Annotated in this window: 55 protein-coding genes, 1 tRNA gene and 1 riboswitch (1 of these 57 only partly in view); of the genes, 25 read left to right on the plus strand and 31 right to left on the minus strand. The window is 57.9% G+C overall.

Annotated elements, in window-relative coordinates:
• Positions 1-992: 992 nt before the first annotated feature.
• From ACR0FE_RS19445 to ACR0FE_RS19460, 4 genes are all read right to left on the minus strand, one after another.
• The gene (locus ACR0FE_RS19445; RefSeq protein WP_480914747.1) at positions 993-2,006 is read right to left on the minus strand and encodes a hypothetical protein; all 1,014 of its coding nucleotides are present in this window, start codon (positions 2,004-2,006) and stop codon (positions 993-995) included.
• Positions 2,007-2,251: 245 nt separating this feature from the next.
• The gene (locus tag ACR0FE_RS19450) at positions 2,252-2,776 is read right to left on the minus strand and encodes a hypothetical protein (RefSeq protein WP_480914748.1); all 525 of its coding nucleotides are present in this window, start codon (positions 2,774-2,776) and stop codon (positions 2,252-2,254) included.
• Positions 2,777-3,073: 297 nt separating this feature from the next.
• Complete coding sequence (locus tag ACR0FE_RS19455; RefSeq protein ID WP_480914751.1) at positions 3,074-4,369, minus strand: site-specific integrase; 1,296 nt, start codon at positions 4,367-4,369, stop codon at positions 3,074-3,076.
• Between the two features lie 389 nt (positions 4,370-4,758).
• Positions 4,759-4,845, minus strand: a tRNA-Leu gene (locus ACR0FE_RS19460).
• Positions 4,846-4,985: 140 nt separating this feature from the next.
• Here ACR0FE_RS19460 and ACR0FE_RS19465 point away from each other — a divergent pair.
• Together ACR0FE_RS19465 and lipB are read left to right on the plus strand one after the other, a co-directional pair.
• Positions 4,986-5,645, plus strand: coding sequence for a DsbA family oxidoreductase (locus ACR0FE_RS19465; RefSeq protein ID WP_480811386.1), 660 nt, complete (start codon positions 4,986-4,988; stop codon positions 5,643-5,645).
• Positions 5,646-5,684: 39 nt separating this feature from the next.
• Positions 5,685-6,341 carry a lipoyl(octanoyl) transferase LipB gene (gene lipB, locus ACR0FE_RS19470; protein ID WP_480811385.1) on the plus strand — a complete coding sequence of 219 codons (657 nt, stop codon included), beginning with the start codon at positions 5,685-5,687 and terminating at the stop codon, positions 6,339-6,341.
• A gap of 308 nt (positions 6,342-6,649) precedes the next feature.
• Here lipB and ACR0FE_RS19475 read toward each other — a convergent pair whose 3' ends face one another.
• Positions 6,650-7,582 carry a cation diffusion facilitator family transporter gene (locus ACR0FE_RS19475; RefSeq protein WP_480914753.1) on the minus strand — a complete coding sequence of 311 codons (933 nt, stop codon included), beginning with the start codon at positions 7,580-7,582 and terminating at the stop codon, positions 6,650-6,652.
• A gap of 80 nt (positions 7,583-7,662) precedes the next feature.
• Between ACR0FE_RS19475 and ACR0FE_RS19480 the strand changes: the two genes are divergently transcribed.
• Entirely contained in the window at positions 7,663-8,076 is a 414-nt protein-coding gene (locus tag ACR0FE_RS19480; protein ID WP_480914754.1) for a MerR family transcriptional regulator, read from the plus strand.
• A gap of 2 nt (positions 8,077-8,078) precedes the next feature.
• On the opposite strand, the gene ACR0FE_RS19485 is transcribed toward ACR0FE_RS19480, so the two are convergent.
• Positions 8,079-8,498: an HIT family protein gene (locus tag ACR0FE_RS19485; protein WP_480526458.1), complete on the minus strand. Its 420-nt coding sequence runs from the start codon at positions 8,496-8,498 to the stop codon at positions 8,079-8,081.
• A 288-nt stretch (positions 8,499-8,786) separates the two neighbouring features.
• On the opposite strand from ACR0FE_RS19485, the gene ctaD reads away from it, so the two are divergent.
• From ctaD to ACR0FE_RS19500, 3 genes are all read left to right on the plus strand, one after another.
• Positions 8,787-10,445, plus strand: coding sequence for a cytochrome c oxidase subunit I (ctaD, locus tag ACR0FE_RS19490; RefSeq protein WP_170616413.1), 1,659 nt, complete (start codon positions 8,787-8,789; stop codon positions 10,443-10,445).
• 144 nt (positions 10,446-10,589) lie between these two features.
• Positions 10,590-11,189, plus strand: coding sequence for a DsbA family protein (locus ACR0FE_RS19495; protein ID WP_480914756.1), 600 nt, complete (start codon positions 10,590-10,592; stop codon positions 11,187-11,189).
• 45 nt (positions 11,190-11,234) lie between these two features.
• Positions 11,235-11,738, plus strand: a complete 504-nt coding sequence (locus ACR0FE_RS19500) for a DUF2244 domain-containing protein (RefSeq protein WP_480914861.1) — start codon at positions 11,235-11,237, stop codon at positions 11,736-11,738.
• 16 nt (positions 11,739-11,754) lie between these two features.
• Here the strand turns inward: ACR0FE_RS19500 and ACR0FE_RS19505 are convergent, their stop codons facing one another.
• Positions 11,755-12,234, minus strand: coding sequence for a GatB/YqeY domain-containing protein (locus ACR0FE_RS19505; protein ID WP_170616417.1), 480 nt, complete (start codon positions 12,232-12,234; stop codon positions 11,755-11,757).
• A 183-nt stretch (positions 12,235-12,417) separates the two neighbouring features.
• Here ACR0FE_RS19505 and carA point away from each other — a divergent pair, with 183 nt between their 5' ends.
• Together carA and ACR0FE_RS19515 are read left to right on the plus strand one after the other, a co-directional pair.
• On the plus strand, positions 12,418-13,584 hold the full coding sequence (gene carA, locus ACR0FE_RS19510) for a glutamine-hydrolyzing carbamoyl-phosphate synthase small subunit (protein WP_480914863.1): 1,167 nt from the start codon (positions 12,418-12,420) through the stop codon (positions 13,582-13,584).
• Between the two features lie 80 nt (positions 13,585-13,664).
• Positions 13,665-15,545: a glycosyltransferase gene (locus ACR0FE_RS19515; protein WP_480914757.1), complete on the plus strand. Its 1,881-nt coding sequence runs from the start codon at positions 13,665-13,667 to the stop codon at positions 15,543-15,545.
• Between the two features lie 2 nt (positions 15,546-15,547).
• Here the strand turns inward: ACR0FE_RS19515 and ACR0FE_RS19520 are convergent, their stop codons facing one another.
• Positions 15,548-16,195, minus strand: a complete 648-nt coding sequence (locus ACR0FE_RS19520; RefSeq protein WP_170616423.1) for a GntR family transcriptional regulator — start codon at positions 16,193-16,195, stop codon at positions 15,548-15,550.
• Positions 16,196-16,295: 100 nt separating this feature from the next.
• Between ACR0FE_RS19520 and ACR0FE_RS19525 the strand changes: the two genes are divergently transcribed.
• The 3 genes from ACR0FE_RS19525 (at position 16,296) to ACR0FE_RS19535 (ending at position 18,547) form a co-directional block, all read left to right on the plus strand.
• Positions 16,296-16,940 (plus strand): pyrimidine 5'-nucleotidase, encoded by a 645-nt coding sequence (locus tag ACR0FE_RS19525; protein WP_480914758.1) that lies wholly within the window; start codon positions 16,296-16,298, stop codon positions 16,938-16,940.
• A gap of 87 nt (positions 16,941-17,027) precedes the next feature.
• Complete coding sequence (locus ACR0FE_RS19530; protein ID WP_170616427.1) at positions 17,028-17,276, plus strand: hypothetical protein; 249 nt, start codon at positions 17,028-17,030, stop codon at positions 17,274-17,276.
• Positions 17,277-17,350: 74 nt separating this feature from the next.
• A complete protein-coding gene (locus ACR0FE_RS19535; RefSeq protein ID WP_480914760.1) occupies positions 17,351-18,547 on the plus strand; it encodes a UbiH/UbiF family hydroxylase in 1,197 nt (398 codons plus the stop codon).
• Positions 18,548-18,562: 15 nt separating this feature from the next.
• On the opposite strand, the gene ACR0FE_RS19540 is transcribed toward ACR0FE_RS19535, so the two are convergent.
• Positions 18,563-19,690 carry an aminotransferase class V-fold PLP-dependent enzyme gene (locus ACR0FE_RS19540; protein WP_170616431.1) on the minus strand — a complete coding sequence of 376 codons (1,128 nt, stop codon included), beginning with the start codon at positions 19,688-19,690 and terminating at the stop codon, positions 18,563-18,565.
• 234 nt (positions 19,691-19,924) lie between these two features.
• On the opposite strand from ACR0FE_RS19540, the gene ACR0FE_RS19545 reads away from it, so the two are divergent.
• Positions 19,925-20,626, plus strand: a complete 702-nt coding sequence (locus ACR0FE_RS19545) for a GntR family transcriptional regulator (protein WP_170616433.1) — start codon at positions 19,925-19,927, stop codon at positions 20,624-20,626.
• A gap of 1 nt (position 20,627) precedes the next feature.
• Here ACR0FE_RS19545 and ACR0FE_RS19550 read toward each other — a convergent pair whose 3' ends face one another.
• Together ACR0FE_RS19550 and ACR0FE_RS19555 are read right to left on the minus strand one after the other, a co-directional pair.
• A complete protein-coding gene (locus ACR0FE_RS19550; RefSeq protein ID WP_480914763.1) occupies positions 20,628-21,086 on the minus strand; it encodes an Lrp/AsnC family transcriptional regulator in 459 nt (152 codons plus the stop codon).
• Positions 21,083-21,538 (minus strand): Lrp/AsnC family transcriptional regulator, encoded by a 456-nt coding sequence (locus ACR0FE_RS19555; RefSeq protein ID WP_170616437.1) that lies wholly within the window; start codon positions 21,536-21,538, stop codon positions 21,083-21,085. Before ACR0FE_RS19555 ends, ACR0FE_RS19550 begins: the two co-directional genes overlap by 4 nt.
• Before the next feature lie 131 nt (positions 21,539-21,669).
• Here ACR0FE_RS19555 and ilvC point away from each other — a divergent pair, with 131 nt between their 5' ends.
• Positions 21,670-22,692, plus strand: a complete 1,023-nt coding sequence (ilvC, locus tag ACR0FE_RS19560; protein WP_170616439.1) for a ketol-acid reductoisomerase — start codon at positions 21,670-21,672, stop codon at positions 22,690-22,692.
• Positions 22,693-22,737: 45 nt separating this feature from the next.
• Here ilvC and ACR0FE_RS19565 read toward each other — a convergent pair whose 3' ends face one another.
• Together ACR0FE_RS19565 and ACR0FE_RS19570 are read right to left on the minus strand one after the other, a co-directional pair.
• The gene (locus ACR0FE_RS19565; protein ID WP_480914765.1) at positions 22,738-23,193 is read right to left on the minus strand and encodes an SRPBCC domain-containing protein; all 456 of its coding nucleotides are present in this window, start codon (positions 23,191-23,193) and stop codon (positions 22,738-22,740) included.
• Positions 23,186-23,500, minus strand: a complete 315-nt coding sequence (locus tag ACR0FE_RS19570; protein WP_480914767.1) for an ArsR/SmtB family transcription factor — start codon at positions 23,498-23,500, stop codon at positions 23,186-23,188. The genes ACR0FE_RS19565 and ACR0FE_RS19570 overlap by 8 nt, the downstream gene beginning before the upstream one ends.
• Positions 23,501-23,579: 79 nt before the next feature.
• On the opposite strand from ACR0FE_RS19570, the gene ACR0FE_RS19575 reads away from it, so the two are divergent.
• Complete coding sequence (locus tag ACR0FE_RS19575) at positions 23,580-24,482, plus strand: DMT family transporter (RefSeq protein WP_480914768.1); 903 nt, start codon at positions 23,580-23,582, stop codon at positions 24,480-24,482.
• Here the strand turns inward: ACR0FE_RS19575 and glmM are convergent.
• The 8 genes from glmM to ACR0FE_RS19615 form a co-directional block, all read right to left on the minus strand.
• Positions 24,479-25,822 carry a phosphoglucosamine mutase gene (gene glmM / locus ACR0FE_RS19580; protein WP_170616447.1) on the minus strand — a complete coding sequence of 448 codons (1,344 nt, stop codon included), beginning with the start codon at positions 25,820-25,822 and terminating at the stop codon, positions 24,479-24,481. The genes ACR0FE_RS19575 and glmM overlap by 4 nt on opposite strands.
• 36 nt (positions 25,823-25,858) lie before the next feature.
• A complete protein-coding gene (gene folP, locus ACR0FE_RS19585) occupies positions 25,859-26,857 on the minus strand; it encodes a dihydropteroate synthase (protein ID WP_480891305.1) in 999 nt (332 codons plus the stop codon).
• Complete coding sequence (locus ACR0FE_RS19590) at positions 26,854-27,774, minus strand: dihydroneopterin aldolase (protein WP_480891302.1); 921 nt, start codon at positions 27,772-27,774, stop codon at positions 26,854-26,856. The genes folP and ACR0FE_RS19590 overlap by 4 nt, the downstream gene beginning before the upstream one ends.
• A 196-nt stretch (positions 27,775-27,970) precedes the next feature.
• On the minus strand, positions 27,971-28,612 hold the full coding sequence (locus ACR0FE_RS19595) for a cell wall hydrolase (protein WP_170619755.1): 642 nt from the start codon (positions 28,610-28,612) through the stop codon (positions 27,971-27,973).
• 186 nt (positions 28,613-28,798) lie between these two features.
• Positions 28,799-31,360: a pyruvate, phosphate dikinase gene (locus tag ACR0FE_RS19600; RefSeq protein WP_170676552.1), complete on the minus strand. Its 2,562-nt coding sequence runs from the start codon at positions 31,358-31,360 to the stop codon at positions 28,799-28,801.
• 43 nt (positions 31,361-31,403) lie between these two features.
• Positions 31,404-33,623, minus strand: coding sequence for a glycine--tRNA ligase subunit beta (gene glyS / locus ACR0FE_RS19605; protein WP_480914770.1), 2,220 nt, complete (start codon positions 33,621-33,623; stop codon positions 31,404-31,406).
• Positions 33,624-33,632: 9 nt separating this feature from the next.
• Entirely contained in the window at positions 33,633-34,844 is a 1,212-nt protein-coding gene (gltS, locus tag ACR0FE_RS19610) for a sodium/glutamate symporter (protein WP_480914772.1), read from the minus strand.
• 10 nt (positions 34,845-34,854) lie between these two features.
• Positions 34,855-35,400, minus strand: coding sequence for a DUF6446 family protein (locus ACR0FE_RS19615; RefSeq protein ID WP_480914774.1), 546 nt, complete (start codon positions 35,398-35,400; stop codon positions 34,855-34,857).
• A 71-nt stretch (positions 35,401-35,471) separates the two neighbouring features.
• Between ACR0FE_RS19615 and ACR0FE_RS19620 the strand changes: the two genes are divergently transcribed.
• Positions 35,472-36,104 carry a MarC family protein gene (locus tag ACR0FE_RS19620; RefSeq protein WP_170616463.1) on the plus strand — a complete coding sequence of 211 codons (633 nt, stop codon included), beginning with the start codon at positions 35,472-35,474 and terminating at the stop codon, positions 36,102-36,104.
• Between the two features lie 8 nt (positions 36,105-36,112).
• Here ACR0FE_RS19620 and ACR0FE_RS19625 read toward each other — a convergent pair whose 3' ends face one another.
• Positions 36,113-37,042, minus strand: a complete 930-nt coding sequence (locus ACR0FE_RS19625; protein ID WP_170616465.1) for a glycine--tRNA ligase subunit alpha — start codon at positions 37,040-37,042, stop codon at positions 36,113-36,115.
• A gap of 205 nt (positions 37,043-37,247) precedes the next feature.
• Here ACR0FE_RS19625 and ACR0FE_RS19630 point away from each other — a divergent pair, with 205 nt between their 5' ends.
• Positions 37,248-38,987, plus strand: a complete 1,740-nt coding sequence (locus ACR0FE_RS19630) for a serine protease (RefSeq protein ID WP_480914776.1) — start codon at positions 37,248-37,250, stop codon at positions 38,985-38,987.
• Positions 38,988-39,052: 65 nt separating this feature from the next.
• Here ACR0FE_RS19630 and ACR0FE_RS19635 read toward each other — a convergent pair whose 3' ends face one another.
• From ACR0FE_RS19635 to folE2, 4 genes are all read right to left on the minus strand, one after another.
• Positions 39,053-40,627: a thiamine pyrophosphate-binding protein gene (locus tag ACR0FE_RS19635; RefSeq protein ID WP_480914778.1), complete on the minus strand. Its 1,575-nt coding sequence runs from the start codon at positions 40,625-40,627 to the stop codon at positions 39,053-39,055.
• Entirely contained in the window at positions 40,627-42,075 is a 1,449-nt protein-coding gene (locus ACR0FE_RS19640) for a TrkH family potassium uptake protein (RefSeq protein ID WP_170616471.1), read from the minus strand. Before ACR0FE_RS19640 ends, ACR0FE_RS19635 begins: the two co-directional genes overlap by 1 nt.
• Positions 42,076-42,125: 50 nt before the next feature.
• Positions 42,126-42,794: a hypothetical protein gene (locus ACR0FE_RS19645; RefSeq protein ID WP_480914780.1), complete on the minus strand. Its 669-nt coding sequence runs from the start codon at positions 42,792-42,794 to the stop codon at positions 42,126-42,128.
• A gap of 275 nt (positions 42,795-43,069) precedes the next feature.
• A complete protein-coding gene (gene folE2 / locus ACR0FE_RS19650) occupies positions 43,070-44,173 on the minus strand; it encodes a GTP cyclohydrolase FolE2 (protein WP_480914782.1) in 1,104 nt (367 codons plus the stop codon).
• A 257-nt stretch (positions 44,174-44,430) separates the two neighbouring features.
• Between folE2 and ACR0FE_RS19655 the strand changes: the two genes are divergently transcribed.
• Positions 44,431-45,228 (plus strand): HalD/BesD family halogenase, encoded by a 798-nt coding sequence (locus tag ACR0FE_RS19655; protein WP_480914784.1) that lies wholly within the window; start codon positions 44,431-44,433, stop codon positions 45,226-45,228.
• 45 nt (positions 45,229-45,273) lie between these two features.
• Here the strand turns inward: ACR0FE_RS19655 and metZ are convergent, their stop codons facing one another.
• Complete coding sequence (gene metZ / locus ACR0FE_RS19660; protein WP_480914786.1) at positions 45,274-46,464, minus strand: O-succinylhomoserine sulfhydrylase; 1,191 nt, start codon at positions 46,462-46,464, stop codon at positions 45,274-45,276.
• Positions 46,465-46,528: 64 nt separating this feature from the next.
• A riboswitch (SAM riboswitch) is annotated at positions 46,529-46,606 on the minus strand.
• Between the two features lie 118 nt (positions 46,607-46,724).
• Here metZ and ACR0FE_RS19665 point away from each other — a divergent pair.
• Positions 46,725-47,423, plus strand: coding sequence for a glutathione S-transferase N-terminal domain-containing protein (locus tag ACR0FE_RS19665; RefSeq protein ID WP_480526415.1), 699 nt, complete (start codon positions 46,725-46,727; stop codon positions 47,421-47,423).
• A 69-nt stretch (positions 47,424-47,492) separates the two neighbouring features.
• Here the strand turns inward: ACR0FE_RS19665 and ACR0FE_RS19670 are convergent, their stop codons facing one another.
• The gene (locus ACR0FE_RS19670) at positions 47,493-47,984 is read right to left on the minus strand and encodes a hypothetical protein (RefSeq protein ID WP_480811362.1); all 492 of its coding nucleotides are present in this window, start codon (positions 47,982-47,984) and stop codon (positions 47,493-47,495) included.
• A gap of 257 nt (positions 47,985-48,241) precedes the next feature.
• Entirely contained in the window at positions 48,242-48,613 is a 372-nt protein-coding gene (locus ACR0FE_RS19675) for an OB-fold nucleic acid binding domain-containing protein (RefSeq protein ID WP_170806116.1), read from the minus strand.
• 127 nt (positions 48,614-48,740) lie between these two features.
• On the opposite strand from ACR0FE_RS19675, the gene ACR0FE_RS19680 reads away from it, so the two are divergent.
• Entirely contained in the window at positions 48,741-49,064 is a 324-nt protein-coding gene (locus tag ACR0FE_RS19680; protein ID WP_170346586.1) for a 2Fe-2S iron-sulfur cluster-binding protein, read from the plus strand.
• Entirely contained in the window at positions 49,064-49,786 is a 723-nt protein-coding gene (locus ACR0FE_RS19685; RefSeq protein ID WP_480914789.1) for an FG-GAP repeat domain-containing protein, read from the plus strand. Before ACR0FE_RS19680 ends, ACR0FE_RS19685 begins: the two co-directional genes overlap by 1 nt.
• Before the next feature lie 117 nt (positions 49,787-49,903).
• Here the strand turns inward: ACR0FE_RS19685 and purD are convergent, their stop codons facing one another.
• Positions 49,904-51,166, minus strand: coding sequence for a phosphoribosylamine--glycine ligase (gene purD / locus ACR0FE_RS19690; protein ID WP_480914790.1), 1,263 nt, complete (start codon positions 51,164-51,166; stop codon positions 49,904-49,906).
• A 75-nt stretch (positions 51,167-51,241) separates the two neighbouring features.
• On the opposite strand from purD, the gene xseA reads away from it, so the two are divergent.
• Together xseA and ACR0FE_RS19700 are read left to right on the plus strand one after the other, a co-directional pair.
• Positions 51,242-52,726, plus strand: coding sequence for an exodeoxyribonuclease VII large subunit (gene xseA / locus ACR0FE_RS19695; protein WP_480914792.1), 1,485 nt, complete (start codon positions 51,242-51,244; stop codon positions 52,724-52,726).
• Between the two features lie 3 nt (positions 52,727-52,729).
• Complete coding sequence (locus ACR0FE_RS19700) at positions 52,730-53,371, plus strand: glutathione S-transferase family protein (RefSeq protein ID WP_480914794.1); 642 nt, start codon at positions 52,730-52,732, stop codon at positions 53,369-53,371.
• An 8-nt stretch (positions 53,372-53,379) separates the two neighbouring features.
• On the opposite strand, the gene ACR0FE_RS19705 is transcribed toward ACR0FE_RS19700, so the two are convergent.
• Positions 53,380-53,775, minus strand: coding sequence for a hypothetical protein (locus tag ACR0FE_RS19705; protein WP_480489670.1), 396 nt, complete (start codon positions 53,773-53,775; stop codon positions 53,380-53,382).
• A 142-nt stretch (positions 53,776-53,917) separates the two neighbouring features.
• Between ACR0FE_RS19705 and ACR0FE_RS19710 the strand changes: the two genes are divergently transcribed.
• The 3 genes from ACR0FE_RS19710 to ACR0FE_RS19720 form a co-directional block, all read left to right on the plus strand.
• Positions 53,918-54,556, plus strand: a complete 639-nt coding sequence (locus ACR0FE_RS19710; RefSeq protein WP_480914796.1) for a lysoplasmalogenase family protein — start codon at positions 53,918-53,920, stop codon at positions 54,554-54,556.
• A 58-nt stretch (positions 54,557-54,614) separates the two neighbouring features.
• Positions 54,615-55,793, plus strand: a complete 1,179-nt coding sequence (gene ftsY, locus ACR0FE_RS19715) for a signal recognition particle-docking protein FtsY (RefSeq protein ID WP_480914798.1) — start codon at positions 54,615-54,617, stop codon at positions 55,791-55,793.
• 88 nt (positions 55,794-55,881) lie between these two features.
• A protein-coding gene (locus ACR0FE_RS19720) for a DMT family transporter (protein WP_170616500.1) crosses the window boundary here: on the plus strand, positions 55,882-56,214 show its beginning. 570 nt of this gene lie beyond the right edge of the window; 333 of the gene's 903 nt are visible here — the first part of the coding sequence; the start codon lies at positions 55,882-55,884; its stop codon lies off the right edge, out of view.

The following is a 56,214-nucleotide window of genomic DNA, read 5'->3' on the forward strand; positions in this document are numbered from 1 at the left end:
CCACATCATGCTCTGAACATGCGCCCACCTGTGCCTGAAACCTTATTAGAGAAACCTCAATTTAGTGGTGCCGAACGAGGGGGCTAGACACGATATGGGAAATAAAGAAAATCTTGCACCGTCACGGGCATCGATATGCCGTGCATAAAGAACGTTCACGGCGAGATCGCCCCGCCGAGGTTACCGGCGTTATCTTGACACGCTGTGGCGTTACTGCGCCCAATCGGCAAAGACAAAAAATACACGCTGTCAGGGACGAATTGAGCAAATCCAAATCGCCTTCTCAAGTGAAGAGTTTCGAGGCTCAATTGCGCGGAAGGCTGGCGCAGCTCAATCAAATTCGCGCAGGTAATGGGCCGCGTGAAGACTTATGAAGCTCAAGACGCAGTCGGGCGAAATTGAATTGCACCCCTCGCACCGAACACACACCACGCAACCGCAGTAAATCGAATTGGTGAGGTGAAGCGACCACCTCACCTCTGACCTCACTCACCATAAACCCTTATTTTATTGGTTTAAATTGACTTGAAGTGAGGTGGGTGAGGTAAATGAGGTAGGTGTGTCTTTATATAAAGCGAAAGTTTTTTCCGTAGGGATGCTTTCGCTAAGGAGGCAGAAAAACAAAAGTGCTCCATATAACGTGAACGTACCCACCTCGTCACCTCACCCACCTCACTTCTTCAAATTAAACCTTTAAAAACAGGCGGTTGATCAAGTGAGGCGGCCCTCACAAACGCACCCCGCAGACAAAAACACCTCACCGAGACACGAAAAAGGCCGCTGACGCGGCCTATCTCGATTTGCAATATTGCTACGTGAGCGTCATTCGTCCTTCGGGATCAGCCTCCACACGGTGCGTCTCTGGCGAGTTCCAGCCTTTTCGAGGCGGATTTCCACACCCTCAATATTGAAGTACGCGTCAGCGTGATCGCCGAGGAATTTGCCCAATGCCGTAGCATCATAGATAAGGTCTGCGTCTTTGCGGGTTCTCTTTACCCCTCAAGTTCAATATCTTCAGCGAAACACAAGGCCACCAAACCTTCATCCGTGCCAGCAACCATCTCTGTTGTGACAAACTGCTGCTGAGGATCATTTGCCTTTTCCCACCAGACCGCGATCAAGTTATTGATGCCCTCAGCTTCATTGATAGCCGCAACAGCATCCTTCTGGTCTTCGTTTCCAAGGAACGTACTGACGCCCGCGTTTTCGAGAACCCCGCCAAGTACCCTAACCCATTCGCCATAGGAGGCCATTTGCGGGACTTTCTCCGGTCGGGGCATGCCGTTCACTACCCACGCCTTAATGAGCGTCAGCGCGGCCCACAGTAGTTCTCCGCGATGGTCCGAAACGTAAGTGCCTTCAAGATCAAACTTAAATTCCTTCCGGTCCTTTGGGTTTTCCATCCTGGCATCTAGGCGGATCAGGAATGCACGTCGCTTTAGGTCTTCGTTCAGGCGAGCATTGTTCGACGTCATCACGAACATTGCGTTTGCCGATACGGTTGCCATCTCAGACTTCCCGAGAACTCGCCCCTCAAAAGTCGTCGCCGTCAGTACTGAGGCCAATGCATCAGACGTGATTTCACCGGACACATTGTCAAAAAGGCCGTAAGGCTTCTGCTTCCGCAGGCTGGCAAAGATCGTCTTACGGCGTTCTTCTTCAGACGAAGGAAGTGCAGCCGATGGTTCCGATACACCGGCAGCAATGTTGTATGAAGATGCGGCAAGCAGAGACGCGCCGGTGGCAACCTTTGGCTTCGAGATGAATGCGAGAGGCAACAGGCGTTCGACCTGTTCACCCCGTAACCATCTTTCCAAGCGGCGGGCTCGGGTAACAGCGTTATCACCCACCCAAAGCTCTTCACCGTCACTTCGAGCAGCTTTGAAAAGTTCGGGAACAGCGCCTCTTTCTCTCGGTTTGATCGACGGCAAAACATCCGCCAGCCGATAGAGCCGCGCACCCATTGCACCTGTGGTATAATCCAACCCACGCGCACGGGCCGTCACAGTATTCCGCGTTAGCCCGACCGCGTGGGCCAGATCGCTTTGACTTACAGTCAACACTTGTTAACCTACTCACAAATAAAGATAGTTTTCCTTGGATCATTCATCCCGTTCTGTGCGGATTATGCACCTGAGCTGGGAACAAAGCAAGAAAACCGCAAAAACGGGTCAAGGTCAGCAATGCTGACCTAAAAGATGCAACGCGTTAAATGGAAAGCCTGCTTACGCAGGCTTACTTTAGTGAAGTGCTATGCGAACTCGTTTATGTTCATTCCGTCTCTGACAAAGTCGATCAGTTGCATTTGCATAACAAACGAACCTGAAGCCAACCCATCAGTTAGTATGATGTGCTCTTTGGGTTTCAATCCAAGCAACGAGTTCCTACGGAAGGCGTAAATCATCTCCATCGTCATATCACCAAGGTTATCGATGAACGCCTTGTTCGCTAAGAAAACATTCCACACGTCGCCATCATAAGGCTCAAAGCCAACGGACTTGACTGTACCCGTGCCCGTTGATGTTAGAAGCTTGTCTCCCGGCTTTAAAACGTAAGCTTGTACCAATGAGTAGTAGTTTCTCATTAACGAGTGCCATTTAGAAACCTTTACTTTGTACTTCGCTCTATCAGTTTCGACTTCCACCACGACGACGGGGAATTCTTTTTCTGGGCCTGCTATCAAAACAACCGGATATACCGTCGAACCTTCGATACATAAGTTCGTCTCCAGCCTTGTCCGCAGTAAATGGCTGAATATCTTCAATTGGCTTTTCATGCCCGTCTTTCAGAAGGACTCTTGTACCTTCAACGACGCAGGCAGCTCGACCGCGAGTGTCCCTTTGAATTCTAATGGTTGAACCGTCAAAAGTCGCACTCTCGGATTCAATTTGATCTGTCACTGAATTATCTCCTCTCAAGAACAAAATACTTGCGTGCCTAATCAACACTAAATGAGCCAACCAATTACCTGAGCCACCGAAAATACCCTGACCCTTGATCATATTAGCTGAGTTTCCGTTTTCTGCACAGCCGGTGCAAACAGCAGGCATCCAGAACACAAAAAACTGACTGATTAATGATCGAGCGGGTCAACCTGTTTCAAGCTGTCAAACAGATACCGCATGCCAGCACCATCACCATAGCCACCCTCAACAGCATCTCTGTTGGCGCGGCCTGTCAGGTAACGACGATGCGCATCAGAAATATTGGCGTTGTCGCAGGCGTCCTGAAAGCGATGACGGAAGCTGTGAAAGACCGCCTTGGGGTCCTTGATGCCTAGCTTGGAACGCAACAGGTATGAGAACCGCTTGCCGTAGTCGGCGCTGACGCGCCCACGAGTGTCCGGCGTCATTTCTTCCAGCTTCTTAGCGTATCGCCCAAATTGGTTGAATGCGAAAGCGTCAGCCGGTCGGGCTTCGACCACGCCACGCAATCCGGCTGCGATCAATGCGGGATGGACAGGCACCCAACGAACAGATGCCGCATTTTTGGTTTTTTGGTCTTCGCCTTCATCGGTGATCTTCATTGACCAAACGCCACCGATTTCCTCGAAGTCTTTTGTCCGAAGCTGGCAGGCCTCTTGAATCCTCAACCCGTGGTAGGCAGCAATCCATGGTGCCCAGCGGTCCACGGTCGTGCTACCATATTGGTCCGCATTCGATCCTTTGACGAATTCCAATATCTTGCCAACTTCCTCACCCGTGAAGGCGCGGCGGGCCTTTTCGGCGCTGTGCTTCACCTTGGGCTTAACCAGCTTCATGCCCACCCAAGGGTCGGCTTCGACGAAGCGACGCCCAACAGCGTGAGACATGAGACCCTTGAGCATGTCGAAGTATTTCTTCTGAGTGGCATAACCGATGGTGTCCGCCCCGGTCTTCTTGGCATCTGCAACTAGCTGCTGAATTGTCATTTCGCGACGCTTGCCGCTCTGGACCTTGGGAAGACCTTTGAGTGCGTCGGTAAACTCCCGCAGGTGAGCGCCGGTAATGTCCTGCAATCCAATCTCGCCATGCAATTCAGTGAACCGCCTGACGTATGTACGCCCGTTTTCTGCGGTATGTGCATCAACGGACGGTGCCCAATCTTCGACCAGATCGCGCAAGCTGAACACGTCGCCGACAAGATCAACGTCTTGACCAATCTGGCGCAACACCCTACCCCGCGCATTTGTTTGGGCGCGTATCGCCGCTGACGCGGCGTGGTTTTCTGCTTGCTGTAACTGTAGCTCTTCTGGGTCAGCCAACTCGTCAATCAGCACCTTAGTGGGCGCGCCTCTTGGCCCGACCTCAACGTCGAATGCGCCCGCGTCAGCGGGCTTACCGGCCTCTAAGAAAGCCAGTGCTTTCTTGCTTCGCTCGAACTCATCCAAAAGCCCGGACAATCCACCGGCCTTGTCCAGCAGCGCTCTTTGATCTGGCGGCAATTGTCGGGCCAATGCCCGCCAACCCTCTTCGGCCTTAGCCTGTTCAAGCTGCGCATCCATGATTGCACGAATGCGCCGCGCCTCCTTTGCGGCAGCAACCGGGTCCGTCGATCTGGTGGATTTTTGGTAAACATCTTTTCCAGCCCAATGCGCCCTAATCGACTCGGGTATCGCGATTTTCACATGATACCGCCCACGCAACTGAATAGTGTCAGCAACCTTTTTCATCCACCAATCCCTCAATCGTCACATTATCTAATGTGACGACCAATGTGACGCTTTGCAAGGCTAAGGCCCTATTTTCACGAAGTTCTTTATTTTTATGGGTGAATTACTGGTGCGGTCGAGAAGACTCGAACTTCCACGGGAGTTACCCCACAGCGACCTCAACGCTGCGCGTCTACCAATTCCGCCACGACCGCACTGCCAGTGACTTGGTAGGGGGCGTATAGACGCTGATGAAGACGTTGTGAAGAGGCAAAAGACACCTGTTTGAAATCCCCTGCCCTCTGCTTATCTAATCAACCAAACCGACTACAGGATTCCCGCGCAGGAGCTCTCGATGACAACATCCGATCCCCGTCCCGTTGTTCAGATCGACATCATTTCGGATGTGGTATGCCCATGGTGTATTGTGGGATTTCGTCAGCTTGATCTTGCTTTGCAACAAACAGGTGTGCTTGCCCGTCTTCGGTGGCATCCGTTTGAGCTGAACCCCGCCATGCCGCCGGAAGGTCAGAACCTGAGAGAGCATATTGTCGAAAAATACGGCTCGACACGTGAACAAAGCCAGCAGGTACGCGAACGGCTGACAGCGCTGGGGGCTGAGCTTGGGTTTACCTTCAACTTCAACGATGACAGCCGGATCGTGAATACCTTTGCCGCACACCAATTGCTGGATTGGGCAGAACATGAGGGGCGTCAGCATCCGCTGAAACTGGCTTTGTTTGATGCCTATTTCACGCAACAGCAGGATGTCTCGGACATTGATGTATTGATGCAGGTAGTGCGAGCGGCAGGTTTGAACCCTGACGCGGCACGGGACGCACTGGCTGGCGGCACCCACGCGGCTGCCGTGCGGGAAAAGCAGCAATTCTGGACAAGCCGGGGTATTTCAGGTGTTCCGGCTATGGTGTTTGGGGGCAAGTACCTGCTGACCGGCGCTCAGGGTCAGGACACGTATGCTCAGGTATTGCAGCGATGCCTGTCCGAAGCCGCCTGACCCCTTTTCCCTGACCCCTGCGCAGGATAAGAGGCCGGTATGGAATGGAAGATCACCGAAGGGCTGACCGAATACGAAGACGCCGTGGCCTTCATGGAGGCGCGCGTGGCCGCGATCGCCTCGGGCGACGCGCAGGAGTGTATCTGGTTGCTGGAACATCCCCCGCTTTACACGGCGGGGACATCCGCGCGTATTGAGGATCTGACCGATCCGGAACGGTTTCCTGTTTACCAAAGCAAACGCGGCGGCGAATACACCTATCACGGACCAGGCCAGCGTGTGGCCTATGTCATGCTGGATCTCAACGAACGTGGCCGGGATGTGCGCAGGTTTGTGAAACAGCTGGAAAACTGGGTGATTTCAGCACTTGCCGAATTCAACGTCCGTGGAGAGATCCGCGACGGTCGTGTCGGCGTCTGGGTGCGGCGGGATGACAAGCCGCTTACCGTTACGGGCCAGCCTGCCGAAGACAAAATTGCGGCCATTGGGCTACGCCTGCGGAAATGGGTCAGCTTTCATGGAATTTCGATCAATGTCGAACCTGATCTTGATCATTTTACGGGCATCGTTCCGTGCGGCATCACCGAATATGGGGTGACATCCCTTGTCGATCTGGGGCTGCCGGTGACACTGGCGGATGTGGATTCTGCCCTCCAGAGAACCTTTGACGACGCTTTTTCTGCGGGTGATTCCTGACGGATCGGTCGATGGCGCGGTACCGATTGCCCAACGTGAAGTAACAATCACCGACTCCTCTGGCATCTGTTTCCCGGTCAGTGGGTTCATTAACCATTATTACCCACATTTCCGGTGATATTTATGCAAAGTTTAATTCTGGCCGATACAAAGAAGACGTTAACGAGTAGTATGAGTTCACCGTTCTAAAGTGAGTGGTATGTTAACCGGTGATCACGGGCTTGCCCGGAGAATCCGAATATGTGTTTGGTTACGAGTCTGCCGTTCCGACCCCAAATCGGAACGGCAATTCTCATTAAACGCATGTTTCACTGATGTCCAAAGCGGGAAGATGCGGGACAGCATTGGTCAGTTCGCTCCAACTCCAGCGTTGCGTGCGTAATCCCAAATCGGTCTTTCAGGCTCTGCCTGATCCTTGATCTGACGGCCCCGGCGTCGGACCAGGACACCTCGTCTACAATGACATGTGCGGTCAGCGCCGGTTCGCGCTCCTGCATGCTCCAGATATGCACGTGGTGTACGGCGGTTACGCCTTCGGCCTCTTCGATGGCCGTGGCAACCTGTTCCGGCTCCAGATCGGGGGGCGCCCCCAGCATGAGAACCCGGATCGTTTCACCGATCTCACCTTTGACATGCCAAAGGATGTAGACCGAGATCATGATCGTGACTGCGGGATCGACCCATGTCCAATCAAACACAATGACCGATGTTCCGGCGATAATCACGGCAACAGACCCCAGCGCGTCTGCCACGTTGTGCAGGAAGGCCGCCCGGATATTCATACTCTCCTTGGCCATTGAGTAGGTCAGTGCCGCAGTGATGAGGTCGACGACCAAAGCAATCCCGGCAATCCAGACGACAATCCAGCCATTGACCGGTTCCGGCTGGATGAACCGCGTGACACCTTCATACATCAGGTAGACGGACAGCACGATCAACGTTGTGTAGTTGATCAGCGCTGCCACGACCTCGGCCCGGCCATACCCGAAACTCATGCGCGGGTCGGCGGGTCGCCGTGCGATCTTGCGGGCGAAAAAGGCGATGACCAGCGCTGCGGCATCCGACAGGTTGTGCAGCGCATCGGCGATCAGCGCGAGCGAGCCAGACAGAATGCCGCCGACAATCTGCGCCAGTGTAAGGAACAAATTGACGGCGATTGCCCAGGCGACACGGGCATCTCCGGCCTTTGGGTCGATGTGATGATGGTGGCTGTGACCAGAGTGCGAGTGCTGATGTGCCATGTAAAGAGCGCCTGTTGTTTCGGTTCTTAAAGCAATGTAATTCCTCTAGTAACTAGAGGTTCAAGTGGCAGGCCAATAAAATGTACTCAATCGGTGATTTGTCCCGCCATACTGGGGTCAAGGTTCCCACCATCCGATTTTACGAAGAAAAAGGGCTGTTGCCCAAACCTGCGCGCACAGCCGGGAACCAGCGGCGGTATGATGCGGCTGCGCTGCGGCGCTTGCAGTTCATCCGCCACACGCGCGATCTTGGGCTGCCCCTTGCCGAAGTCGAAGCTCTACTGACCCTGGAAGGCGCGCAAAGGGATGACCTGAACCGCGCGCATGACATCGCCGAGCGTCAACTGGCTGACATCCGCGACCGGATCGCACGTCTGGCCCGGCTGGAAAAAGAACTGGCCCGCATCACCAAAGCATGTGACGGGCATCATGATCATGTCTGTGCCGTTCTGCATGCATTCGGGGATCATGACACCTGCGATGGGGCGCATTAGAGTCAGGTCAGAGATGCGCGAATTTTCTCGGCATGTTGGGCGATGAGGTCGAAATCACCCATATTTCCCGGCGGGCGCATCGAAACGCCCTCGTGCCGAGGCAGGACATGGAAATGCAGGTGGAAAACCTCCTGTCCGCCTGCGGCTTCGTTGAACTGCTGAATGGTGACGCCGTCCGCGTCAAAGGCCGCCTTTACCGCCCTCGCCATTTTCTGCACGGTCGCCATTGCAGCAGCCAGTTGCTTGGGTGAGGCATCCAGAACGTTTCGGCACGGTGTTTTGGGTATGACCAGAAGATGACCGTCCGAGCGTGGCATAATATCCATGAAGGCAAGCGTGTCATCGTCTTCGTAAACACGGGTCGCTGGGATTTCACCACGCAGGATCTTGGCGAAGATGTTGTCATTGTCGTAGCCCGTCATGGCATTTCTCCCGATTTGGTGCTGCTACCCGTTCTGCGACCCAACCCGCCGGGGGTCAAGCACGGAAACGGGAACTGGGCGTACCTCTTGAAAACCGTACTGCAATGGCCAAATAGCAGGCACCACCGGGTCAAAAATGTCGTGGAAGCCTCCTGCCCGCGACAATTAATCTTGATCCAGATCAAACTCGACCATTGAAGGTCGTCCCCTCGCAATCTAAAACCAGCAGGAATCCCGCGCGTTGGAGAGGTCCGACTGCGCGGTAGTGTTGTAACAGGAGGCACCTAAATGGCAGACGCAGCCATTCATGGTCACGAGCATGAAGACAATCGCGGTTTCTTTACCCGCTGGTTCATGTCGACCAACCACAAGGACATCGGGATTCTCTACCTGATCGTTTCGGCCCTGGCCGGTCTGATCTCGGTTCTGATGACCGTCTACATGCGGCTTGAACTGATGCACCCCGGTGTTCAGTACATGTGCCTGGAAGGCTTCATGGCCGACCCGTGCACACCCAACGGACACCTATGGAACGTGATGATCACCTATCACGGTGTTCTGATGATGTTCTTCGTGGTCATCCCCGCCCTGTTTGGCGGATTTGGCAACTATTTCATGCCGTTGCAGATCGGTGCACCGGACATGGCCTTCCCGCGGATGAACAACCTATCCTTCTGGCTGTACGTCGCGGGTACCTCGCTCGGTGTGGCTTCGCTTCTGGCTCCGGGCGGCAACGATCAGGCCGGTTCGGGCGTGGGCTGGGTTCTGTATCCGCCGCTGTCGACGACCGAGGGCGGCATGTCCATGGACCTTGCGATCTTCGCCGTGCACGTATCGGGCGCCTCCTCGATCCTCGGCGCGATCAACATGATCACCACCTTCCTGAACATGCGCGCCCCGGGCATGACCCTGTTCAAGGTGCCGCTGTTCAGCTGGTCGATTTTCGTCACTGCATGGCTGATTCTGCTGTCGCTGCCGGTTCTGGCAGGCGCGATCACCATGTTGTTGATGGACCGCAACTTTGGCTTCACCTTCTTTGATCCGGCCGGTGGCGGTGACCCGATCCTGTATCAGCACATCCTGTGGTTCTTTGGACACCCGGAAGTGTACATCGTGATCCTGCCTGGTTTTGGCATCATCAGTCATGTCATTGCGACCTTCTCGCGCAAACCGATCTTCGGCTACCTGCCGATGGTTTGGGCGATCATCGCGATTGGTGTTCTGGGTTTCGTCGTTTGGGCGCACCACATGTACACCGTTGGCATGTCGCTGCGTCAGCAGGCCTACTTCATGCTTGCCACGATGGTCATCGCGGTTCCGACAGGCGTTAAGGTCTTCTCGTGGATTGCGACGATGTGGGGCGGTTCCATCGAGTTCAAGACACCGATGCTGTTCGCCTTCGGCTTTCTGTTCCTGTTCACCGTCGGCGGTGTGACCGGCGTTGTACTGTCACAGGCGGGTGTGGACCGTGCCTATCACGACACCTACTACGTTGTGGCGCACTTCCACTATGTGATGTCGCTGGGTGCCGTGTTCGCGATCTTTGCCGGTGTCTACTTCTACTTCAGCAAGATGACGGGCCGTCAGTACTCCGAGTTCTGGGGTAAGGTTCACTTCTGGATGTTCTTCATTGGCGCCAACCTGACCTTCTTCCCGCAGCACTTCCTGGGCCGTCAAGGCATGCCGCGCCGCTACATCGACTACCCCGAGGCATTTGCCCAGTGGAACTTCGTATCGTCGATTGGCGCGTTCATCTCGTTCGCCTCGTTCCTGCTGTTCTTCGGCATTGTCATCTACGCCCTGCTACGTGGCGCGAAAGAGACACGTCCGAACCCGTGGAACGAATACGCGGATACGCTGGAATGGACCCTGCCGACGCCGCCGCCCGAGCACACGTTCGAGCAGCTGCCCAAGCAGGAAGTCTGGGACAAGGGCCACGCCCACTAATCCCTGAAAGCACGACTTAGAAGCCCCGCCAATTTCGGCGGGGCTTTTCTTTTGAAACCTTCGGACATTTCGGGAATATCGCCAGAAGGCCAAAAATCGGCTATTCTGTTTGCGGTTGGTCATCCGGCAATCCGGAGGTACGCAATGCCCGAGATTGATTTCTGGTTCTCAATAGGTAGCACATACAGTTTTCTGACGGTGATGCGTCTGGATGAATGGTGTGCAGAACATGATGCGACAGTGCATTGGAAACCGTTCAACGTGCGAACCATCATGTCCGAACAACAAAACATTCCTTTTGCCGGCAAACCCACAAAGTCAGCTTACATGTGGCGGGATATCGGACGGCGCGCGGCAAAGTACCGGCTTCATGCCAAGCTGCCCGCCCCTTATCCGATTTCCGATCTTGCCCTTGCCAATCAGGTCGCCCTTCTGGGTATGCGCGAGGGCTGGGGCAAGGACTTTACCCAGAACCTCTATCGCATCTGGTTTGAAGATGGCGTCGAAGCAGGCAGCGAAACTGCCCTGTCCGAGGCCCTGTTGAGATGTCAGCAGGATCCGCGCCTTGCACTGTCCCGTGCGCGCAGCCCGGAAATCTCGGAGGCGCTGGAATCCGAGACCAAGAACGCCACCCAGCTAGGCGTATTTGGCGCGCCGAGCCTTGTCGTGCGCGGTGAGGTGTTCTGGGGCGATGACCGGCTGGATGATGCATTGTCGTGGGCGCGTGTCGGTCACGTGATCTGATCTTTTGGCCATCGACTCCGGGTGTCGATGCGCTATTTTTTCACCATGCCTTATCAATGGACGCAGACATCAGACACAGAGCAGGAATTGCGCCTTTGGCCGCATAATTCGCTGCCGCCCCGATGGGCGATGCGGTTCATCCTGTTGGTGTTTGCCTTCGGGCTTATCCCGATGCTGGCGGTGTTGGGGTCGGTGCTGCTGTGGGGGCTGCTTCCTTTCATGCTACTCAGCGTTCTGGGCCTGTGGCTGGCCATTCAGACAAACTACCGCGCCCGCAGCGTCTTTGAGGTTCTGACGCTGAGCGGCAGCCAGGCCCGGCTGGTGCACCACCACCCCCGAACCGGTCGTCAGGAATGGACGTGCAACCGATATTGGGCTCGGCCTGAAATGCACCAACGCGGCGGGCCTGTTCCACATTACGTCACCCTGACCGGCGACGGCCGCCAGGTTGAAATCGGCTCATTTCTGTCCGAGGAAGAGCGCATCGCGCTTTATGACGAGCTGATACAAAAACTGCGCGAACCTGTCGCGAAGCAATTGGCGCAGTAAACGTCGAAGTGACAGGTCAGCTGTTGCTGGCCGCGCAAAGCTGATCCTTGACCATCGGTCCGACCTTGCCGAAATCCATCTGGCCGGTATAGCGGGTTTTGAGTTCGCCCATCACCTTGCCCATATCACGGATCGAACCGGCACCTGTCGCGGTGATCGCGGTCAGAATGGCCTGGTTCACTTCGTCATCATCCAGCTGCTTTGGAAGAAATTCCTCGATCACATCAACTTCGCGCAGCTCGCGTTCTGCCAGATCCAAGCGCCCGCCCTCTTCATAGGCGCGTGCGCTTTCCTTGCGCTGCTTGGTCATTTTACCAAGGATTTCAAGTACCTCGGCATCACCGCAACCTTTTGCTTCTTCGTTGTCCGAACCCCGTGTTGCGATGTCGCGGTCCTTGATCGCCGCGTTGATCAGCCGCAGCGTCGATAGACGTTCGGCCTCCTTGTCTTTCATTGCTTGCTTCAGGGCTGCATTCACCCTTGATCGCATATCCATCTGCTCAATCCATCCCCAAGATGAAGGAACCCCGACCATATCGAAACAAAAAGCGCGACACAACCGGGGTCTAATATATCTAAGTCATTGATATTAAATGATTGCCCAAAAATTGAACAGACTTGACCCAGCGGCCCAACCCCCTTAGGAATGCGCCGATTTACCCTGCAGGAGAGTCGCGCCATGGCCCAGAACGCCCCGTCCAAGCCCACCGCATGTCTGGCTTTGGCCGACGGAACATTGTTCTACGGCACAGGCTTTGGCGCCACCGGCCAGACCGAAGCCGAGCTGTGTTTTAACACCGCCATGACCGGTTATCAGGAAATCATGACCGACCCCTCATATGCGGGACAGATCGTGACCTTCACATTCCCTCATATTGGGAATGTCGGTGTGAACCCCGAGGATGACGAGACCGGCGATCCGGTTGCGGCAGGAATGGTGGTCAAATGGGACCCGACCGAGCCTTCGAACTGGCGTGCCGCAGACGAGCTTAAGACCTGGCTGACGCAACGCGGGCGAATTGCGATTGGCGGCATTGACACCCGGCGACTGACCCGTGCCATTCGGCAGCAAGGTGCGCCTCATGTGGCGCTGGCCCACGATCCGGACGGTAATTTCGATATCGAGGCTCTGGTCGCCGCAGCCCGTGGGTTTGCCGGTCTGGAGGGCATGGACCTGGCCAAGGATGTGACCTGCGCGCAAAGCTATCGCTGGGACGAAATGCGCTGGGCCTGGCCCGACGGTTACTCACGCCAGACAGCCCCCGTGCACAAAGTCGTGGCGCTGGACTATGGCGCCAAGCGAAACATCCTGCGCTGTCTGGCTTCGGCCGGATGTGACGTGACCGTTCTGCCCGCGACGGCAACCGCTGCCGAGGTTCTTGCACACGATCCGGATGGCGTCTTCTTGTCCAACGGTCCGGGCGATCCCGCCGCCACCGGCGAATATGCTGTTCCCATGATCAAAGAAGTGCTCGAGACCACGGACCTGCCCATCTTTGGCATTTGTCTGGGCCATCAGATGTTGGCGCTGGCGCTTGGCGGCCAAACCGTCAAGATGAACCACGGTCATCATGGCGCAAACCACCCGGTCAAGGACATGGAAACCGGCAAGGTCGAAATCACCTCGATGAACCACGGTTTCGCCGTTGACGCTCAATCCCTGCCAGATGGCGTCATTGAAACCCACCGGTCGCTGTTTGACGGATCGAACTGCGGTATTCGCATGACGGACCGCCCGGTCTATTCAGTGCAGCATCACCCCGAAGCATCGCCGGGGCCGCAGGACAGTTTCTACCTGTTCGAACGCTTTGCGGATGCAATGACCGCGCGAAAAGAAAAGGCTTAGCCGCCTGCCTTTGCCGGATTAACCGGCCATTAACTATGTTGAAGCAACCCTGACGTGCGTAATCGCGTCAGGGTTTATTAATGGTCGAACTGAACTTACAGCAACTTGCCCCGGCAGAACCGGTACCGGCACTGGGGCTGCGCAAACCTCTCGGCCTCTATTTGATGGAACGCGGCCTGATCACCCGCGCGCAACTGGATCACGCATTGCTGCTCCAATCACGACAGCAGGCCCCCTTGGGCGAGATATTGGTGAGCGAGGGCTGCGTCAGCCGGCAGGATGTCTTGCTGGCCTTGTCCAAACAAACAGGCCTGCAAATCGCGGATCTGGAAGAAACGCCGCCATCCCCTGATCTGGTCGATCTGAAACCTGCGTCCTTCTGGCTTAAGAACCATGTCATACCGTGGGTCAGACTGGGTCCGATCCTTCTGGTTGCCACTGCCCGGCCAGACCATTTCGATGCCATTGCAGCAGAATTTGAGGCAAGCCGATATACAGTGATTCCCGTTCTGGCGGCACCAGATCAGATTGGCACGGCGATATCCCGACTATTCTCACGAGATCTGGCCCGGGCGGCCGAAACCCGTGTGGACCCGCTGCACAGTTGCCGCACCTGGACAGCCCGGGCACGCACCGGACCAGTCGCAGGCGCAATCGCCCTGTTGGCGACAATGATCGCAATCCCGACGATCGGTTGGTCCGTTCTGGTGTTTGCGGCGGTCTGCACGTTGTTCCTGTTCTGGGTCCTGAGATTGTCCGGGTTGCTGGCCTTCTTGACGTCAAAGACAGCTCGGACATCGGAACAGGAAGGACCCAGGGTCTCACGAACTCGCCAGCCCTATGTGTCGATCATGGTGCCTTTATACCAAGAAACCGAGATTGCCGACGCGCTGATCCAACGACTGCGGCGGCTGACATACCCCAAGGCACTGTTGGACGTTATTCTGGTGCTCGAAGAAGACGACGCCGTTACCCGCGAAACACTGTCACACGTTGATCTGCCCAGTTGGATGCGCACAGTGGAAGTCCCGAAACTGAACGGTTTAACCACCAAACCCCGCGCGATGAACTACGCCCTAGATTTCTGCCGCGGCGATTTGATCGGGGTTTGGGATGCCGAGGATGCGCCGCAACCGGATCAGATCGAACGAGTAGTCGATCACTTTGAACATGCGCCGCCCGATGTCGTGTGTCTGCAGGGCGTGCTGGATTACTACAACCCGCGCACCAGTTGGAGATCACGGTGCTTTACAATCGAATACAACAGCTGGTTCAGGGTAATCCTGCCCGGTATTGCCCGATTGGGCCTTGTGGTCCCGCTGGGCGGCACCACCTTCTTTTTTCGCCGGGACAAATTGGAGGAGTTGGGCGCCTGGGACGCGCACAATGTCACCGAAGACGCCGATCTGGGTGTCCGGTTGTACCTCGCCGGGTATCGGACCGAGATGGTGGACACAACAACCTTTGAAGAGGCGAACTTTCGGACCTGGCCCTGGGTCAAACAACGCTCTCGCTGGCTCAAGGGTTTCATGGTGACCTATCTGGTCCACATGCGCACACCGGTTGGTTTGTTGCGGGATCTGGGATTGCTTCGCTTTTTGGGCGTTCAGGCGTTTTTTCTGGGAACTTTGGGGCAATTCCTTCTTGCCCCTGTCCTTTGGGTGTTCTGGCTGTTGGCGATGGGTATATCCGTACCGCTGCCGCAGGGGCTGACGCAAGAAGGTGTCACAGCCCTTTTCAGCCTGTTTCTTGCAGCCGAACTGACCAACGTCATGGTCGGACTTGTCGCCGTCGCAGCACGGGAAAGGCGTTTCCTGCTGCCTTGGGTGCCGACGATGATCCTGTATTACCCGTTGGGCGTTCTGGCAGCCTACAAAGCGCTATGGGAGCTGATCTGGAACCCATTTTTTTGGGACAAGACCCAACACGGACAAGCGGCCGAGGAACAGCTGCCCTCCTGAGTTCAGGACTCGCGCCGGACCGCATCCTGTTTGAGGCGGGTCATGAACGCGATCGAGATGTGTTCCCGCAACGCCTGACTTGCAGCATCTTCATCACGTGCCGCGATCGCTTCGACAATTCCTTTGTGTTCATTCTGGGCGATTTCACCCCGGCCCTGCACGGCAAGCGATGTCGTGGCCATCAGGGCCATCGTGCGATGCACCAGATCCAGTTGCTGAACCAGATATCGGTTGTGCGACGCCAAATGAATCTGTTCGTGAAACCGCCGGTTGGCACGCGACAGGGCCGTCGGATCATCGACCAGTTCGTCATCTGCCAGAACCATGTCCTGAAGAACTTTGATTTCCTCTTCCGTTGCGTGTTTGGCGGCTAGACGGGCTGCCAACGCCTCGAGTTCGCGGCGCACGACGTACAATTCAGCCATCTGGTTGTGATCCAACGATGCCACGATAAGTGATCGCCCGTCCCTTTCCAGCAGGGATTGTGTTTCCAGTCGCTGCAACGCTTCGCGAATCGGGGTGCGCGATACGCCAAAACGTTCCGCCAGTTCGCTTTCGACAAGCCGATCGCCGGGCTTGTACACGCCAACATCAATGGCTTCGAGAATCAGGCTGTAGGCATCTTTGTTGGGTTGGCGGGTCTGGCTCATTTTGTCTTTCGTCTCCTCGTTCGGTCATGTCTATCCGCCACTTGGCCTTCCAATCAAGTGAAGCATTGAAATCCGCAGCACCGGACCCTAAACCATAACCATGGTCAAACCTGCATTTGCTCATGTCACCCAGTGGGTGTTCGATCTCGACAATACACTGTATCCGCCCCATATGCGCCTGTTCGATCAGATCGAGGTGCTGATGACGGATTATGTCGTGCGCACTCTGGGTGTGGACCAGGCCGAGGCGGATCGTTTGCGGTCAGAATACTGGCGCCGGTACGGCACTACGCTGGCCGGGTTGATGGCCGAGCACGACCTGGACCCTGATCCATATCTGCATGCGGTCCATCAGGTGGACATGAGTCATATGGATCCGGACGCGGAACTGGCCGCCCATATCCGCTCTCTACCCGGTCGCCGCATCGTCTATACCAATGGCAGTGCGCCCTATGCGGAACGCGTTCTGGCGGCACGCGGTCTGAGCGGGTTGTTTGATGCGGTCTATGGCGTCGAACACGCCGGATACCTTCCAAAACCGGAAAAAGCCGCGTTCGAGGCGATTTTCGCGCGAGACGGCATTCGCGCCGAACAGGCCGCGATGTTCGAGGACGACCCGCGCAATCTGGCAGCCCCGCACGAGATGGGAATGCGCACGGTCCATGTGGCACCTGAACCGCACACTGCGGAGCATATCCACCACCATACAGACGATCTGACCCAGTTTCTCGGACGCCTGGTCTGACAGGGCAACCTGCGACGATCTGCTCATTCTGCACCTGCATCATCGTTCCTATATCCGCCTTAGCGACGAACAGAACGGAGATCTCCAATGAGCGCGATCGAAATGTCCCCGCGCCTGCCTGTGTGGCAGCGCCTGTTGTTTGCCATTCCCTTGTTTGGATGGATGGCCCGCGATGTGAAAGACGGCGCGCCCGAGGATCTGGGCTATACCGCCGCCGCCATCGTCAGCATGTGGGGATGTTCCATCCTTCTGTTCGGTCTTCCCGGCCTGTATCTGCCCGCACTTGCGATGGTGCCGGTGATGTTCCTGATCCTGTTGCTGATTTCGCGGGGTTAGGAACCGGGACAGGATGTCACTTGGCGCCCGGGCCGCAACACCACTAGGGTCTGCGGACAACGGAGAATTTCGCGATGACTGACAGTTGTGACATCCTGATATCAGGTGGCGGTATCGCCGGTCTGACCGCCGCCGCTGCCTTTGGGGCAGCCGGATTTGACGTAATCTGCGTCGACCCTGCCCCGCCCGTGACCGAGCGCGACATTGAAGGGTCAGATCTTCGAACAACGGCGTTTCTGCAACCCGCCCGGGTTTTGCTGGAACAATGCGGGCTGTGGCAACGTCTGGATGCGCACGCCGCCCCTTTGCAGATCATGCGCATCGTGGATGCCGGCGGTGACGTGCCTGAACCGCGTGTCGTTCGCGACTTTGATGCCTCGGACATTTCCGACCAGCCTTTCGGCTGGAACCTTCCCAACTGGCTGCTGCGCCGGGAAATGGTGGCGCGGCTGGCCGAGTTGCCCAATGTGGATTTCAGGCCCGGAACCGGCACCACCAGTCTGTTTACCCGCACCGCCGAAGCCCGCGTCGGGCTTAGTGACGGCGCCCGGGTTCGCTGCCGACTTGTGATCGCGGCAGACGGGCGCAATTCACCCATGCGCGAAGCTGCTGGTATCGGCGTCCGGACAACACGCTATGGTCAGAAAGCGCTGGCTTTTGCGGTCACGCACCCAATCCCGCACGAAAACGTATCAACCGAAATCCACCGGTCCGGCGGGCCATTCACTTTGGTTCCATTGCCCGACTGGCAGGGTCAGCCGTCCTCTGCGATTGTCTGGATGGAACGTGGTCCTCGTGCGGTCGAGCTCATGAAGCTCGACGCCCCGGATTTCGAGGCAGCCATGACCCGTCGATCCTGCGAACTCTTCGGACCGCTCAAGTTAGCGTCGCGTCGCACGATCTGGCCGATCATCAGTCAATCGGCCGAGCATCTGTCCGGTGAAAGACTCGCCCTGATGGCCGAGGCCGCACATGTGGTTCCGCCGATCGGGGCGCAAGGTCTGAACATGTCGCTGGGGGATCTGCGGTGCCTGCTGGATCTGGCGCAGGCGCGACCGGACGGGCTGGGTGATGCCCAGATGCTGGCGGCCTACCACAAAGCGCGCCACACCGAGATCGAATTGCGTGTCAAAGGAATCGACCTGCTGAACCGCGCCTCCATGATCGAAGCGCGCCCATTGCGTGACGCCCGCGCAATGAGCCTGAATGCCCTTTATTCACTGGCGCCGGTGCGCAAAACGCTTATGCAGATGGGCCTCGGCATGCGCTGAGGCCCGGTCTCCGGCTTAAATCACCTGATCCAGAACCCGTTTCAGACGTTGGATGGTACCGTCCACGTCATACAGCTTGTCCAGCCCAAACAGACCAAGGCGGAACGTGCTGAACCCTTCAGGTTCGTCGCATTGCAGCGGCACGCCCGCCGCGATCTGCATACCCAGCGCTGCGAATTTCTTGCCGTTCTGAACATCGGGATCCGATGTATAACTGACGACAACACCGGGCGCGCCAAATCCGTCGGCGGCCACCGAGACAATTCCCTTGTCCTTCAGAATCGCCCGCACACCATTCCCCAGCGCCCATTGCGCATCACGCAGCTTTTCGAAACCATAATCACGGGTTTCAATCATTGTTTCACGAAACGCACGAAGCGCATCCGTTGGCATCGTGGCGTGATAGGCGTGACCGCCATTTTCGTAAGCCTGCATTATCTGGCGCCACTTTTTCAGATCGATAGCAAAACTGTCCGACGTCGTTTGCTCAAGTCGCGCTTCGGCCTGTTCGGACAACATGACCAAACCGGCGCATGGCGACGCGCTCCATCCCTTCTGTGGCGCGGAAATCAGAACATCAACACCGGTTGCCTTCATGTCGATCCAGGCGCACCCCGAAGCGATGCAGTCCAATACCATCAGCGCGCCGACTTCGTGCGCGGCTGCAGCCATGGCCGCCACATAGTCGTCAGGCAGAATCACACCTGCAGCGGTTTCCACATGCGGCGCGAACACGACATTCGGACGTTGTTCACGAATGGTCGTCACGACCTCGTCAATCGGGGCCGGTGCAAAGGGCGACGGGCTGGTATTTCCGGTCTGGCGCGCTTTCATCACAGTGGCCGAGGCCGTCAATCCACCGGTTTCGATGATCTGGCTCCAGCGGTACGAAAACCAACCATTGCGAACCACCAGAACATTGGCGTTCTGTGCAAACTGGCGGGCAACGGCCTCCATAGCATAGGTTCCGCCCCCAGGGATCACCGCGACACCGTCAGCGTTATAGACCTGTTTCAACATATCCGAGATATCGCGCATCACCTGCTGAAAGGATGCCGACATGTGGTTTAGGGATCGGTCCGTAAATACCACCGAGAATTCTTCGAGACCGTTTGGGTCAACACTGTCCAGCAACGCGGGCATGATTGTTCCTTTCCTGAGAGGTTCCTGAAGTTCTGAACCTTTTGGCGAATTTCGTAAAGCACCTTACGCACGTCACATGTTGACGCAACGGAACCTTTCTCTTCAGATTGTTTTTTGCGTCTCGCACGGCCCGATCAAGGCACAAATGACGCCAATTAGGGTCACCCCTACTTTACACTTTGACGTGTTTCTGACCAGATACATACACTTTGTACAAGAAAGGTAATTTCGCAGGTGACAGGGCAAAAACGGATAAGTTTTCAGGTAGTTCGCGACGAAGTCAAAAGAAGGATCGAAGCCCGTATCTGGCCGCAGGGATCTTTGCTGCCGACCGAGACGCAGCTGGCCGAAGAGTTCAATTGCGCCCGCGCGACCGTAAACCGGGCCCTTCGGGAACTGGCCGAACAAGGCTATGTCGAAAGAAAGCGGAAAAGCGGGACACGGGTCAAAAAAGAACCCAGCAAACATGCCAAGCTGGAAATTTCGCTAGCGCGCCAGACAGTGGAAAACCAGAATGCCACCTATCGGTATGCTCTGGTCGAACGAAGCGTCGTGCCCAGCCCTGGCTGGCTGGCATCGCAACTGAGTGTTTCGCCGGAAGCGCGTGTCCTTCATATCATCTGCATGCACTACGCGGACAACCGCCCCTTCCAGCTCGAAGAACGCTGGATCAATATCGAGGCCGTTCCGGATGTCGAACACGCCGATCTGAACCAAAACGGGCCGCATGAATGGTTACTGAAGACCGCACCCTTTACCGAAGCCGAAATCGCGTTCTGTGCCGTTTCCGCTGACGGGCGACTGGCCGAATTCATGGGGACCACGACCGGTACCTCAATGATTCAGCTTGAGCGCACGACCTGGAAAGATGGAGAGCCGATGGCGTTTGCCCGCATGACGCATCACCCGGGTTTCTGCATCCGCTCAAAATACTGACCTATCCGATTGGTCCCGGAAGACGCTCTTCACTCAGCAGCACGTTGGCCTCGACGTCACCGGCCCCAGGCAATGTCATGATGCGCCGCCGCAGGACGCGTTCAAAGTCCGACAGATCCCGCGCAACGACCCGAAGTCGGTAGTCATAAAGACCCAGCACATGCTCGACCGTCTGAACCTCGGGAATGGCGCTTACGGCACGTTCGAAATCCTCAAGGCTGACCTGCCCCTTGCGCGCCAGTTTCACACCCAGAAACACCGTCACCCCAAACCCCAAGGCCTCGGCGTTCAACCGTAGCCGGCGCCCCTTGATGATGCCTTCCTCCTCCAGCCTGCGGATACGCCGCCAGGTTGCCGGTTGCGAAAGGCCAAACCGTCGACCCAGCGCGCCCCCGCTTTGCGCCGCATCCTGCGCCAACGCACGCAATATCTTGCGGTCGGTTTCGTCTAGTTCCGTCATACCGGCAACACCTCGTCCCGTTTCACCCGGGCAATATGCATCAGCGCTTCGATGTCAGCGATGTGCGGCAGTGTCAGAATGCGGTCACGATACACCTGCTGGTAGTGGGACATATCCCGCGCCAAAACGGAAAGGCGCACGTCAACCCGCCCGAGAAAGGTCTGAATCTCGATCACTTCGGCCACTTTGCGTGCTGCGGCGGTGAACTCGTCAAAGGCACGTGGCTGGGTCTTGTCCAGCGTGATCCTCAGCGAAACCTCAACCGCATACCCAAGCGCGACCCAGTCGATCACGGCCTCCTGCCCCTGGATGATCCCTGCGGCCTGCATCTTTTCAATCCGCCGCCAGCACACCCCTGCACTGATCCTGCACCGCTCGGCGAGTTCGGCTGTGGTCAGGCTCGGATCGGCCTGGAAATGACGCAGGATGCGACGGTCAGTATCGTCAAGCATGAAATTTTCACAAGATAGATGTTTTGCGAATTATTCTTCATCTTTTTCTCAAATACTCAACCCCAATGCTATCGCCATTGCGCCGACGGGCAGATAGAACCACCGCAATCGAAACTGAAAGGACCGGCAAAATGCGCGTCTATTACGATCGCGATTGCGACATCAACCTGATCAAAGACAAGAAAGTGGCTATCCTGGGCTATGGCAGCCAGGGACACGCACACGCGCTGAACCTGCGCGACTCGGGTGCCAAGAACCTGGTCATCGCCCTGCGCGAAGGCTCGCCCTCGGCCAAGAAAGCCGAAGCCGAAGGTCTGCAGGTGATGGGCATTGCCGAAGCCGCCGCATGGTGCGACGTCATCATGTTCACCATGCCCGACGAGCTGCAGGCCGAAACCTACAAGAAATATGTGCATGACAATATCAAGCCCGGCGCGGCCATTGCCTTTGCCCATGGTCTGAACGTTCACTTTGGCCTGATTGAGCCGAAAGAAGGCGTCGACGTCATCATGATGGCCCCCAAGGGCCCCGGACACACCGTGCGTGGCGAATATGTCAAAGGCGGCGGCGTGCCCTGTCTGGTCGCCGTGAACAACGACGCCACCGGCAAGGCGCTGGAAATCGGTCTGTCCTATTGCTCGGCCATCGGTGGCGGCCGCTCGGGCATCATCGAGACCAACTTCCGCGAAGAGTGCGAAACCGACCTGTTCGGCGAGCAGGCCGTTCTGTGCGGCGGCATCGTCGAACTGATCCGCTGCGGCTTTGAGACTCTGGTCGAGGCAGGTTATGCACCGGAAATGGCTTATTTCGAGTGTCTGCACGAAACCAAGCTGATCGTTGACCTGATCTATGAAGGCGGCATCGCGAACATGGATTACTCGATCTCGAACACCGCCGAGTACGGCCAATATGTCACCGGCCCGCGGATCCTGCCCTATGAGCAGACCAAGAAGGCGATGAAAGAGACTCTGTCGGATATCCAGACCGGTAAGTTCGTGCGTGATTTCATGCTGGAAAACGCTGTTGGCCAACCGACCATCAAAGCGGCCCGCCGTCACAACGATGAACATCAGATCGAGCAGGTCGGTAAGAAACTGCGCGACATGATGCCCTGGATCTCGGCCGGCAAACTGGTCGATCAGGAAAAGAACTGAGCCTGACTTCTGTCAGCACAAGGGCGGCCCCGGTGGCCGCCCTTTTCAGTTTGCAACCGCATTTCGATAGCACTCGCCCAGAACGTAATCCCAGCCACCGTCGTAACTGCCGCGTTTGTCCGGTGCTTCGGTTGCCCAGGCCTGCCAGCCGGAATGGGTAAGGACTACCTTTGTTTGCCCCGGCCCGTGGTCTTCGAATTCGACTGTCACCAGGGTGGAACGCTTTTCGTCTGTTCCGGGATGCCAGGTAAACGCCACCTTTTGCCCGGGCGCAAACAACAGAACCTCTCCCCAGTCCGAACGTGTGCCGTCAAACATGGTTTCGTAAATCGCGCCACCTACAAACGGCTCGATCGAGACAGCAAGTGCCGGTTTACCGTGTGCGGCGGACACGGCATGGCCATGCAGCGGCCACCATTTTGCAATCCGGTTCACAAAAACATCAAATGCCTGTTCACGCGTCGCTTTTACAATCACCGTTTTGACGATGGGATCAGTCATGGTTCTGTCCCTTCTCATTAAATTCGGCCGCATAACCTTCCAACACTTCGGACCAATACCGATCCAGCCAATCCCGCAACTCGGCAAGCCCCTCGGGGCGGGCAGCATATATCCGCCGGGTCCCTTCGGCACGGCACACCACGAGGCCCGCATCGGTTAGAACCCGAAGATGCTGGGACACGGCAGGACGACTGACAGGCGTGTTTTCAGCCAATTCCCCAACTGCCTGCGGCTTGATTGCAATCGCTTCGAACAATTGTCGCCGGGTGGGATCACTTAAAGCAGAGAATACATATTGGTTAGCCATCACTTACCGTAAGTGAAAACTTACTGATTGTCAAATATGGCGGCGTGACATCCCCGGATGCGCAAGATAAGGGGAAGCCATGGTAGAGAGCCCCAATTCACGCGACTGGAGCGGCGTTGTAACGCTTGGCCTGATCTGGGGCGGCACTTTCATGGTCGTTGCCATGGCCCTGGAAGGTTACGGCCCGATCACCGTGGCAACTGCCCGAACGACACTGGGTGCACTGACTTTGCTGTTGATGATGGCGGCGACGGGCCGAAAAATTCCCACTGGAAACCCGGCACTCTGGTGGTCGATCATAATCATCGGCATCCTGTCGACGGCCCTGCCCTTTGTCCTGTTAAGCTGGGGACAGCAATTTGTTCCGTCAGCCTTTGCCGGGCTTTCCATGGCCGCAATCCCGTTAATGGTTTTGCCGCTTGCCCATTTCTTTTCCGACGAACCGATGAATATGCGCAGACTGTTCGGCGTAACCCTTGGGTTCACCGGTGCGCTGATACTGATCGGGCCAGGTCTTGCACAATTGGGGTCGGGGGCTGAACCCATGGCTCAACTGGCCTGCGTCGGTGCAGCATTGTCCTACGCCCTGGCCTCGATCTTCACCCGCCGCTGCCCGCCCGTTGATCCGGTTGTCCTGGCCGCCTTGACGCTTGTGGTCGGTGCTGTGCTGTTGCTGCCGATCATGTTGGTTTACGAAGGTATTCCCCGTTGGGAAGGCACCCGGCCCGGTCTTGCCATCATCGTGCTGGGCCTGTTCCCCACTGCCTTTGCAACGCTCCTGCGGGTTTCCATCATTCGCAGCGCCGGATCCGTTTTCCTGACCCTGGTGAACTATCAGGTTCCAATCTGGTCAATGGTGTTTGGCGCCTGGATCCTGTCCGAGGCGCTGCCTTTCCGGTTCTATCTGGCGCTGGCAATGATCCTGACGGGGCTGGCCATCAGCCAATGGTTCAGCCTGCAGAAACTGCTTTTCAGACGCTAGCCAGCCGCCGCCTCGACCTCGGAGACGATGCCGTCAACGACTTGATTCAACAGGGTATCATCTTCGCATTCGGCCATGACACGGATCAGCGGCTCAGTCCCGGACATGCGAATCAACAAACGCCCTTGTCCGTTCAATCGCGCTTCGGCATCGGCAATCGCCGTCTTGACGTTCTGAGCTTCCAGGGGATGTTGGCCAACTTCGTAGCGGACGTTTTTCAGCAATTGCGGAACTTTCTCAAACTGCTGCGAGATCTCAGAGGCGCTGCGGCCAGCCCGAACCATTTCCGCCAGGAAATGCAGCCCTGCCATCAGCCCGTCCCCGGTGGTTGCGTAGTCTGTCATCACGATATGACCCGACTGCTCGCCGCCCAGATTGAACCCGCCTTCGCGCATGCGTTCGACAACATAGCGGTCGCCTACCGCAGTGCGTTCTAGTCGCAGCCCCCGCGCAGCCAGGTGCCGCTCGAGCCCGAGGTTGGACATGACCGTTGCCACCAACGCCCCGCCGGTCAGCCGATCAGCACGGGCCCAGCTGCTGGCGAGCAGCGCCATCAACTGATCGCCATCGGCAACCTGCCCCTGTTCATCGACAATCACGACCCGGTCAGCGTCACCGTCCAGGCAAATCCCTACATCGGCACCGTGGGCAACCACGGTTTCCGCCGCCATTTGCGGTTTGGTCGACCCGCAGTTGAGGTTGATGTTCTTGCCGTTGGGCGCGATGCCAATCGGAATGACCTCGGCACCCAACTCCCACAGAACCTCCGGGGCGGTGCGGTGCGCAGCGCCATTGGCGCAGTCGATCACAACTTTCAGACCATCGAGCCGCAATTCACGTGGCAACGAGGATTTCACACGCTCGCCATAGCGGAACCGCGCATCATCCACGCGACGCGCCCTGCCAATATTCTGGGCCTTGGCGGGGTGGACGCCTTGTTCAATCAGGTCTTCGATATCCATTTCTGCCTGATCCGACAGCTTGAAGCCGTCGGGGCCAAAAAACTTGATCCCATTGTCTTCAGCCGGGTTGTGGCTGGCAGAAATCATCACACCCAGATCAGCGCGCATCGACCGGGTCATCAGACCCACCGCAGGCGTTGGCACCGGGCCCAGCAGCAACACGTTCATACCGGTCGAAGTCAAACCTGCTGTCAGCGCGTTTTCCAGCATATAGCCCGAAAGGCGCGTATCCTTGCCGATGACCACGCGGTGCACGCCGGAGGCGTCGCGCCGGAAATATCGCCCGACTGCCGCACCAATGCGCAAAGCCATTTCCGCCGTCATCGGATGCGTGTTGGCAGTGCCCCGCACCCCGTCGGTTCCGAACAATTTGCGCATCGGTGTTTTCTCCAAAATTCCAGCCTTGGGACCGGATTACCGGACGGCAGTCCACAAGCGCAAGGCCTGAGCCGTCTCGGCCACATCATGGACCCGAATGATCTGCACACCTTGCGACAATCCGGCCAACGCAACAGCAATTGATCCTGGCGCACGCGCATCCTTGCGCGGTTCCTTGCCGATCTGACCGATGAATCCCTTGCGCGACACGCCCAACAGGATCGGGCAACCCAACCCGTGAAACAGGCTGAGGTTCCGCAACAGGGTCAAGTTATGAGCCTCGGTTTTGCCGAACCCAATGCCCGGATCGGCAATGATCTGGTCCCGGTTCAGGCCAAGGCCCTCAAGATGTTCGATCTGTCCATTGAGGAAATCGTATACATCCAGCAGGACGTCATCATATTGCGGGTCATCCTGCATCGTCGCGGGATCACCCTGCATGTGCATGAGGCAGACCGGGGCAGCGACCCGGGCACAAAACGGGGCCAGATCCGGATCAAAGGTAAACCCTGACACGTCGTTGATCAGCCCTGCCCCGGCTGCCCAGGCGGCTTCGGCGACGCTGGCCTTGCGTGTATCGATTGAAACCAAAGCATCCGTTTCCGCGCAGATCGCGGAAATCAGCGGGCGCGTCCGCTCGATCTCTTCAGCTTCCGGAACATATTCGGCGCCCGGACGGGTGGATTCCCCACCAATGTCCAGAATGCTGGCGCCATGCGTGACCATGGATTTAGCTGCGGTCACAGCGGCTTCGACCGAATTGTGCAGACCTCCGTCCGAGAAGCTGTCGGGCGTTGCGTTCAAAATGCCCATGATCTGCGGGACCGTCATGTCCAGACCTGCAACTGCCGCCCTTTTGCGGGTCAGGCGGCTGATCACTTCTTCCGGGATGTCGTTCACGGCGACCAGAACCGGGTCGCCGTCGCGTGTCAGTTTTTCCGCATGGGTGAACCACAAATCCTGCCCAGCCAACGACACCGCATGGGTCGGGCGCGTCAGTCCGTGCTGTACAAGAGGACGAAAATACGCGGTCACAGTTTGGCCTGATCCACCGGCACCGCCCGCAGGGGAGTTTTGGGAGCCTCTGGAAGATCGCCGCCTATGACCAACATCTCGCTGGCTTCGAATGTTGCCGCGAACCACGCTGCCAACGCAACCGAATCGGACGGCGCCGCTGACGGGCCATCCACCGCATCCAGAACGATCTTGGACGGCGCCCAGACACAAATCTGGCCGTTCTTCATGGCCCAATCCAGCTCTGTCCGCGTTGAAACCACCACGCACCGGTGATCGCGCGCCGCCAATACCCATGCATTTTGTTCAATGGCCAGCAGGTCGATCCGACGTTGTGTCATTGCATGACCGGTTTTCGGAACAGTCAGGTCCGATGCCCCGACACACAGGATCAGAGGGCGCTGACGGCTTTCAAGCTGATCGATCCAACCGGTCAGATTTTTCGACTGCATCGCCTCGTTCGACAAATAAACCAGACGTGGATGCGGCCGCTCTTCTTCAATCAGGTCATGATGGACCGTGTCCTTGCCGCGAACGATCTCGACGCCCAAAGCACCTGGACCCCGGTCCAGCTTTTCTATTCTGACAAAAGCCCTTACAGCCTGAGGTTCAAGCAAGATACGCTCGGCGATCCGGTCCGCCAAAGTTTCCAGAAGGTTCAACCGCTCAGCAGCCAGTTCAAATGCAATGGCTTCTGTGACGCGGTCGTAGGACAGAATCCGGTCGACATCATCATCAATCGGATCGCTGATCGGGCGCACTTCGACCACGATGTTGAAACAGATGCGCTGCGTTGTTCCCCGCTCGGCCTGAAATGCGCCGATTTCCACTTCGACGATGTGATCGCGCAGTGAAATACGGTCCAGAGGACCCCGGGACGCTGTCGCTTCCGAGCGTTCGGACGGGTGCGCAAAGGCAAGGCGGATTTCAGAACTCATGGGTATGGCCTTTTCGGGCTCGGGCAGTGCAGGTTGCCTATCATAGGCGGTGCGCAGGCCTATAACATTCATACAAACGCCATTCCAACCGCCTAAAACGCCACTTGGGCCATTTGCACCGGCGAGAACTTGCGAAACCCGAGCGTGCGAATGCCGGTTCAGCATTCGCGGTGCTTAGTCACCAATCGGAAGCAGGTCAGTTGCTCGCGGTACGGTAATTGTGACGATAGAAGATGTGCACACCGATCCGGGCGGTTTCCTTGTACACCCGCGACCAAGACGGGCGTACGGCTTTGGTGTGATAATGCGTTGCCCCTTCGGTCAGTTGATCTGCAATCCCATCAATGGACGTGCGGGCAACTTTAGCGACACGCTCATAGGCTTTCTTTTCGTGAATGACCTCTTTGCGGCCATCGCAGGTGTAGGTGAACTGACACTGGTACTTCTTGCCCGTTCCCTGCTGGATGACACCGCACAGATCATCCGGAAAGCGGCTGCTTTCAACCCGGTTCAAGATAACCTCGGCCACCGCAAACTGACCACGGACGCTTTCGCCGCGTGCCTCGAAGTACAGCGCTTCGGCCAGACACTTCCAATGCTCATCGCCGGTTGCCTTGGGCTGCTGGTCCAACCATTCCTTGGAATAGGATACGTCCAGCGGTTTGGCTTCTTTTCGGGGCGTAAATAGCTTCAGGTAATCACGAAAAACCTGACCCGGCAGTTCACTCCGAGTCACCAGCTCAGCCTTGGCGGAATGAGTCTCTTCCTTCTCGGCGAAGGATACAGTCGGCAGCACGGTTGCTGCCACAGTGGCAACAGCCATTATGTAACGTAGCATCAGATAACCTCGCACAGGCACTTCTCGCGCCATACCCTCCCCCGGCGGGCGCGATGAGGCTCTTAACGCACTGAGGACGAAAGGTCTACATCTGAAAAAAATGCAAGAGGAAAATTGCCTGCGGGGTCGAGTTTTTTCGACCACAGGTCCTTCCAAAACCACTATTCCTAGGGCTTGCGACCCTTGTCAACCCCCAAGTCTGGACGAAATCGCCAGTTGAGCGGCAGCCAGCCGAGCGACAGGCACCCGGAAGGGCGAACAGGACACATAGTCAAAACCCAGATCGCGGCAAATCGAGATTGATTCGGGGTTTCCGCCATGTTCGCCGCAGACCGAAAGCGTGACATCCGGCTGCGCGGCACGCCCGCGTTCAGCCCCGAGTTTCAGCAGCTCGCCGACGCCGTCGCGGTCCAGTACATGAAACGGATCTTCGACAAACACGCCCTGGCGCACATAGGCGGACATGAACCTTCCCGCGTCGTCGCGTGACAGCCCATAGGTCATCTGGGTCAGGTCGTTTGTTCCGAAGCTGAGGAACGAGGTCTGTGGCGCGATCTCATCCGCACGCAGGCACGCACGCGGTGTTTCCACCATGACGCCCAGTCTGTATTCGAATTCCTGCCCCTTTTCCGAGGCGACAGCCGCAGCCACGGAGTCGATACGGGACTTCACCAGCTCGACCTCGCGCCGGGCGGAAACCAGCGGAATCATGACTTCGGGCACGACGGCCGCACCATCCATACTGGCTTCGATCGTGGCCTCGAAGATGGCCCGCGCCTGCATGTCATAGATTTCAGGCACCGTAACCCCCAGACGCACGCCACGCAGGCCCAGCATCGGGTTGTATTCAGTCATCGCATTGACCTGCCGCTCGACATCCGACACCGGCAGATCAAGTGCTTCGGCCAGTTCACGTTGCCCTGTACGAGTGGTTGGAAGGAACTCGTGCAATGGCGGGTCGAACAGGCGGATGCAGACAGGTTGCCCTTCCATGATCCGGAAAAGCTGTACGAAATCTTCGCGTTGCATCGGCAGCAAACGTTCCAGCACAGCCGCACGACCCGACGAGGTCTGCGCAAATATCATCTCGCGCATGACAATAAGCCGGCCGGGATCGAAGAACATATGCTCGGTCCGACACAAACCGATGCCCTGCGCCTGGAAATTCCGCGCGGTCTGTGCGTCCGCCGGCGTGTCTGCGTTGGCGCGGATCGCTATATCGCGCTCGGCGTCGGCCCAACCCATCAGTGTCTGGAAACAATCGTCCAGAGCAGCCTCAAGCATCGCGGGCCGACCGGCCAGAACTTGACCCGAACTGCCATCAATTGTCAGTTCGTCACCAGTTTGGAAAACACGCCCGTCCGGAGCGGTCAGCAGCTTCTTTTTTGTCTGGAACCGCATCTCCGAAGCGCCAACGATACACGGCAGGCCCAGACCACGCCCGATCACCGCTGCGTGGCTGGTCATGCCGCCCTTTTCCGTCAGCACGGCCACTGCGGCGTGCATACCGCGCACATCCTCAGGCGCAGTTTCGCGCCGCACCAAAATGCAGGGCTCGCCACGCGCGGCACTGGCCTGTGCCTCGGCGGACGTAAAAACAATCTTGCCTGTTGCCGCACCCGGGCTGGCGGCGATCCCGGTGGTCAGGATGTCCCGCTCTGCCTTGGGGTGTACCTGCCGGTGCAGCAGCTCGTTCAATGAGTGCGGATCAACGCGCATCACCGCGTCCTGCGGCGGCACAATACCGTCTTCGGCCAGACGCACGGCTATCCGCATCGCGGCGCGGGCACTGCGCTGAACGCGTACCCCGTCCAGAATATGCACGTGTCCGTTTTCGATAACGAATTCGACCTGCATTTCCTCACGCAGCTTTTCGCGCATCAGCGCGGCATGAGATTTCAGGTTGTCAAAGGCCTCGGGCGCCAGTTCCTCCAGTGACAGGCCGCGCGGGTCTTTTTCGAGATACAGCGCCGCCACATCTTCACCCAAAGCGTCCCGACCCTGGCTTTGACTCAGGTAACGGCCCGTGATCTGCGGCAGCCCGGTCGTGGAATCCACAAGCTGCAGAACTCCGGAACCGCATTCCCCCTGCCCGACGCCCGGTATCATTTCCTGAATGACAAGGCCAAGGCCGGCATCGGCCGGCGCGCCCTTTGCCTGACGCAGCAAACGCGCGGAAGTGCCATCCCAGGCTCGGGCCATCGAACGCAGAACACCGATCAGTTGCTCGCCCCGATCCTGCGGAAAGGCCTCTTCGGCTTCATCTTCGTAAGCGCGCAAGGACTGGCGCAACCCCTCGCGGCCGGTGAGATCGATATCATCAAACAGGTCAGGGTCCAGTCGGGCGACATGGATGGCATAACTCTGGACAAAACGCAGATACAGTGCGGCCGCTGCTTCAGCTCCCATCTTGTCGGACAGGTCAACATAGCGGGCGTCGTTCATGCCGATGTTCAGAACCGCGCCCGGCCCGCCCCAGTCGGGGTCCTCGGAGCTGGGACGCACACACAGCAATGCAGTCGGTTCGAACTGTTCTAGAATGGCGGCGATGTCGGGGATATGACCTTCGGCGATCCGGTGGACCGCATCGAATGACAAGGCGACCGTGCGCGGGACCGGCAGGTCAAGCCGGACCAGACGTTGCAGGCATTTCGCCCGGCCGCCATGGGTATGGGCGGCGACGGGCGCGTCGGATGTGATCAGCGTTGTATGCGGGTTATTCTGCACTGCGGCACCTTTTGATTTCACCGCAGCATAAGCGCAAACACTGTTGGCGCAAGTGAGTTCTGGGTCAGCCTTCGATCTTGCTCAGGTCGGCGACACCCAGACAAACCCGGCGGATCTGGCTGAGCAGGTTCAGACGGTTGCGGCGGAGAATATCATTGTCGGTATTCACCTGAACCTCGTCAAAGAACGCATCGACCGGGCCGCGCAACGCGGCCATGGTAGCCATCGCCTTTGGAAAGTCCTCGGCCTTCAGCGCAGGTTCGATTTCGGCCTGCGCCTGATCCAGGGCAGCAAACAGCGCCCTTTCGCTGTCGGTCTCCGCAAATTTTATGTCGGCGCCATAGGAGTATTCGACGCCATCCTTCTCCTCGGCCTGTGTCAGGATGTTGTTGGCGCGTTTGAACCCCTGCACTAGGTTCTCTCCATCCTCGGTCGCAATCACCGCATTCAGCGCGCGGGCGCGTTTGACCAGCAGGTTGAGGTCGTCATTGCCGTCCATCGCGATACAGGCGTCGATGATGTCGTGGCGGATACCCTCGTCACGCAGGAAGACTTTGAGGCGGTCATGGAAGAAGGAGAGGAGGTCGTCAGATGCGTCTGGAACCTTTTTCTCCAGCTCAAGAAACGCCGCCGCTGGTGATCCTTCAAGCCCTTCTTTGACTGTCTGAAAGGCCGCACCAAATACGCCGTGCTCGGCGATTTTTTCCAATAGAACGCGTGTATTCGCTTCCGGCAGCGCGTCGTTGATAGCACTTTCCGCTCGAACCAATTGGCTGTCGAAGAAACGGTCCATCCGAACACGCAGATTGTTATCCAGCACCAGCCGAATAACGCCCAACGCCGCGCGGCGAAGGGCAAATGGGTCTTTCGATCCGGTCGGCTTTTCATCAATCGCCCAGAACCCGGTCAGTGTGTCCAGCTTGTCGGCAAGCGCTACGGTCACCGACAGCGGCGCGGTCGGCACGTCATCCGACGGACCCAGCGGCGAGTAATGCTCCTGTGCCACGGCGGCCACGGTCGCGTCTTCGCCTGCGGCCGCGACGTAGTAGCGGCCCATAAGCCCCTGAAGTTCGGGGAATTCATAGACCATCTCGGAATTCAGATCGGCCTTGGCCAGACGCGCGGCTTTCTCGGCCTGATCCGCATCCGCCCCCGCCACCGGGGCCAGTTCGCGGGCCAGCGCTGCGATGCGGTCGATCCGTTCGGCCTGCGTGCCCAGTTTGTTGTGGAAGGTCACATTCTCCAGCGCACGGGTCCACTGGGCGATGTCCGACTTGGCAACGCGCAGGTCGTTCTCCCAGAAAAACTTGGCGTCTGCCAGACGCGCCGACAGAACCTTCTGGTTCCCGGCAAGAATGGTTGCCCCGTTGTCAGCGGTTTCACGGTTTGCAACGGTAATGAACTGTTCGATCCGACCCGTTTTGGGATTGCGGACCGAAAAGAACTTCTGGTGTTCCTTCATCGAGGTTTGCAGAACCTCGGGTGGCAAATCCAGGAATTTACTGTCAATCTTGCCCATCAGAACGACCGGCCATTCGACCAGCCCGGCGACCTCGGCCAGCAGCCCGTTATCCTCGACCACTTCAAGACCGGCAGCGAAAGCAAGGTTCTGGGCGTCATTCCAGATATGTTCGGCGCGCACCTCGGGAGACAATACAACAAAGGCTCGCTTCAACTTGGCCGAATAGTCCTCGAAAGACGAAACCGAGAAACGATCCGGCGCCATGAAGCGATGACCGGCGGTTCTGTCACCGGCGGTGATCCCCTCGACCTCAAGCGGAACCACCTGCGCACCGGCCTCGTCGGTCAGGATGCACAGGATCGAATGCAAAGGGCGTACCCAGCGCATCGGGCCACTGCCCCAGCGCATTGATTTGGGCCAAGGGAAATTGCGGATCGTGGCGTCAAGCACCTCGGACACGATATCGGCAGCCGCCCGACCAGGCTTTTCGATGGTTGCGAAATAAACCGCCCCTTTGGGCGTTTCTCGTTCTTCCAACTGATCGCGGGTCAGGCCCGCGCCGCGCAAAAACCCTTCGATGGCTTTGTCCGGCGCGCCGACCTTCGGGCCTTTACGCTCTTCCCGGATAGTGGGGCTTTCGGCCAGCAGCCCCTCGACCGCCAGTGTCAGACGGCGCGGAGTTGTCATTGCTGCGGCCCCGGCATACGTCAGACCGGCCTCGACCAGACCATCTGTCACCTTCTTTTTCAGATCCTCACCCGCACGGCGCTGCATGCGTGCGGGGATTTCCTCGGAAAACAGTTCGATCAGCAGGTCGGGCATTTTCGGTCCTTAGAAATTCACGATCGTCTGGATGACGATGGCGTTGGCGATATCCACAAAGAATGCGGATACAAGGGGCAGCACGATAAAGGCAATAGGCGACGGGCCATATCGCTTGGTCACGGCGGTCATATTTGCGATGGCGGTCGGAGTGGCACCCAGCGCAAAACCTCCGAAGCCGGCAGCCAGCACCGCAGCGCGGTAATTCGAACCCATAATCGGAAACAGCACCCAGATAACGAATACCACCGCAAAGAGGGTTTGCGCGGTCATGATTGCGGCGATGGCAATTCCAAGCTCCGCAATGGTCCACAATTGCAGGCTCATCAGTGACATGGCCAAAAAGGCACCCAACGCGAACTCGGAGATCAGCGCCAGCGACGGCGTTCGCGCAACCGGAGGGGCTGAGGGCGCGATGGCCGATCGGACGTTGGCGATCACGATGCCCATGATCAGGCAGGGCACGAACAATGGCAGTTTGAGCCCGGCTGCCGTGATGACTTCGCTGAGTGCATAACCAAGAATAATGGCCAGATTCAGATGAAGCAAAACGCGCATTACGGTCAGGTGATCTATTCTGGCGCTCGCTTCATCCGGATTGTCCGGCAAACCGACGGTGTGCTCTTCTTCCGGCCGATCCGGGCTAAGCTTGCGCCCTTCGATCAGAAACCGAGCGACGGGGCCACCAACAAGCGCAGCTAAAACAAGACCCAGCGTGGCCACGGCCACCCCAAGTTCGGTCGCGCCTTCCAGACCGGTGGCCCGGCCCACTTCCGGGGCCCATGCGATTGCAGTACCGTGACCGCCGATCAGCGCCGCAGAGCCAAACAATACTCCGGATTGCATAGGGTAGCCGAACACGACAGCCCCAGCCGCGCCAATGGCGTTTTGCGCGACAATTGTGATCAGAGTTAGGACAAGAAGCAAAAACAAAGGCTTGCCGCCTGCAATCAGATCCGACAATCGGGCATTCAATCCGATCCCGGCAAAGAACAGCACCAGAAGGAAGTCCCGCGCCGCCAAACCAAAGGACAGTTCAAGACCCGCCACCAAATACAGCAGCAACACAACGAGCGATGCCAGCAGCCCCCCTGTTACCGGTTCGGGGATGTTGAACTGACGCAGAGTTGCGACCCGGGCGTTGATCTCGGCACCGATCAGGTAAACCGCAAATCCCAGCGTCGCTGTCAGGAAATCGGGGATCTGGACCGTATCAACCAAAATGAACCTCTTACTCCTGTGGCCGCGGCGGACATTCTTCGCCCACAACTGTCCCGTCATAAGCCTTCTCGCCGCAATTGTTCAGCCTGTGCCAGACATAGCCCTGCCCGCCATCGGTCACGGCCACAATGCGATCGACCCCGAAATGGACGTTTTTAATGGCGACATACGCCCGCGCATGTCCGGTTTTCAGCGCATCGGCGACGGCCACGGCATCATAGCAGTCAAACCAACCGGGCGCGGTTAGCGGTTCGGGATCGTCGGCAGGCATGAAGGCTGCGGACAAATCTTCCAATGTCAGCTCTGTTTCGAAACAAGCGCGATATCGGATCGGTGAACTATCCGCGTCAATCGCCTCAAATGCGCTGTATTTGATAGCAACCGGCTGGTTCGTTTTGACTTCCGTCAGAACGACATCCTTGCCCGGTTTCGCTTCGACATCATAGTAGAACCCGTAAATCTGCAAATAATACATGCTGATGCCCGCGATGGCCGCGCACATCAACAGAATGACAACAAGGACCTTTCCGGTCGAACTTTTTCTTTTTTCGCTCATGCTGCCCCTTCATTCATCGTTGAAAATAGGACAACCTCGCGCAGATTGCAGAACTGATCGAGGCACCCTGAATGGAAACGACCCTTGCCATCGGCTTTTTTGGCGCGCTTTTCGCGATCATGAACCCGGTCACCAACCTGCCGGTGTTCCTGAGCGTCACACAGAGCCTGTCCGTCGCCGACCAGCGAAAAGTTGCGATCAAGACTGCTGTCTATTGCCTGATCCTGGGTGGAGGGTTTGCCGTCATCGGCAGTCAGGTTTTGGGTCTTTTTGGAATCAGCGTCGACGACCTGCGCGTTGCCGGGGGCCTTGTTGTTCTGATGTTCGGGCTGAACATGCTGAACGGTAACGAAAGCAGTTCGCACCACGGCACGCAGGATGAAAAGCAATCCTATGCGACGCTTGAAGCGGTCGCTTTTTACCCGCTTGCATTTCCCATTCTCGTTGGTCCCGGAACGATTACAACCCTGATCCTGTATGCTCATCGCATCAAAAGCCCGACCGAAGCCATTGTCTACACATGTGTTTTTCTTGCGGTCGTGCTGTTGCTTCTGATCACGTTCTGGAACGCCACGGCCCTGGCAAAGCGGCTGTCTGACAACGCGCGCGTGATCATGAGCCGGTTCATGGGCATGATCCTGTCGGCCATCGCAATCGGCATGATCGCGGATGGCCTGAAGGCATTGCTTCCCGGTTTGGCCTGACCGGCCCATCAGCCCGCGTGACCGGCGGCCCCGGTCAGAACAAACGCATCCGCACATTGTTTGGCCAGCGCCCGCACACGCCCGATATACGCCTGACGCTCCGTTACCGAGATCACGCCACGGGCATCAAGCAGGTTGAAGATGTGCGAGGCCTTGATGCATTGGTCATAAGCGGGGTGCGCCATGATGATACGCTTCCCGGTCTTGGGATCGTCATGTTCCTGCGCCAGAATGGCGGCGCATTCTGCCTCGGCCTCTTCGAATTGACGCAGCAATACCTCGGTATTGGCCACATCGAAGTTCCAGCGGGCGTATTCCTCTTCGGTCTGTTTGAAGATGTCGCCATAGGTTAAAGGGCTGGGCGATTGCGGGTCGTTGAACGGCATATCCATCACGTGATCGATGCCCAGCACATACATCGCCAGACGCTCGAGCCCATAGGTCAGTTCACCCGAGACCGGCGCGCAATCATGTCCGCCGACCTGCTGGAAATAGGTGAACTGGCTGACTTCCATCCCGTCGCACCAGACTTCCCAGCCAAGACCCCATGCGCCCAGAGTTGGGCTTTCCCAGTCATCTTCGACAAATCGGATGTCGTGCAATTCCATGTCGATGCCGATCGCCTCGAGGCTGCCCAGATACAACTCCTGCAGATCGGGCGGGCTCGGTTTGATCAGCACCTGATACTGATAATAGTGCTGCAACCGGTTCGGGTTTTCGCCATAGCGACCATCAGTGGGACGGCGCGAGGGCTGCACATAGGCCGCAGCCCAGGGTTTGGACCCCAGCGAGCGGAGCGTCGTGGCAGGATGAAACGTGCCAGCTCCAACTTCCATGTCATAGGGCTGCAGAATGGCGCATCCTTTGGTGGCCCAGTAGGTCTGAAGCCTCAGGATGATCTCCTGAAATGAACGTGGAGCGCTGGACGGTTCGGTCATGACATTTCCCCTGGACGCCGCAGCATCCGTTTCCGGTCGGTTTTGCCCTTCCTATGCAAGGGGTCCGGGGGCGTCAACGGGCCAGTGGGCTCGTCATGTCTCTGTGCGGCCACACTGGAAATTCCCCGTAATCTGGCCATGGCGTTCCGAGGCTGATTTGGCGTATTCTCCGGGCTGAAAAAACTCTGCGAAACACAGGCGGACAATGGCACGCATATTCACTTCAATTGCATTTCTTTTTCTACTGGGTGTGCGCGCCGTTTTTGCGCAACAGGATACGGGTGTCTGGGTCCAGATCGAGGCACAACCGACCTTGCAGGCGGCGCAGGATCGGGCGCAGATCTATGCAAATACCCTGCCCGACGTGAATGGGTTTCGCCTTAACAGCGGCTGGTATGCCATTGTAATAGGACCCTATTTACGATCAGATGCGGATCAGGTTCTGCAGGTTTACCGGGCTGAGGGTCAAATCCCGTCGGACAGTTTCATTGCCTTTTCGAACGCACTGGGGCCGCAATTCTGGCCAGTTGGTGCGAACGTTCTGGATCGGGGCGCGGTAACGCCGCCAGTTCAAACCCAGGCGCAAACAGAACAGCCGCAAGCTGCAGCGGTTCCGCAAGATGCCGATGAAACCCGATCGCAAGCTCTGCAGGGCGAACGTCTGCTGACTGCGCAGGAACGCAAAGACCTGCAGTCAGCATTGCAGTCAGAGGGTTTCTATGACTCGACGATCGACGGGGCATTTGGTCAGGGTACACGCCGTTCCATGGCCGAATGGCAGCGCTTCAATGGGTTTGAAACCACCGGCGTTCTGACGACGCAGCAGCGCAAGGCCTTGATGGACGGCTACAATGCACCGCTGATCAGCGTTGGCATGAAGCGTTACGCAGACCCGCAGGCCGGTATTGAACTGGACTTGCCGCTGGGTGTTGTGGCCTTTGACCGCTACGAAGCACCGTTTGCGCATTTCAATGCGACCGCAGATTTGAATGCACAGGTGCTGTTGATCAGCCAGGAAGGTGACAAGGCGACGTTGCGCGCTTTGTACGAGGTGATGCAGTCGTTGGAAATTGTTCCGCTGAACGGCCCGCGCACCCTGCGGGGCGATCGCTTCACGATGGAAGGCCGCGGGCAAGGGATTGTATCCTACACGCAGGCCGCATTGAAGGATGGCAAGATCAAGGGCTTCACCCTGGTCTGGCCGGAAGGGGACGAGGCGCGTCGTGCACGCGTACTGGCCTCCATCAACGCCAGCTTTGCCACAACGGATGCCGTCCTTGACGCCGGTGCCGGGGCGGATGCGGATCAGCGGATCGACCTGGTTTCAGGCTTGCAGGTGCGTAAACCACGCTTGTCCCGCTCGGGCTTCTTCGCCGCTGCCAACGGCACGGTTCTGACGGTTTCGGAAGTGGCAAATAACTGCACCCGCATGACCCTGGACGACGATCAGGAGGTTCAGGTGGCGTGGGACGATGCCGATCTAGGCGTGGCCGTGTTGCGCCCAAGCCGGGCACTTGCCCCCATGAGCGTGGCCGAATTCAGCGCAGATGAGCCTCGTATCCGATCCGAAGTGGCCGTATCTGGCTTTTCCTATCTGGGCGCATTGGGTGCACCAACACTGACTTTCGGTCAAGTCGCCGATGTGCGGGGCCTGAATGGCGAAGATGGAATAAAACGTCTTACACTGGTCGCACAGCCCGGCGATGCAGGCGGTCCGGTGTTCGACGACAGCGGAAACGTGGTCGGGATGCTTCTGCCTAAGGCCTCTGACGGTCGCACCCTGCCCGACTCGGTCAGTCTTGCCGCCTCGGTTGATCGACTGCGTACAGTCCTGGATAAAGCCGGTGTTGCAGGTCAGCCTGGGCAGGCGGTCGGTGAAATTTCACCAAACGAGTTGAACCGCCGCGCAACCGGAATGACTGTTCTGGTTCACTGCTGGGACTAAGAAACCGTTAGGTTCCACTAATGGCGTCGCCAGACCAGGCGGCGCCATATCTGTTTTCCGAAGCTTCAGAATATGTCCGGTGTGACGCGGATCAGCGTGGGTACCGGCACATCAAACGCCGCACGGATGGCGGATTGCAAGCCGACCCCCGAGTTGGGTTGGGACGACAACGCGCCAAATGCTTCGGCCAGCTTGCAGAAATCTGGATTGCGAGCCTCAACGGCATTCGGCGCAATCTGGCTGCGCACCATGCTGTCTTCAATTTCCTTCAGCTTGCCATTGTCCCACAGAATGATTGGCAGGGACAAACCCAATTCGACCGCCACGCCCAATTCCTGCATCGTGTACTGGAACCCATAGTCCCCGGCGATCACGGCCGTGGGCTTGCCGCGTCGGGCAATCGCGCCGCCAATGCCCGCAGGCAACGCATATCCCAACGTGCCGAACCCGGTCGGGTGATGCCAGTGATACGGATAGGCCATGTCCCAGAGTTCCTTTGCGACATAGGCAAACTGCGTCATATCCGAGTAAATCATCGTGTCTGCAGGCAAAGCCGCACGCATCACATCAATCGCTGCGGCGATCCCGGGGCGTTCGGCGTCGATTTCGGCCCGCCACTTGGTACGGGCGCTGGCCACCTCTTCGGCAGTCCAACCAGTTGCCGGTTTCACCTTATCCAACACCGCCCAAAGCGTTTTCGCAAAGCTTTCACCATCCGCCTGCAGCTTGATCGCTGCACGATGCCGGTCTGACAGAACCTCGGGGTCCAGATCGACGCGGATCAGTTGCGAGGTGTGCCCAAGTTTGTCGCGCCAGAGATCGACTTCCCCCAGTTCCGCCCCAACGGCGACAATCAGATCCGCTGACGCGATCACATCGGCGCTGCCCGGTCGTGTCAGCATCGCCCCGAAATCCAGAGCGTAACCGGTGCCAGCCATGCCCCGCCCCGCAAAAGTTGTGAAGCATGCCGCCCCCAGTTGCGTCAATATCTGCCGCCACAGATTTGAATGCGCCCCTCCGCCCAGAATGAACAGGGGGCGGCGCGAGATATTCAGCATCGACAGGACCGGCGCGATATCAGGTGGCAGCACTTTTGTTCTGAGCCCGGGCTGATTCGGGAACGGCGCCGGGTCAGCCTCAGCCTCAAGCTGTGCGATCGGCACCTGAATGTGTTTGGGGCGGGGGCGCTTCAGCTCAAACTCTTCGAACGCGCGTTCGACCAGGCCAAAGGCCGCGTCGGCGGTGTTAGCCAGGCAGGACCAGTCCGCCACGGTTTCCGCGGCGGCGCGCTGATCCTTCATTTGATGCAACTGGCCCCGCTGGGCATTTACCTCATCCAGACAGGAGGACAGGACCAGCATCGGGACGGAATCGGAATAAGCCTGCCCCATCGGCGTCATGATATTGCACAACCCTGGTCCGGAAATCACATAAGCCACGCCCGGTTTCCCGGTAGCACGAGCATAGCCGTCGGCCATAAAGCCCGCCCCCTGCTCGTGCCGCGCCAGCACGTGCTTGATGCCCGCTTCTTCGATACCGCGATACATTTCCTGATTATGTACGCCCGGAATGCCAAAGATCACATCTACGCCACGATCCCTGAGCATATGTGAGATTTGCGCACCAAGGGTTCTTTTCATCAACTTCTCCAGAATTGAACGGTGAAGATCGCGTAAACCGCCAGCAGTTCAAGCCGACCGACCAGCATACCCGTGATCAGCAGCCATTTCGCCGTATCGCTCAACCCCGCGAAATTGCCGGCCGGTCCGATCTGATTGCCGAGGCCCGGTCCGACATTGGCAAGTGCGGTTGCAGCACCGGACACGGATGTAATGAAATCCAACCCGGTCAGAGCCAGCGCCCAGGACAGGACACCCATCGTCAGCACGAAGAACATGAAGAAGCTCATGACCGAGGTCAAAACATCTCGGCTGATGGGGCGGCCGTCGTATTGCGGTGTGAACACGCCGTGTGGCGAACGAATGCGGCTGATCTGGGTTTTGATCGACGCGAACAAAAGCTGATACCGGAATACCTTGATCGAACAGGCCGTAGAACCAGCGCAGCCACCGATCAGACCGATCAGAAAGAACAGCATAATCGGAAAATTGCCCCAACCCATGTAGTCGACGCTGGCATAGCCCGTGCCGGAAATGATCGAGGTTATGTTGAACAGCGATTCCCGCAAGGCTCTTTCCCAATGGTGCGGGAACACGGTCGTCAGAAAGACGGTCATGACAACGACCAACACCGCAATGGTCGCCAGAAAGGCGCGAATCTGGCTGTCTTGCCAAAGCGAACCGGTGTTGCCATTGGCCAGTTGCACATACCGCACGAATGGCAGTGCAGCCAGAATCATGAAAACGGCAGCGGCATACTCCGTCGGACCCGAGAATACGGCGAATGAGCTGTCATAGTTGGCAAATCCTCCGGTCGCGATGGTCGTCATCGAATGCACGGCGGCGTCGAAAAAACTCATCCCGAAGGCTGCATAGACCAGGGCACAAATCAGAGTCAGTACAACATAGATCATGGAAATCTGCCCGGCGATCTCTTGCGCGCGCGGCAGAATCTTTCCCATGGTCTCAAAGCCTTCCGAGCGGAAGATCTGCATCCCCCCGACGCGCAGTTCGGGCAGGAACACCATCGCAACCACGATGATTCCGATCCCGCCCAACCATTGCAGGATTCCGCGCCACAGCAGCAATCCAGTGGGCATGCCGTCCAGACCCGATAGAACCGTGGACCCTGTCGTTGTCAGGCCGGACATGGCCTCGAAATAGGCGTCAACGAAACGCAGTTCGGTTTCGCCGAACATGAACGGAATGGCGCCAAACACCGGCAGGGCAACCCACACGCCGGTTGTCAGCAGAAAGGTCTGGCGGATTGTCAGCCCCTCGCCCACACCGTTCGAACAGCTCATGGCCAGGACCACGCCGGTCATAACGGTAATGACGGCGCTTTCCAGAAACACATTCCATTCGCCCCGCCCTTCGATCAGGTCAGCAAGCAACGGCAGCAGCATGGTCGCCCCTAGAATGGCGACCAACAGGCCAATCACATATCCAACCGGGCGCATATCCGTCATGAGGCGCAGCGTTGGCGCGCCTGCACGACTGTGTCAAGCGGATGTCGGGATCAACTGTCCGATTTTGGTGCCTGAACTGGCATCGCGGGCGGTTTGGAAGGTGCCCGGGTGCGCCGCACCGGCTGTTCGGCGGCGGTTTTAGGTTTTGCCGCCGCTGGTGCCTCGGATGCCTTGCTTGCTTGACGCGCGACAGGCTTTGGCTTGTCGTCCGGCAGTTTGGTTGTCACTATTTCGGCCGTCTTGCCTGCCTGAGACTTGGGTGCCGCCACTTTGACGGTTTCAGGCTTTGCTGCCGCTTCCGGCTTGACCGCTGGCTTTTTGGGCGTCGGCGCCTTGGCCACAGTAGCGGACGGTTTTGCACTGGCCGGTTTCGGCGTGGCAGCGTTGGCGACCGGCGCTGTTTTAGGTTCCACTTTCTTTGCCACCGGTTTGGGCGTGACAGACGACGCTCTGACAACAGGTGCCTTTGGCGTTACCTGCGCTTTACGTTTTGCCCGGATCTTGGGTTTTACCGCTGGCTTTGCGCGGACTGCTTCCTTAGCAGGTTCCACCGCAGAGGACTCAGACGCTGCCGCACGTAGTGCCTGCAAGGGTACTAAAGGCAACTCGATCGCAGAGCGGGTCATGATTTGCATGATCTTCATCTGATTGACCATGGCATAGCCAGCCACACGCACGGCCGCAGCCTGAAGTTCCAATGGTCCGGAAATCGGGTTCATCTACTAATTCTCCTCTGAAAGCGATGCAGGCAGAGACAAAGCAAAGGGGGTTCCCCGGTTCGGGCCCTTTGGGCGGCAGACCGAATTTGCAATCCAAGGCGTTGCACGTCCCGGCATCCTTTAAGGTGTCGCACCACCTGGTGCGATCATGCTGCATCTGCATTGTCTTGCAGACTACCCAAATATTTGTGCTTGTGCAGAATTTTTGCTGCGGTGCGGCAATAAATCGCCAAGACGCACCCTATTTTCGGAAAACTGCCCTTAAATCAGGCAGATCAACCGACGTGGAACAATGTGGTGAACAGCCGGGGATCCAGACTGGCCGCCGCAAAGGTCGGCCCTTCTGTCAGAATGGACACCGCGTCGTGGCTGTGCAGGCTTTCCTGATGGCTGGCAACTACCCGGAAATCACCGATGTGATGGTCCGCAAGCAGTTCGGCACAGAACAACCGAGCGGCGTCCTCGACAAAAATCGGGTTGGCGGCGTTCAGTTCGGCAAACGCCTGCTCATCTTCGCGCTTGACCATGACCTGCGTCTCGGTCGGAACCGCGCGGCGGCACAGGGTGATCAGATCCTCGAACCACAGGCAATCCGCGTCACAATCGACGACAACTGAAATGCGAGCGACAGACCGCTGCGAATGCGGTGTCGCCAGTTGTCCGCGCGTGGACCGGGCGTGCTCGCTCAATTCCAGCGAACATGGGCAGGTCGAGGAATAGACGTAGTCAAGATGCATGATCTTTAGGCGTTCCCCGCCCCGATCAACCAGTTCCAGCGCGATGTCATAATACTGGTAGCCGGACAGGCCCGAACGCAGGCTTTCCACAATAACCGGATATGAAAACCGCATCTGGATGCGCGCATCCAGACTGTCCAAATCGGTCATATAGTCGTTGAGCGCGGCTTCCATCACCTCAAAGCTGAACGTGCTCTCGGCGTATTTGTAGAATGACCGCATGATCCGGGACATGTTGATGCCCTTTTTCTCGGCCTCAAGGCTTACCGAACCTGTCACCGATGTCTCTAGCGTCAGGTCCTGACCCTTCTTGCGATGAAAGCGAATCGGCAGGCGGAAATTCGAGATTCCCACATGCTGAATCCGCTGTTTGGCACCCCGGATCAGGCTGGACGGACCGTTCTGCAGATCGGGCAGAGAGGCTTTGTACGCCTCACAAACCTTGAAATCCTCGGGGTATTCCCGCGAAAGAGACGGATAATTGACCGGCACAAGCCCCGGGATCAGACGTGCAATCGACGGGTCAAGCTGGCTGATTTCCGCTTCGGTCGCGGATGACGCCCATCGCCGCAAGACGTTAAAGGCCGCCTCGGCTTCGTCACGGTCGGGAGTATTGTCCAGGTCACGGGGATATACGTTCATACGCAGGGTTTCCTTGTGTCGACGCAGGAATATAGCAGGTTTCTGTTCATTTCCAGTCCCCTCTAATACGCACCGGATACCAGACCGGATTGAATAAATCTGCGTGAAACCGTCTATATTCAGCGAAACGCGGCGAGGATTTGATGCCTCGTTTTGGACAACTTGCCCCTTGCTCGGCCGCAGGGGCCTGTCGCAAACAGGATAGCATTGCGAGTGGCGAAGTCACAGGTTGTCCGTAAAAACGTCCAAGACCACTGATGAACGAGGCCGTTATGCGCGACATACTCGATCTGGAGCGATTCCCGCTGGACCAGCCCGGCAGCGAAGCGTGGCAAAGCCTTGTCGAGACCTGTAGTCAGGAGCTTGCACAGCAAGGGTTGTTCAATCTCGAAGGATTGCTGCGCCCGGAGGTCGCCGAGTTCACAGTGTCAGAAATGATACCACGCTTTGATACCGACGCCTTCCTGCATCAGCGCCGCCACAATATCTATTTCAAGAAGATTGAGGAATTGCCCGAAGATCACCCCGCGCTGCAGGAATTCGATACGTCCAACCGGACGCTTTGCGCCGATCAGATTCAGGGTACCGCCCTGCTAAGGCTGTACGAATGGCCAGAATTCGCGCATTTTCTGGCCGCAACGATGAACAAGTCGGTACTGCACGTGATGGACGACCCTCTGGCCCGGGTGAACGTCATGTCCTATCGCGAGGGTCAGGCCCTGAACTGGCATTTTGACCGGTCAGAGTTCACCACAACGATGCTGTTACAGGCACCGGATCAGGGTGGCGCTTTTGAGTACCGGAAAGACCTGCGCAGTGAAACCGACCCGAACTATGACGGCGTTGCAAAACTGCTGAGCGGCAATGATAAAAACAGTCGGGTTATTTCCCTGAGCCCCGGAACCCTGAACGTGTTCAAGGGCAAGAATACCGCCCATCGGGTGACGCCCGTAGCAGGAAGCAAGCCACGGATAATAGCCGTGTTCTCCTATTACGAAGATCCCGGTGTCACGTTTTCGGATACCGAGCGGATGGGTTTCTACGGACGGGCCTGAGGCACGTGCACCCTGCGGCGACTGCAAGCCACAGGGTGCATTTGTCTACTTTTGCGATGCCGCAAGCGCCTGTTGAATGTCCGCCAGAAGATCTGTCGGGTCTTCCAGCCCGATTGAAAGGCGGATCAGGCCCGACGTGATGCCCAACTCATCCCGCTGCTTCTCACTCAGGCGCTGGTGCGTGGTTGTGGCGGGGTGTGTCGCGATCGACTTCGCATCACCCAGATTGTTCGAGATCACCGGAATGGTCATGGCATTCAGGAATGCAAAGGCTGCTTCTTTTCCGCCTTTGATATCCAGCGACAGAACCGTTCCGCCCTTGCCGCCCAACTGATCCTGAACAAGCGCGTTTTGTGCATGGGTTTTCAGCCCCGGATACAACGTGCGAACCAGAGCAGGATGCCCTTCAAGCGCTTCCGCAACTGTCTGCGCCGTCTCGGCCTGCGCGATTACGCGCAACGACATCGTTTCCAGCCCTTTCAGCATGATCCAGGCGTTGAACGGGCTCAGCGCGCCGCCTGTATGCTTGAGATACGGCTCGACCGTGCCACGGATGAATTCCTTAGTGCCGATGATCACACCACCCAGAGCACGCCCCTGCCCGTCTATGTGTTTGGTGGCTGAATACACAACCACGTCGGCACCCTGCTCGATCGCGCGCGAGAAGACCGGGGTCGAGAACACATTGTCGACGATAACCACTGCACCGACCGCATGAGCAAGCCGGGACACTGCGGCAATATCAATGACCTCAAGCGTGGGGTTCGACATGGATTCGAAGAAAACAGCCTTGGTGTCAGGCCGGATCGCAGCCTCCCACGCGGCCAGATCGGTTCCGTCCACAAACGTCACCTCAACGCCATACCGCGTCAGGATGTTTTCAAGAATATACAGACAGGAGCCAAACAACGCCTTGGCCGAAACAACATGGTCACCGGCCTGCAGCATCGACGTCAGCGCGCCGTTCACGGCCGCCATGCCGGAAGCGGTGGCAAACGCATCTTCACCGCCTTCCAAAGCGGCGATGCGCTGTTCGAACATCGCCACGGTTGGGTTGCCATAGCGGGCATAGATGAACTCATCCGGGCCGGATTCGATGAATCGCGCCTCGGCCTGCTCGGCAGTGTCATAGACGAAACCCTGCGTCAGAAAGATCGCTTCGCTGACCTCGTTATACTGGCTGCGGCGAATACCGCCATGAACGGCTTGAGTGCGTTTGTTCCAGGTCTCGCTCATCTTTTTCCTTTCCGCCCCCGACGCGGGAGGCAAACAAAAAACCCCAGACGCGGCCAAGCGAAAGGGGTCTTTCATCCTGACCTTTTAGCGGTGTTGTTTAGCGTGGCCCGCAATCCGGTAACAAATCGCCACGTAGCTCTGTGCTGCCATACGCCTCGGGCCGCTATTCGTCAAGGCTGCGCTTGGTTCTGTCACGCTTTCGTAACCGCCTCTTGCCGAACCGGCAGAAAGCCGCATGATCGCCGATACACGGAGGAGCCATGACCAACCCAATCGATCTGTATTTCTGGCCGACACCGAATGGCTGGAAGGTTTCCATTGCCCTGGAAGAGATGGGCCTGCCCTACACAACCCATCTGATCAATATCGGCAAGGGTGATCAGTTCGACCCCGAATTTCTGAAGATTTCGCCGAACAACCGCATGCCCGCAATTGTCGACCCCGACGGCCCGGGCGGCGCCCCGGTTTCGGTCTTCGAAAGCGGCGCGATCCTGATGTATCTGGCCCGCAAGACGGGCCGGTTCTATGGCGAAACCGAGCGTGATCGCATTGCCGTCGAAGAATGGCTGATGTGGCAAATGGGCGGCGTCGGCCCCATGGCCGGTCAGGCGCACCACTTCCTGAAATACGCCCCGAACATGGACCCGCCGCAGGACCACCCCTATCCGAAGGACCGCTACCGGGCAGAGGTTGGGCGTTTGTATGGCGTGCTGGATCGACGGCTGGCGGAAAACGAGTACGTCGCGGGCGATTTTTATTCCATCGCCGACATGTCAATCTGGGGCTGGGCCAGCCTGTGGGAAGGTCAACAGCAAGTGCTTGAGGACAAGCCCCATTTTGCGCGCTGGCTGGAAATCGTCAGTGCCCGCCCCGGCGTGCAGGCCGGTCGCGCGCTGCATGCCGATTTGCGCGGCGATCACCGGGACAAGCAATCGCAAGGGGTGCTATTCAAGCGGTGATGGTTTTCGGAAGTCGTTTTGGGTTCTCAATGATCATCGCTGATTTTACCTTGGCCATACCAAAGACCGTTAGCGAAACAGGAATTCAGGCTCCGCCGGCAAAGGCATCAGCTTGTTTTTCCGGAGACCCTTGCGCATTTGCGCAGCATTGCTGCCGTCCGTACGCATCCGGGCGGTCAGGACAAAAGCCGCATGCCCTGTCTCTGTTGTTTGAGCTGGGCCGACTGAACGCTCTGTCTTTTTGAAATCCACGCCAATCGGTTTTTTCGACCGCGCAGAGCGGAAGTTTGGAACTGAATGCTGTTTCCGATCTGTTTCTTCCTCCGACCGTGACAACTCAACGCCCTTCTGCTGCTGCAATTCTGAGAGGTACGTTGTTGCAATCCCAAGGTGCCTGCGTTCGAAGGCGTAAGCATTCAGTGCCTCATCGATCATTTTGGCGGTGTGTACATATCCTTTTGATCGCGTGAACTCTGAAAGTTCGACAAAACGATCGTGGATCTGGCTCTCATCCGGTCGGACATTTTTTTTGAGCGATCCATTTTGTGTTACGTTGGGCATCCGGACTGACTTCGAGAAGACGTTGAGTGGTGCACAGTCAAGCCCAGGCTTTGACAAAGGCCGACGCGCAAAGATGCTTGCAAGTACCCTTCCGGTACCAGAGAGTCGACCAACCGGCGTCAAAGCGGCGGAAAAGCGCCTTATACTCACACATGGATCATCCTTATACTCACACATGGATCATAAAGCACGTATCCATGAGCGCCGGACCGCAAGTCTTGCAACCGGCAAGCGTCCACTTTGTCCGTAAGGCAGACCTATCCCTCCCCCCGCACCAACACATCCAGCATCCCCGAGATATCCTCGATCTCTTCCGCGATCACATGTGTCACCGAATGCGCCCGCTGCATCCGGCCCGTTACCCTCAACAACCGCCCCGAGATCACCGCGCGGCGGAATTGTTCGTAGATCTTGCGCCAGACCACCACGTTGACGATGCCGGTCTCATCCTCAAGCGTGACGAATATCACCCCCTTGGCCGTCCCCGGTCTCTGCCGCAGGATCACCAGCCCCGCCACCGTCACGCGTGCACCTTCGGGCGGGGCGTTCAGTTGGCAGGCGGGCAGGCACGCGGGCGGGCGCGGCCAATCGCTGTTTTGATCTGTGGGGCGAACAGGGACAACAAGCATGAGAACAAAAATAGAACAAATGACAAGAAAGTCCAGTCGCGGCACGCCGAGTCGCAAATGAGGCTGGAAAGAGCTAAATGCCTTGACTAAGGAAGGTTTCGAACATCGCAAAAGGAAGACGCACGCAATGGCAAAGATCACCTATGTCGAGCATGGCGGTACCGAACACACTGTCGAGGTCGCCAACGGACTGACCGTCATGGAAGGGGCCCGTGACAACAACATTCCCGGCATCGAGGCCGATTGCGGCGGCGCCTGCGCCTGCTCGACCTGCCATGTCTACATTCACCCCGACTGGGTCGAGAAAATCCCGGCCAAGGACGACATGGAAGAAGACATGCTGGACTTTGCCTTTGAACCCGATCCGGCCCGCTCGCGACTGACCTGCCAGATCAAGGTCACGGATGCTCTGGACGGTCTGGTCGTGCAGATGCCGGAAAAACAGATCTGATGCCAGCCAGACCGGTCGTCGCCGTCGCAATCGCACTCGGTGTATGTCCGGTCACGGCACAATCGCAGCAACCGTGGCAATATGAACCACTGGGCTCGGCCGAATACTCCGAACCCACGGCGCGATACCCCCATGGTGTTCTGGGTGATCAGATTGAATACGGCGCGCTGGTCCTGCAATACGCACCCGGATCGACGCAGTATACTATACGGCTGCCAGAAGAACGTGTTTTCGAAGACATCCGGCCGCGCCTGGTCGACGTTGACAACGACGGCCGTCGCGAAGCCCTTGTCGTCGAAAGCCATCGCGACAAGGGTGCCCGGCTTGCAATCTACAACGGCGGCGGCCTGATCGCGGCCACGCCCTACATCGGCACCCGTTTCCGCTGGCTCGCACCGGTCGGCGCTGCGGACCTGGACAACGACGGCCATGTCGAAATCGCCTATGTCGACCGCCCTCATCTTGCAAAAACGCTACGGATCTGGCGTTTCGAGAACAACCAACTGACCGAGATCGCAACAATTCCCAATCTGACGAACCATCGCATCGGCGAGGATTTCATCTCCGGCGGCCTGCGCTCCTGCGGGGACACTCCCTCGCTGATACTGGCCGACGGCAACTGGTCTCGTATTGTCAGCGTCACGTATGACAAGGGCTGGCAATCAACAGATCTGGGACCGTTCCGGGGCCGCAACAGCCTCACCCAAGCCCTGACTTGCTGATCCGCACCTTCATCTGGCCAAAAGTATCCTGGGGGTGAGGCCGCAGGCCGAGGGGGCAAAGCCCCCTGATCAAGAACCCGTGACGTGCGCAGCCCGCCACGAGACCTCTGCCAGAGCTTACAGTGCCCGCCAGCCGATATCCCGCCGACAGAAACCCTCCGGCCAGTCAATCGCATCAATCATCGCATAGGCTCTGTCACGCGCGTCCTGCAATGACCCGCCACGTGCCGTGACATTCAGAACCCGCCCGCCCGACGCAGTAATCCGCCCTTCAGAAGACTTGGTTCCGGCATGGAACACCATGTTCTTGCTGTCTTCCGGCAGGTCATCCAACCCCCGGATCACCGAGCCTTTTTCATAGGTCCCCGGATATCCCTCTGCAGCCAGGACAACCGTTATCGCATGATCATCTGCCCAATTCACTTGTGTATCGCGCAAACGCCCCTCGGCGGCTGCGTGCATCAGGTCCATCGCCTGCGCGCCAAGTCGCATCATCAGAACCTGGCATTCCGGATCGCCGAAACGAACATTGTATTCGACCAACCTCGGCTGCCCATCCCGGATCATCAACCCGGCATAAAGCACGCCCTGAAAAGGCATCCCACGGCGTTTCATCTCGGCCATGGTCGGGCGCACAATCTCTTCCATTGCACGCGCTTCGACTTCGGCGTTCAAAACCGGAGCGGGTGAGTATGCGCCCATGCCGCCGGTATTAAGTCCGGTATCGCCCTCTCCAACCCGCTTGTGGTCCTGCGCAGTGCCGATGGACAGGATATCCTCACCGTCACACAGCACGAAAAGCGAGGCCTCCTCGCCCTCCATGAACTCTTCAATCACGACCTCGGCTCCGGCACCGCCAAAAGCGCCACCGAACATGTCGTCGATGGCCGCCAGCGCGGTGTCCTCGTCCATTGCCACAATCACGCCCTTGCCTGCAGCCAGACCATCCGCCTTGACGACGATGGGCGCACCCTGGGTCCGGATGTAGTCCTTGGCCGGTCCGGCCTCGGTGAACCGGGAATAAGCCGCTGTCGGGGCACCCGCGGCATCGCAGATTTCCTTGGTAAAGCTCTTTGATGCCTCAAGTTGTGCGGCACCGGCCGACGGTCCAAAAACCAGGACGCCCGCTTCCCGCAACCGGTCGGCAACACCTGCCGCCAAAGGGGCTTCAGGCCCAACGATCACGAAATCTATCGCGTTTTCTTCGGCAAAGCTGACAACCGCGCCACCGTTTTCGATATCCAGTGCCGCGCAATCGGCGATCTGCTCGATCCCGGCATTTCCGGGTGCCACGATCAGACGGTCGCATTTGGGGTTCTGCAGCACCGCCCAGGCCAGACTGTGCTCGCGCCCGCCGCTGCCGAGAATAAGGATGTTCATGAATGCTCTCCGATCTGCTTGGCCTTGCCTGCGCGGCGTTCTAAGCTGGGTGAGCATTTGAAACAAGGCGCTGAAATGTCCGACCTGCTAGACGACCCAATTCCCGGCCAGAATACCCCTGAATACACTGTTTCGGACATCTCGGGCGAAGTGAAACGGACCCTCGAAGGTGCGTTTGGCCGAATCCGTGTGCGCGGCGAGGTCGGTCGCGTCTTCAAAGCACGTTCGGGGCATTTGTACTATGACATCAAGGATGACCGGAACGTCCTGGCTTGCACAACCTGGAAAGGTCAGGTTTCCGGCCTCTCCGTTGTGCCCGAAGAAGGTCTTGAAGTTGTCGTCACCGGACGGCTGACCGCCTTTGGCGCGCAATCTAAATATAATCTGAACGTCGACGAAGTTGCGGTTGCCGGGCAAGGCGCGCTGATGGCGTTGCTGGAAAAACGCAAGAAACAGCTTGAGTCGGAAGGCCTGTTTGCGCCCGAACTCAAGAATCCCCTACCTTACCTGCCCCAGATCATCGGCGTTGTGACCTCACCTTCCGGCGCGGTGATCCGCGACATCCTGCACCGGCTGCGCGACCGGTTCCCGCGAAAGGTGCTGATCTGGCCGGTTGCGGTTCAGGGCGCCAACTGCGCGCCCGAGGTTGCCCGGGCAATCGAAGGGTTCAATCGGCTGACACCCGGCGGCGCTTTACCCCGCCCCGATCTGATCATCGTTGCGCGCGGTGGTGGCTCGATCGAAGACCTTTGGGGATTTAACGAAGAAATCGTCGCGCGGGCTGCCGCTGCATCCGCGATTCCACTGATTTCAGCCGTGGGGCATGAAACGGACACGACCCTGATCGACTTCGTCTCGGATCGTCGGGCCCCTACGCCCACCGCCGCCGCCGAATTGGCGGTACCTGTGCGGCTGGAATTGTTGGCCTGGACCGGCGAACAAGGCGCGCGTTTGTCGCGGGCGGCAACGGATGCCGTGCAACGCCGTTCGCAGCGCTTAAGGGATTTGTCACGCGCGCTGCCAAGGGCTGACAGCCTGCTCGACACACCAAGGCAACGCCTGGATCAGGTCTCGGACCGCCTGCCCAACGCCCTGATCCGCGGTGTTCAGAACCGGCGCGTCAAATTGCTGGACACATCCGCACATTTGCGCCCGTCAACCCTTCGCGGGATTGTCGAAACCCGCCGCGACCGATGGCGCAACCTGACTTCACGCCTGTCTCTGCGTCCGATCAGACAGGAACTGAAAAACCGCACCGAAAACCTGAACCGATTGTCAGAGCGTCTGAATACAGCGCACAAATCCCGGCTGGACAGGCTGCGTCAACAATTGGACGCGACCGACCGGCTGCGCGAAACGCTCAGTTACAAAGCGACGCTGGAACGAGGGTACGCTGTGGTTCGCGCAGAAGGTGCGGTTGTCACCACTAAGTCGCAGGCAGCCGGGCATCCTGTTCTTGAGATCGAATTTTCTGATGGTCGTCTGACAACCGGCGGATCGGCCAAACCTGCCTCCAAAAAAACCAAACCCGACGCCCCGGATCAGGGATCGCTTTTCTGACTCATGCTGACAATCTGGGGTCGCAAAACATCATCCAACGTTCAGGCGCTGATGTGGTGTGTCGGCGAACTGGGCCTGCCGTTTCGCCGCCATGACGTCGGACATGAATTTGGCGGGCTGGACAGCGATGCCTTCGCGGCCCTCAACCCAAACCGGACAATTCCGGTGGTACAGGACAACGACGACACAACAATTTGGGAAACGGGCGCGATCCTTCGATACCTCGCTGCACGCTATGCTGATGACAGTTTCTGGCCCGACGACCCGGTGCGACGTGCAACGGTCGATAGATGGGCGGAATGGGCCAAGCTGAACGTCGCCATGAATTTTACCGTGCCGGTCTTCTGGCGAGTCGTTAGAACGGCGCCCTCCGTCCGGGATGAAACAGCGATCACCGCTGCCCTGCATGTGCTGGAAGACAAGCTGGCCATTGCCAACCAACAATTGTCGCATAGCGCTTATATCGCAGGGACCAGTTTCACGCTGGCCGACATCCAGTTGGGCCACATTTTGTACAGGTATTTTGACATCGACATCCCGCGCGCACCATTCAGGCACCTACGGCGATACTATGAAACCCTGTCGGCCAGACCGGCCTATCGCGATCACGTCATGATTAACTACGAAAGCCTGCGTGCGCGTTAATCAAAGTCTCAAACTCCGATTTCCGGGCCATAGCACACCATTTCTTCGCCACGGTCATCAGCCTCGTACAGTTCAGTCTCCTGAGGGTCGCCCTCGAACTGCGCAATCAGCCTTCCACCCGATCTGGTGAACAACCAGCATTGAGGATCCGGTCGGTCTTCATAGACGAAACATATCTGTTGATTTTGCTCGTACCAGACACCTTCCTTGCAATCGCCATCCAGAAACGACCAGATGACCCTGCGCCCGGGCAGATAGCGTTCCACCCCATATACCTGCCCCTGGAACCCATAAAACAGGGTCTTGCCGCGTGTGTATTCGTCGAACTCTGCAGCCGATAGCGCAGTCTGCGCGGTTGCGGCCTGCGCGGACGCAATCAGAAGAATCACCAAATGCCTCAACATGATTTCATATTGTCAGATGCCGCAATCCGACGCCAACCAGCATTCTGCGACCGGTTTCCTTGACGTTACCGGTTGAGTTGCCCGGCACATCAGGCTGACACTGCATCAGAACCAACAGCCGACACTGGCAGGAGAGTAAGGGATGACAACAACGCTGTTCTGGATCGCCGCATTGTTTGCAGTCGCCTACCTTCCGATGTCTCCAAAACCGGCCAGCCTAGTGCGAACGGCATTCAAGACCGGATCGGTTGCCATCCTGGCGCTGATCGCAGCGGTTGCCGGCGCCCCTTCCCTGCTGATCCTGGCCCTGGTGTTGTGTGCCGTCGGGGATGCTTTGCTGTCGCAAGAGACCGAGGCGACGTTTATGGCCGGGATCGGTGCTTTTGCCGCCGGGCATCTGGCTTATATTGCCCTGTTTCTGACCCACGCCAGCAGCGATCCGGCGCTGATCCTGGACCGGCCGGGATTGGTCTGGTCGCTGGTTCTGCTGGGCATTGTCGCGGCGACACTTCTGGCACCACGAGCTGGTGATCTGAAAATCCCGGTGCTTTGCTATATCCCGATCATTCTTGGCATGGGGATCACGGTTCTGAGCCTGCCCGAGACCGGAGCATTACGCTGGGCTCTTCCCGGGGCGCTGGCCTTCATCGCATCCGACCTGATCCTGGCGACTGAAAAATTCCTGCTGCCCGAAAACCACCCCGCCTTGAAGATCACGCCCTATCTGGTCTGGCCGCTCTATTGGGGTGCGCAGGCCGGTTTGCTGATCGCCTTTCTCTGACCCTTTGCAACTGCCGCAAATCCGCATTAGGTGAAGAGAACACCTGCGGAGACCAAAGATGGCGTTTTTCTCAAAGCTCAAGGATCGGCTGTTCAAATCCTCGTCCCGGCTGGAACAGGGGCTCGATGCGATTGTCGAAGATGGCGGCGAAGAAACGACCGCCCCCGATCCGGTCATCCCCGAACCAGAGCCTGAGCCTCAGCCCGTCCCCGAGGTTCCCGAACCGGCCCCGACCCCCGAACCGGTCCCCGCCCCTGAACCGGCCCCCGCCCCGCAACCGGTCGAAACACCTTCTCCGGCGGACCCTACGCCGGCTCCGCCGCCGCCCGAAGCAACCCTGGCGCAGCGCAAGGGTGTTCTGGGACGGCTTTTCAATCGCAGCGACACTCAGGTCGTGGTACGGCGCACGCTTGACGATGATATGCTCGAACAGCTTGAAGAGTTGCTGATCGCCTCGGACATGGGCGTGGATACCGCCCTGCGCGTAACGGCCAACATGGCCGAAGGTCGTTTTGGCCGCAAATTGTCGACCCAGGAAATCAAGCAACTTCTGGCGCAGGAAGTCACCCGAGTGATGGAACCTGTTGCAAAGCCGTTGCCCATCTACCCCAAACGCCCACAGGTGGTTCTGGTTGTTGGCGTCAACGGATCCGGCAAAACCACAACTATCGGCAAGCTGGCAAGCCAGTTCAAATCCGCGGGTAAGAAAGTGGTCATCGCGGCGGGCGACACCTTCCGCGCCGCCGCGGTCGAACAGCTTCAGGTCTGGGGCGACCGCGCTGGCGTCCCCGTCCTGACCGCGCCCGAAGGCTCCGACCCGGCTTCGCTGGCTTTCGACGCCCTGACCCGTGCGCAGAATGAAGGGGCGGACCTTCTGATGATCGATACAGCAGGCCGCCTGCAAAACCGTGCCGACCTGATGGAGGAACTGGCCAAGATCGTCCGCGTCATCCGCAAGGTCGATGAAACCGCCCCGCACAACACCCTTCTGGTCCTCGACGCCACCACCGGCCAGAACGCGCTGAGCCAGGTTGAAACCTTCCGCAAACTGGCCGATGTCTCCGGCCTTGTGATGACCAAGCTGGACGGCACTGCCAAGGGTGGTGTTCTTGTGGCGCTCGCTGACAAGTTCGGTCTGCCCATCCACGCCATTGGTGTCGGCGAACAGATCGACGACCTGGCCCCATTCGACCCGGAAGAATTCGCCGCCGCCCTCACTGGCCTCGACAAGGGCTGATCCGCCCCTTCATCTGGCTGAAAATATCCTCGGGGGGTGTGGGGGGCAGACAGCCCCCCACCCTTTCCACCCAGCAAAAGGCCGATAGTTGAGCGACTGGCTGATTTCCCTCGAAGGCACCGAAGCGGGCCACCAACTTGCGCTGGGACTGGCGCTTATGGCGGCTTTCCTGCACGCGGTCTTCGGAGCGTTGCAGAAAGGGCGTCACGACCCCTGGCTGTCACGCGGCGCGATTGACATCTGCTACTGCCTGATGGCCGCGCCCTTTGCCTTTTTCGTCGTGCCCTGGCCCGAACCTTATATGTGGCCCATCTTCGCAGTCGTCTGGCTGATCCACATCGCCTACAAGACCTTGCAGGCGCTGGCCTACACCAAAGGCTCCTACACCGTGGTCTACCCGGTGGTGCGCGGCACCGGCCCC

Source organism: Ruegeria sp. K7 (assembly GCF_056531785.1).

Bases quoted from the DNA above. Each gene is read 5' to 3' on its own strand.
- ACR0FE_RS19620 (WP_170616463.1), top strand. From the start codon at position 35,472: ATGGAAACGACCCTTGCCATCGGCTTTTTTGGCGCGCTTTTCGCGATC.
- ACR0FE_RS19655 (WP_480914784.1), top strand. From the start codon at position 44,431: ATGAACGAGGCCGTTATGCGCGACATACTCGATCTGGAGCGATTCCCG.
- ACR0FE_RS19520 (WP_170616423.1), bottom strand. From the start codon at position 16,195: ATGAGCCAGACCCGCCAACCCAACAAAGATGCCTACAGCCTGATTCTC.
- ACR0FE_RS19475 (WP_480914753.1), bottom strand. From the start codon at position 7,582: ATGGCACATCAGCACTCGCACTCTGGTCACAGCCACCATCATCACATC.
- glyS (WP_480914770.1), bottom strand. From the start codon at position 33,623: ATGCCCGACCTGCTGATCGAACTGTTTTCCGAGGAAATCCCCGCACGC.
- ACR0FE_RS19485 (WP_480526458.1), bottom strand. From the start codon at position 8,498: ATGACGGGCTACGACAATGACAACATCTTCGCCAAGATCCTGCGTGGT.
- purD (WP_480914790.1), bottom strand. From the start codon at position 51,166: ATGAACATCCTTATTCTCGGCAGCGGCGGGCGCGAGCACAGTCTGGCC.
- ACR0FE_RS19550 (WP_480914763.1), bottom strand. From the start codon at position 21,086: ATGACGGAACTAGACGAAACCGACCGCAAGATATTGCGTGCGTTGGCG.
- ftsY (WP_480914798.1), top strand. From the start codon at position 54,615: ATGGCGTTTTTCTCAAAGCTCAAGGATCGGCTGTTCAAATCCTCGTCC.
- ACR0FE_RS19540 (WP_170616431.1), bottom strand. From the start codon at position 19,690: ATGCCCGCGTTGCTGGACAGTGTTGACCCAAACGGTCTCGAAGAATTC.
- ACR0FE_RS19680 (WP_170346586.1), top strand. From the start codon at position 48,741: ATGGCAAAGATCACCTATGTCGAGCATGGCGGTACCGAACACACTGTC.
- ACR0FE_RS19625 (WP_170616465.1), bottom strand. From the start codon at position 37,042: ATGACCGAACCGTCCAGCGCTCCACGTTCATTTCAGGAGATCATCCTG.
- ACR0FE_RS19640 (WP_170616471.1), bottom strand. From the start codon at position 42,075: ATGACGGATATGCGCCCGGTTGGATATGTGATTGGCCTGTTGGTCGCC.
- ACR0FE_RS19530 (WP_170616427.1), top strand. From the start codon at position 17,028: ATGAGCGCGATCGAAATGTCCCCGCGCCTGCCTGTGTGGCAGCGCCTG.
- ACR0FE_RS19565 (WP_480914765.1), bottom strand. From the start codon at position 23,193: ATGACTGATCCCATCGTCAAAACGGTGATTGTAAAAGCGACGCGTGAA.
- ACR0FE_RS19630 (WP_480914776.1), top strand. From the start codon at position 37,248: ATGGCACGCATATTCACTTCAATTGCATTTCTTTTTCTACTGGGTGTG.
- ACR0FE_RS19505 (WP_170616417.1), bottom strand. From the start codon at position 12,234: ATGGATATGCGATCAAGGGTGAATGCAGCCCTGAAGCAAGCAATGAAA.
- ACR0FE_RS19465 (WP_480811386.1), top strand. From the start codon at position 4,986: ATGACAACATCCGATCCCCGTCCCGTTGTTCAGATCGACATCATTTCG.
- xseA (WP_480914792.1), top strand. From the start codon at position 51,242: ATGTCCGACCTGCTAGACGACCCAATTCCCGGCCAGAATACCCCTGAA.
- ilvC (WP_170616439.1), top strand. From the start codon at position 21,670: ATGCGCGTCTATTACGATCGCGATTGCGACATCAACCTGATCAAAGAC.
- ACR0FE_RS19555 (WP_170616437.1), bottom strand. From the start codon at position 21,538: ATGCTTGACGATACTGACCGTCGCATCCTGCGTCATTTCCAGGCCGAT.
- ACR0FE_RS19700 (WP_480914794.1), top strand. From the start codon at position 52,730: ATGCTGACAATCTGGGGTCGCAAAACATCATCCAACGTTCAGGCGCTG.
- ACR0FE_RS19710 (WP_480914796.1), top strand. From the start codon at position 53,918: ATGACAACAACGCTGTTCTGGATCGCCGCATTGTTTGCAGTCGCCTAC.
- ACR0FE_RS19535 (WP_480914760.1), top strand. From the start codon at position 17,351: ATGACTGACAGTTGTGACATCCTGATATCAGGTGGCGGTATCGCCGGT.
- ctaD (WP_170616413.1), top strand. From the start codon at position 8,787: ATGGCAGACGCAGCCATTCATGGTCACGAGCATGAAGACAATCGCGGT.
- lipB (WP_480811385.1), top strand. From the start codon at position 5,685: ATGGAATGGAAGATCACCGAAGGGCTGACCGAATACGAAGACGCCGTG.
- metZ (WP_480914786.1), bottom strand. From the start codon at position 46,464: ATGAGCGAGACCTGGAACAAACGCACTCAAGCCGTTCATGGCGGTATT.
- ACR0FE_RS19590 (WP_480891302.1), bottom strand. From the start codon at position 27,774: ATGAGTTCTGAAATCCGCCTTGCCTTTGCGCACCCGTCCGAACGCTCG.
- ACR0FE_RS19500 (WP_480914861.1), top strand. From the start codon at position 11,235: ATGCCTTATCAATGGACGCAGACATCAGACACAGAGCAGGAATTGCGC.
- ACR0FE_RS19570 (WP_480914767.1), bottom strand. From the start codon at position 23,500: ATGGCTAACCAATATGTATTCTCTGCTTTAAGTGATCCCACCCGGCGA.
- ACR0FE_RS19635 (WP_480914778.1), bottom strand. From the start codon at position 40,627: ATGAAAAGAACCCTTGGTGCGCAAATCTCACATATGCTCAGGGATCGT.
- ACR0FE_RS19495 (WP_480914756.1), top strand. From the start codon at position 10,590: ATGCCCGAGATTGATTTCTGGTTCTCAATAGGTAGCACATACAGTTTT.
- glmM (WP_170616447.1), bottom strand. From the start codon at position 25,822: ATGCGCAAATTGTTCGGAACCGACGGGGTGCGGGGCACTGCCAACACG.
- ACR0FE_RS19685 (WP_480914789.1), top strand. From the start codon at position 49,064: ATGCCAGCCAGACCGGTCGTCGCCGTCGCAATCGCACTCGGTGTATGT.
- ACR0FE_RS19480 (WP_480914754.1), top strand. From the start codon at position 7,663: ATGTACTCAATCGGTGATTTGTCCCGCCATACTGGGGTCAAGGTTCCC.
- ACR0FE_RS19575 (WP_480914768.1), top strand. From the start codon at position 23,580: ATGGTAGAGAGCCCCAATTCACGCGACTGGAGCGGCGTTGTAACGCTT.
- ACR0FE_RS19665 (WP_480526415.1), top strand. From the start codon at position 46,725: ATGACCAACCCAATCGATCTGTATTTCTGGCCGACACCGAATGGCTGG.
- ACR0FE_RS19515 (WP_480914757.1), top strand. From the start codon at position 13,665: ATGGTCGAACTGAACTTACAGCAACTTGCCCCGGCAGAACCGGTACCG.
- ACR0FE_RS19675 (WP_170806116.1), bottom strand. From the start codon at position 48,613: ATGCTTGTTGTCCCTGTTCGCCCCACAGATCAAAACAGCGATTGGCCG.
- ACR0FE_RS19645 (WP_480914780.1), bottom strand. From the start codon at position 42,794: ATGAACCCGATTTCCGGACCATTGGAACTTCAGGCTGCGGCCGTGCGT.
- ACR0FE_RS19450 (WP_480914748.1), bottom strand. From the start codon at position 2,776: ATGAAAAGCCAATTGAAGATATTCAGCCATTTACTGCGGACAAGGCTG.
- ACR0FE_RS19705 (WP_480489670.1), bottom strand. From the start codon at position 53,775: ATGTTGAGGCATTTGGTGATTCTTCTGATTGCGTCCGCGCAGGCCGCA.
- ACR0FE_RS19615 (WP_480914774.1), bottom strand. From the start codon at position 35,400: ATGAGCGAAAAAAGAAAAAGTTCGACCGGAAAGGTCCTTGTTGTCATT.
- ACR0FE_RS19595 (WP_170619755.1), bottom strand. From the start codon at position 28,612: ATGCTACGTTACATAATGGCTGTTGCCACTGTGGCAGCAACCGTGCTG.
- ACR0FE_RS19670 (WP_480811362.1), bottom strand. From the start codon at position 47,984: ATGCCCAACGTAACACAAAATGGATCGCTCAAAAAAAATGTCCGACCG.
- folE2 (WP_480914782.1), bottom strand. From the start codon at position 44,173: ATGAACGTATATCCCCGTGACCTGGACAATACTCCCGACCGTGACGAA.
- ACR0FE_RS19525 (WP_480914758.1), top strand. From the start codon at position 16,296: ATGGTCAAACCTGCATTTGCTCATGTCACCCAGTGGGTGTTCGATCTC.
- carA (WP_480914863.1), top strand. From the start codon at position 12,418: ATGGCCCAGAACGCCCCGTCCAAGCCCACCGCATGTCTGGCTTTGGCC.